The organism is Lactobacillus sp. ESL0791, from assembly GCF_029433255.1.
GTDB lineage: Bacteria > Bacillota > Bacilli > Lactobacillales > Lactobacillaceae > Lactobacillus.
The window spans coordinates 461,371-519,041 of record NZ_JAQTHU010000001.1 but is presented as its reverse complement, the minus strand read 5'-3'; the positions used below and the strand labels follow the sequence as shown (position 1 = coordinate 519,041).

At 39.6% G+C, this 57,671-nt stretch carries 53 protein-coding genes, 1 tRNA gene and 1 riboswitch (2 of these 55 only partly in view); of the genes, 8 read left to right on the top strand and 46 right to left on the bottom strand.

Annotated features, from left to right (window positions below; genetic code table 11):
- The 14 genes from PT285_RS02495 to trpS all read right to left on the bottom strand — a co-directional run.
- Positions 1-54 carry the beginning of a transposase family protein gene (locus PT285_RS02495; protein WP_277146803.1) on the bottom strand. It extends 402 nt beyond the left edge of the window, so the window shows 54 of its 456 coding nt (coding positions 1-54); the start codon lies at positions 52-54; the stop codon falls past the left edge of the window.
- A gap of 84 nt (positions 55-138) precedes the next feature.
- On the bottom strand, positions 139-969 hold the full coding sequence (gene purR, locus PT285_RS02490; protein ID WP_277147629.1) for a pur operon repressor: 831 nt from the start codon (positions 967-969) through the stop codon (positions 139-141).
- A 107-nt stretch (positions 970-1,076) separates the two neighbouring features.
- The gene (locus PT285_RS02485; protein ID WP_277147628.1) at positions 1,077-1,328 is read right to left on the bottom strand and encodes a Veg family protein; all 252 of its coding nucleotides are present in this window, start codon (positions 1,326-1,328) and stop codon (positions 1,077-1,079) included.
- A gap of 167 nt (positions 1,329-1,495) precedes the next feature.
- Complete coding sequence (locus PT285_RS02480) at positions 1,496-3,253, bottom strand: oligopeptide ABC transporter substrate-binding protein (RefSeq protein ID WP_374211457.1); 1,758 nt, start codon at positions 3,251-3,253, stop codon at positions 1,496-1,498.
- A gap of 154 nt (positions 3,254-3,407) precedes the next feature.
- Positions 3,408-4,298, bottom strand: a complete 891-nt coding sequence (rsmA, locus tag PT285_RS02475) for a 16S rRNA (adenine(1518)-N(6)/adenine(1519)-N(6))-dimethyltransferase RsmA (RefSeq protein ID WP_277147627.1) — start codon at positions 4,296-4,298, stop codon at positions 3,408-3,410.
- Positions 4,291-4,857, bottom strand: coding sequence for a ribonuclease M5 (rnmV, locus tag PT285_RS02470; RefSeq protein WP_277147626.1), 567 nt, complete (start codon positions 4,855-4,857; stop codon positions 4,291-4,293). Before rnmV ends, rsmA begins: the two co-directional genes overlap by 8 nt.
- Complete coding sequence (locus tag PT285_RS02465; RefSeq protein WP_277147625.1) at positions 4,844-5,611, bottom strand: TatD family hydrolase; 768 nt, start codon at positions 5,609-5,611, stop codon at positions 4,844-4,846. Before PT285_RS02465 ends, rnmV begins: the two co-directional genes overlap by 14 nt.
- Positions 5,611-7,587: a methionine--tRNA ligase gene (gene metG, locus PT285_RS02460; RefSeq protein ID WP_277147624.1), complete on the bottom strand. Its 1,977-nt coding sequence runs from the start codon at positions 7,585-7,587 to the stop codon at positions 5,611-5,613. The genes PT285_RS02465 and metG overlap by 1 nt, the downstream gene beginning before the upstream one ends.
- Before the next feature lie 439 nt (positions 7,588-8,026).
- A complete protein-coding gene (locus PT285_RS02455) occupies positions 8,027-10,267 on the bottom strand; it encodes a phospholipase D family protein (RefSeq protein ID WP_277147623.1) in 2,241 nt (746 codons plus the stop codon).
- A 160-nt stretch (positions 10,268-10,427) separates the two neighbouring features.
- Positions 10,428-11,504: a matrixin family metalloprotease gene (locus PT285_RS02450; RefSeq protein WP_277147622.1), complete on the bottom strand. Its 1,077-nt coding sequence runs from the start codon at positions 11,502-11,504 to the stop codon at positions 10,428-10,430.
- Positions 11,505-11,785: 281 nt separating this feature from the next.
- The gene (mgtA, locus tag PT285_RS02445) at positions 11,786-14,476 is read right to left on the bottom strand and encodes a magnesium-translocating P-type ATPase (protein WP_277147621.1); all 2,691 of its coding nucleotides are present in this window, start codon (positions 14,474-14,476) and stop codon (positions 11,786-11,788) included.
- 88 nt (positions 14,477-14,564) lie between these two features.
- Positions 14,565-14,728, bottom strand: a riboswitch (M-box (ykoK) riboswitch).
- Positions 14,729-14,786: 58 nt separating this feature from the next.
- Positions 14,787-15,326 (bottom strand): TPM domain-containing protein, encoded by a 540-nt coding sequence (locus tag PT285_RS02440; RefSeq protein WP_277150579.1) that lies wholly within the window; start codon positions 15,324-15,326, stop codon positions 14,787-14,789.
- Positions 15,327-15,363: 37 nt separating this feature from the next.
- Positions 15,364-15,843, bottom strand: coding sequence for a deaminase (locus PT285_RS02435; RefSeq protein WP_277147620.1), 480 nt, complete (start codon positions 15,841-15,843; stop codon positions 15,364-15,366).
- A 3-nt stretch (positions 15,844-15,846) separates the two neighbouring features.
- Positions 15,847-16,866 (bottom strand): tryptophan--tRNA ligase, encoded by a 1,020-nt coding sequence (gene trpS / locus PT285_RS02430; protein ID WP_277147619.1) that lies wholly within the window; start codon positions 16,864-16,866, stop codon positions 15,847-15,849.
- A 118-nt stretch (positions 16,867-16,984) separates the two neighbouring features.
- Here trpS and PT285_RS02425 point away from each other — a divergent pair, with 118 nt between their 5' ends.
- Positions 16,985-17,587 (top strand): SOS response-associated peptidase family protein, encoded by a 603-nt coding sequence (locus PT285_RS02425; RefSeq protein WP_277147618.1) that lies wholly within the window; start codon positions 16,985-16,987, stop codon positions 17,585-17,587.
- A gap of 144 nt (positions 17,588-17,731) precedes the next feature.
- On the opposite strand, the gene PT285_RS02420 is transcribed toward PT285_RS02425, so the two are convergent.
- Positions 17,732-19,462: an IS1634 family transposase gene (locus tag PT285_RS02420; RefSeq protein ID WP_277147617.1), complete on the bottom strand. Its 1,731-nt coding sequence runs from the start codon at positions 19,460-19,462 to the stop codon at positions 17,732-17,734.
- 183 nt (positions 19,463-19,645) lie between these two features.
- Here PT285_RS02420 and PT285_RS02415 point away from each other — a divergent pair.
- A tRNA-Gly gene (locus PT285_RS02415) sits at positions 19,646-19,716 on the top strand.
- Between the two features lie 86 nt (positions 19,717-19,802).
- On the opposite strand, the gene PT285_RS02410 is transcribed toward PT285_RS02415, so the two are convergent.
- From PT285_RS02410 to PT285_RS02380, 7 genes are all read right to left on the bottom strand, one after another.
- Positions 19,803-20,681, bottom strand: a complete 879-nt coding sequence (locus PT285_RS02410) for an aldose 1-epimerase family protein (protein WP_277147616.1) — start codon at positions 20,679-20,681, stop codon at positions 19,803-19,805.
- A gap of 41 nt (positions 20,682-20,722) precedes the next feature.
- Positions 20,723-21,181 (bottom strand): PTS sugar transporter subunit IIA, encoded by a 459-nt coding sequence (locus PT285_RS02405; protein ID WP_277147615.1) that lies wholly within the window; start codon positions 21,179-21,181, stop codon positions 20,723-20,725.
- A 130-nt stretch (positions 21,182-21,311) separates the two neighbouring features.
- Positions 21,312-22,169 carry a class II fructose-bisphosphate aldolase gene (locus PT285_RS02400; RefSeq protein WP_277147614.1) on the bottom strand — a complete coding sequence of 286 codons (858 nt, stop codon included), beginning with the start codon at positions 22,167-22,169 and terminating at the stop codon, positions 21,312-21,314.
- A 15-nt stretch (positions 22,170-22,184) separates the two neighbouring features.
- On the bottom strand, positions 22,185-23,306 hold the full coding sequence (locus tag PT285_RS02395; RefSeq protein WP_277147613.1) for a PTS fructose transporter subunit IIC: 1,122 nt from the start codon (positions 23,304-23,306) through the stop codon (positions 22,185-22,187).
- A gap of 17 nt (positions 23,307-23,323) precedes the next feature.
- Entirely contained in the window at positions 23,324-23,632 is a 309-nt protein-coding gene (locus PT285_RS02390; RefSeq protein ID WP_277147612.1) for a PTS fructose transporter subunit IIB, read from the bottom strand.
- 83 nt (positions 23,633-23,715) lie between these two features.
- The gene (uxaC, locus tag PT285_RS02385; protein WP_277147611.1) at positions 23,716-25,134 is read right to left on the bottom strand and encodes a glucuronate isomerase; all 1,419 of its coding nucleotides are present in this window, start codon (positions 25,132-25,134) and stop codon (positions 23,716-23,718) included.
- A gap of 40 nt (positions 25,135-25,174) precedes the next feature.
- Positions 25,175-26,773, bottom strand: coding sequence for a tagaturonate epimerase family protein (locus tag PT285_RS02380; RefSeq protein WP_277147610.1), 1,599 nt, complete (start codon positions 26,771-26,773; stop codon positions 25,175-25,177).
- Positions 26,774-28,131: 1,358 nt separating this feature from the next.
- Here PT285_RS02380 and PT285_RS02375 point away from each other — a divergent pair.
- Positions 28,132-29,769 carry a mannitol dehydrogenase family protein gene (locus tag PT285_RS02375; RefSeq protein WP_277147609.1) on the top strand — a complete coding sequence of 546 codons (1,638 nt, stop codon included), beginning with the start codon at positions 28,132-28,134 and terminating at the stop codon, positions 29,767-29,769.
- 21 nt (positions 29,770-29,790) lie between these two features.
- Positions 29,791-30,867, top strand: a complete 1,077-nt coding sequence (gene uxuA, locus PT285_RS02370; RefSeq protein ID WP_277147608.1) for a mannonate dehydratase — start codon at positions 29,791-29,793, stop codon at positions 30,865-30,867.
- A 243-nt stretch (positions 30,868-31,110) separates the two neighbouring features.
- On the opposite strand, the gene PT285_RS02365 is transcribed toward uxuA, so the two are convergent.
- Positions 31,111-31,779, bottom strand: coding sequence for a GntR family transcriptional regulator (locus PT285_RS02365; protein ID WP_277147607.1), 669 nt, complete (start codon positions 31,777-31,779; stop codon positions 31,111-31,113).
- A gap of 393 nt (positions 31,780-32,172) precedes the next feature.
- On the bottom strand, positions 32,173-33,717 hold the full coding sequence (locus PT285_RS02360) for an ABC-F family ATP-binding cassette domain-containing protein (protein ID WP_277147605.1): 1,545 nt from the start codon (positions 33,715-33,717) through the stop codon (positions 32,173-32,175).
- A gap of 179 nt (positions 33,718-33,896) precedes the next feature.
- Here PT285_RS02360 and PT285_RS02355 point away from each other — a divergent pair, with 179 nt between their 5' ends.
- The gene (locus tag PT285_RS02355; RefSeq protein WP_277147603.1) at positions 33,897-34,469 is read left to right on the top strand and encodes a hypothetical protein; all 573 of its coding nucleotides are present in this window, start codon (positions 33,897-33,899) and stop codon (positions 34,467-34,469) included.
- Positions 34,470-34,519: 50 nt separating this feature from the next.
- Here PT285_RS02355 and PT285_RS02350 read toward each other — a convergent pair whose 3' ends face one another.
- From PT285_RS02350 to PT285_RS02340, 3 genes are all read right to left on the bottom strand, one after another.
- On the bottom strand, positions 34,520-35,593 hold the full coding sequence (locus PT285_RS02350) for an ATP-binding protein (RefSeq protein WP_277147601.1): 1,074 nt from the start codon (positions 35,591-35,593) through the stop codon (positions 34,520-34,522).
- Positions 35,594-35,706: 113 nt separating this feature from the next.
- Positions 35,707-36,078, bottom strand: a complete 372-nt coding sequence (locus PT285_RS02345; RefSeq protein ID WP_277147599.1) for a hypothetical protein — start codon at positions 36,076-36,078, stop codon at positions 35,707-35,709.
- A 27-nt stretch (positions 36,079-36,105) separates the two neighbouring features.
- Positions 36,106-37,311 carry an LCP family protein gene (locus PT285_RS02340; protein ID WP_277147597.1) on the bottom strand — a complete coding sequence of 402 codons (1,206 nt, stop codon included), beginning with the start codon at positions 37,309-37,311 and terminating at the stop codon, positions 36,106-36,108.
- A gap of 153 nt (positions 37,312-37,464) precedes the next feature.
- Here PT285_RS02340 and pepF point away from each other — a divergent pair, with 153 nt between their 5' ends.
- The gene (gene pepF / locus PT285_RS02335) at positions 37,465-39,261 is read left to right on the top strand and encodes an oligoendopeptidase F (RefSeq protein WP_277147596.1); all 1,797 of its coding nucleotides are present in this window, start codon (positions 37,465-37,467) and stop codon (positions 39,259-39,261) included.
- A 110-nt stretch (positions 39,262-39,371) separates the two neighbouring features.
- Here the strand turns inward: pepF and PT285_RS02330 are convergent, their stop codons facing one another.
- From PT285_RS02330 to PT285_RS02315, 4 genes are all read right to left on the bottom strand, one after another.
- Positions 39,372-40,523, bottom strand: a complete 1,152-nt coding sequence (locus tag PT285_RS02330) for an ArgE/DapE family deacylase (RefSeq protein ID WP_277147595.1) — start codon at positions 40,521-40,523, stop codon at positions 39,372-39,374.
- A gap of 2 nt (positions 40,524-40,525) precedes the next feature.
- Entirely contained in the window at positions 40,526-41,275 is a 750-nt protein-coding gene (locus PT285_RS02325; protein ID WP_277147594.1) for an amino acid ABC transporter ATP-binding protein, read from the bottom strand.
- Complete coding sequence (locus PT285_RS02320; RefSeq protein WP_277147593.1) at positions 41,268-42,767, bottom strand: ABC transporter substrate-binding protein/permease; 1,500 nt, start codon at positions 42,765-42,767, stop codon at positions 41,268-41,270. The genes PT285_RS02325 and PT285_RS02320 overlap by 8 nt, the downstream gene beginning before the upstream one ends.
- A 392-nt stretch (positions 42,768-43,159) precedes the next feature.
- Entirely contained in the window at positions 43,160-44,389 is a 1,230-nt protein-coding gene (locus PT285_RS02315) for a lactate oxidase (RefSeq protein ID WP_277147592.1), read from the bottom strand.
- Between the two features lie 672 nt (positions 44,390-45,061).
- On the opposite strand from PT285_RS02315, the gene PT285_RS02310 reads away from it, so the two are divergent.
- Entirely contained in the window at positions 45,062-45,613 is a 552-nt protein-coding gene (locus PT285_RS02310; protein WP_277147591.1) for a hypothetical protein, read from the top strand.
- Between the two features lie 37 nt (positions 45,614-45,650).
- Here the strand turns inward: PT285_RS02310 and PT285_RS02305 are convergent, their stop codons facing one another.
- From PT285_RS02305 to PT285_RS02290, 4 genes are read right to left on the bottom strand one after another with little or no spacing between them, the layout of a single operon-like run.
- On the bottom strand, positions 45,651-46,448 hold the full coding sequence (locus PT285_RS02305; protein ID WP_277147590.1) for a metal ABC transporter permease: 798 nt from the start codon (positions 46,446-46,448) through the stop codon (positions 45,651-45,653).
- Positions 46,448-47,101 (bottom strand): metal ABC transporter ATP-binding protein, encoded by a 654-nt coding sequence (locus PT285_RS02300; protein WP_277147589.1) that lies wholly within the window; start codon positions 47,099-47,101, stop codon positions 46,448-46,450. The genes PT285_RS02305 and PT285_RS02300 overlap by 1 nt, the downstream gene beginning before the upstream one ends.
- 24 nt (positions 47,102-47,125) lie before the next feature.
- Positions 47,126-48,325: an SLAP domain-containing protein gene (locus tag PT285_RS02295; RefSeq protein ID WP_277147588.1), complete on the bottom strand. Its 1,200-nt coding sequence runs from the start codon at positions 48,323-48,325 to the stop codon at positions 47,126-47,128.
- Between the two features lie 20 nt (positions 48,326-48,345).
- Positions 48,346-49,239: a metal ABC transporter solute-binding protein, Zn/Mn family gene (locus PT285_RS02290; protein ID WP_374211456.1), complete on the bottom strand. Its 894-nt coding sequence runs from the start codon at positions 49,237-49,239 to the stop codon at positions 48,346-48,348.
- 336 nt (positions 49,240-49,575) lie between these two features.
- On the opposite strand from PT285_RS02290, the gene PT285_RS02285 reads away from it, so the two are divergent.
- Positions 49,576-50,013 (top strand): Fur family transcriptional regulator, encoded by a 438-nt coding sequence (locus tag PT285_RS02285; protein WP_277147586.1) that lies wholly within the window; start codon positions 49,576-49,578, stop codon positions 50,011-50,013.
- A gap of 63 nt (positions 50,014-50,076) precedes the next feature.
- On the opposite strand, the gene PT285_RS02280 is transcribed toward PT285_RS02285, so the two are convergent.
- The 11 genes from PT285_RS02280 to PT285_RS02230 form a co-directional block, all read right to left on the bottom strand.
- On the bottom strand, positions 50,077-50,913 hold the full coding sequence (locus tag PT285_RS02280; protein WP_277147585.1) for a PTS system mannose/fructose/sorbose family transporter subunit IID: 837 nt from the start codon (positions 50,911-50,913) through the stop codon (positions 50,077-50,079).
- 20 nt (positions 50,914-50,933) lie between these two features.
- Entirely contained in the window at positions 50,934-51,782 is an 849-nt protein-coding gene (locus PT285_RS02275; protein WP_277147584.1) for a PTS sugar transporter subunit IIC, read from the bottom strand.
- Between the two features lie 8 nt (positions 51,783-51,790).
- Positions 51,791-52,294 carry a PTS sugar transporter subunit IIB gene (locus tag PT285_RS02270; RefSeq protein WP_277147583.1) on the bottom strand — a complete coding sequence of 168 codons (504 nt, stop codon included), beginning with the start codon at positions 52,292-52,294 and terminating at the stop codon, positions 51,791-51,793.
- A gap of 15 nt (positions 52,295-52,309) precedes the next feature.
- On the bottom strand, positions 52,310-52,726 hold the full coding sequence (locus PT285_RS02265) for a PTS sugar transporter subunit IIA (protein ID WP_277147582.1): 417 nt from the start codon (positions 52,724-52,726) through the stop codon (positions 52,310-52,312).
- Positions 52,727-52,734: 8 nt separating this feature from the next.
- Positions 52,735-53,478: a GntR family transcriptional regulator gene (locus PT285_RS02260; protein ID WP_277147580.1), complete on the bottom strand. Its 744-nt coding sequence runs from the start codon at positions 53,476-53,478 to the stop codon at positions 52,735-52,737.
- Positions 53,479-53,634: 156 nt separating this feature from the next.
- Positions 53,635-54,297, bottom strand: a complete 663-nt coding sequence (deoC, locus tag PT285_RS02255; protein ID WP_277147578.1) for a deoxyribose-phosphate aldolase — start codon at positions 54,295-54,297, stop codon at positions 53,635-53,637.
- Between the two features lie 154 nt (positions 54,298-54,451).
- Positions 54,452-54,595 carry a hypothetical protein gene (locus tag PT285_RS02250; protein WP_277147575.1) on the bottom strand — a complete coding sequence of 48 codons (144 nt, stop codon included), beginning with the start codon at positions 54,593-54,595 and terminating at the stop codon, positions 54,452-54,454.
- A gap of 164 nt (positions 54,596-54,759) precedes the next feature.
- Positions 54,760-54,960 carry a hypothetical protein gene (locus tag PT285_RS02245; RefSeq protein WP_277147573.1) on the bottom strand — a complete coding sequence of 67 codons (201 nt, stop codon included), beginning with the start codon at positions 54,958-54,960 and terminating at the stop codon, positions 54,760-54,762.
- A 1,311-nt stretch (positions 54,961-56,271) separates the two neighbouring features.
- A complete protein-coding gene (locus PT285_RS02240; protein ID WP_277147572.1) occupies positions 56,272-56,550 on the bottom strand; it encodes a type II toxin-antitoxin system RelB/DinJ family antitoxin in 279 nt (92 codons plus the stop codon).
- Between the two features lie 10 nt (positions 56,551-56,560).
- Positions 56,561-56,875 (bottom strand): type II toxin-antitoxin system Phd/YefM family antitoxin, encoded by a 315-nt coding sequence (locus tag PT285_RS02235; protein ID WP_277147570.1) that lies wholly within the window; start codon positions 56,873-56,875, stop codon positions 56,561-56,563.
- 145 nt (positions 56,876-57,020) lie between these two features.
- Positions 57,021-57,671, bottom strand: the final stretch of a protein-coding gene (locus tag PT285_RS02230) for a fructose-specific PTS transporter subunit EIIC (protein ID WP_277150578.1). It continues 1,302 nt past the right edge of the window; only the last 651 of its 1,953 coding nucleotides appear in the window; its start codon lies beyond the right edge, outside the window; the stop codon is at positions 57,021-57,023.

Here is a 57,671-nt window from a genome sequence, read left to right as displayed (position 1 = left end):
CTGTTTAAAATCCTTAGCGGATAAATTTTTAAAGTCTTCTTGATAGGACAACATTAGGCTTCACACTCCATGAAAGTATTTTATCGCAAAATAAAATAGATTAGTTAGAATAAATTTACTAATTATCGAAGAAGTCCATTAAAAACGGTCAAAATCGGTATGTGCGATAAAACTGCCCGGACGAGCCAAAATAATCTTCTTTGCAGTATCAATTTTACTAATCTTAATAAGCGACAAATAATTGTCAAGTAATTTAACGTGATCAAAGTCTGCTTCACATAAAACGCAAATTCCAGCAATATTGCTGTCAAATTCTTTAGCTAATTTTTGCATCCCGGTTAGGGTACCGCCGGCCATCATATAATCATCAACAAGTAAGACATTTGAATCTTTCTTTAATGCCCGTGTCGGCAGCTCCATCTTGGAAACGCGGTCAATAGATGACGAAATATAATTAACAGACACCGTCGCCCCTTCGGTAACTTTCGAACGTTTGCGGGCAATAACGAACGGTACATTTAAATAATACGCAACTGCTTGGGCTAGCGAAATCCCTTTTGTTTCAATCGTCATTACCACATTAATATTTGAGTAAGCGTAGCGGGTGGCAATTAATTTTCCTAACTTGCGCAAATCGTTGGGATTGCCCAAAATATCCGACAAATAAATAAAGCCGCCCGCCAAGATGCGATTAGAATCCTCAAGCCGAGATGACAGATCCGTCAAAAATTCCTCAGCGTGTTTTTTACCCCAAAACGGAATGTAGCGTACACCACCGGCTGCACCAGCAACTGTTTCCAAGATGCCATCCTGGCGGCTGGCAAGCGTATGCTTTAAAATCGTCAGATCCTCCGAAATAGATGATTTTGCCGCACCGTAACGTTTGGCAAAAAACGGCAACGGGATCAGGACATGGGGCTGCCCCATTAAATACTTGGTCATATCGACTAATCTTTCTGAACGTTTCATAGTTTTCCCTTTCTAATGTTTGCTTTTACCTGTTAATAATATACACTAAAGCGCAAAAAAAGACACTAACATTTTTAAATGTCAGCGCCAAAAGCTAAAGTTATTTCTTAGGCTTCAGCTTCATCATCATCAAACTTTAAACTGATATTTTTAGTCAGCAAATCTGTGTAGCTATATGAAACATGTTTAAAGTTGTTTTGTTCTTGATCCAAATCAACAACAAATACCGCAGGAAAGGTACCTTTCAGAATTCCCCGGCGTCTCGTGATCTTCTTGCGGCCTGCACGCGCAACTACTGTTAAAGGATCACCCAAATGTAAATCTAATTTATGCTTAATGGTAATAATTGATGTTGGCACTACATAACAACTCCTTTAGATTACAATTTTATCATACAAATGCCCTTTTTTCAATATGTTTCACAAAGTAAAATCAAAACAGCACACAACTCATTGAGAGCCGCGTGCTGTTTTGCTATGTGGATAAAATTCAAAAACTATTTCAATTTCTACTTTAAAACTAATTTCTACTTAATAAAACCAACATTATACCAGCCGGTCCACGATGGCCGCTTAGAGTAGCCACTGATTTGATCGTTAACTGCAGTTACCTGATATGAATTATCAACAGGAATTACATAAGCCTCATCAAGCATATTTTTCTGCCATTCATGGAATTTTTCAACCCGATATTTATGGTTAAAGGCCTTAGACGAATCAATCTCCTCTAAAAGACGATTATTTTTCGCATTAACAAACCGTGAATAGTTTGATGGGGCCTTTTCACCGTACAGATCATTCGGCGATGGTTCGCTCGACAATGCCCAACCAGCGATAAACATATCAATTTTCGGATCATCTGACTGAATCTTTTGGTAAAACGAATTAAATTCTGTCAAACGACCACCTAACAGTTTAACATTTAAACCAATTTTATGCCATTGCTGCAGATAATTTTGAATAATCGGCTCTCTTGTGGCGTCACCGCTCATGGCAGCGATCGTAATAGTTAGCGGCTTGCCATTTGGCTGGACGCGCCACTTACCCTTCTTCTTATAGCCAGCCTTATCCAAAATTTCGTTGGCCTTCTTTAAATTGTAGGTGTACCCGGTAAGACTCTTATCAAAATATGAACCAAACTGAGCCGGAATCAAAGTTGGCACTCGGAAACTTAAGCCCTTGGTATAATGCTTATCAACCTCATCGACGTTCATCGCATAACCGATCGCCTGTCGCAATGCCTTATTGCCCATCTTACTATTCGGGTCCATCACATTACGGCCTTGCTTGGCATCCCACTTACCAACTCTTATGCCTAAATAGTGATAAGTTAACGGAATTTTACCAACAAAAGTCACATTTTTCGTGCCTTTGACCTGATCCCACTGAACAGGAACAACATCTGCAACATCGAATTTATGACTCTTAATTGACTGCGAAGCAGTATTTGGCGAAATAACCGAAAGAACAATCTTATCAAGTTTTGGTTTGCCACGCCAATAGTATTTATTCGGTACCCAGGTGATCGATTGCCCCCGGACAATCTTACCAATCTTAAACGGGCCAAAGAAAATCGGGGCTTTACGAATCTGGTCTGAAGACTTCAGCTTAGCAAACGGAACATTTTTCAAATAGTGGTATGGCTCAGCCAATTCCCAGTAATAACCATTGCCGGATTGGGTCATGCCGGGTTTCATTTCTTTAAAATGAATCACGATCTTGCGACCATTTTCCCCGTCCGGCATCTCAATCCCAGAAATCGTCTTCGCCTTGCCAGAATGATATTCAGATAGTCCAACAATGTCGGCCAAACTATTGGTATAACGCTCACTAGCAGTTGCTTTATTAGCAATAATTTCGTAAGGAAACTCCAAATCCTTGGCAACTACCTGCTTACCATCGGACCATTTTACCCCTTGCTTGACCTCAATCGTTGCCGTCTTTTGCTTAACATTCAGACGCAATGTTGCCGGACCGCTGTCGTTAATTTTATAGCTGTCGGTTGTCCCAAACAGACTTTCCGATCCAAACACACTAACGTCACTATCAATCTGACTCATTGATAATTCACCCGAAAAAATTCCGGCAAACGGTGTGTCTGTTTCGTAAGCAAATTTAAGAGTACCGCCCTGTTTGATTTCCTTTTTAGGCATTGCAATTGGAAATTTACTTGCAGTTTTGGCCGCATTATCATCGGCTGCCTTTTTATTATTTCCACAGGCCGCCAAGGCCATTGCTGCCATGCCAACTGTCATTGTTGACCCAATAATTTTTATTTTCTTCAAAATTACCACTCCTGTTATCTTTTAGCTTTATGAAACGATAAATTATAATTGAATTATATATGAAAAAAATATAAAAGTAAATAATTATTTATTAAAATTATTATAAAAATAAAAAGTGCATAAATATCATCTGACATCTATGCACTTAATCTTTCTAATCATGCTTTACCGGCACACTTTGGGCTATTTGGATAAACTGAGCGATTGTCAGTCGCTCCGGCCGAATTCGCGGATCCACACCCAAACTGGTAATCAGTGCCGCCCTTTTAGCAGCATCGGGAACCAAACTTTTTAAGTTATTATTCAGCGTTTTCCGCCTCTGGGCAAAACACATCTTAACCACCCAGTCAAAATGCTTGGTATCCCCAACATCCGGCTTATTCACTAGCGGTGTCAAAACCACCACATCAGAATCAACATGCGGACGCGGAATAAAGGATGAGCTCTCAACCGTCAACGCCACCTTAACATTCATCTCAATTTGAACAGCAATCGACAAGGGACCGTAGGCTTTGCTTCCCGGAGCTGCCCCCAGCCGCTCTGCCACTTCTTTTTGCATCATTAAAGTCAAGCTGGTAAATTTCAGACTGGACTCATTCAAAAAGAAAATAATTGGGGTGGTAATGTAATACGGTAAATTAGCCACAACCTTGATCGGTTTCGTCAAATCGAAAAAACCATCTAGGTCACTTTTAAAGTCAGCCTTTAAAATATCTTTCATCATCAGCTCAAACCGCTGCTTAATCGGCTGCCCATTAACCTTACTCGGCAGCTCCTGTTCCAGAATATCTGCCAAACTGTCGTCTACTTCATAGGCAAACACTTTCGCTCCGGCAAGCAGCAGTTGTTCCGTCAAAGAGCCGATCCCCGGGCCAACCTCAATCACTTGATCGCCTTCATGGATATCAGCCGCCCGAACAATGCCTAAGATGGCATCCAAATCAACTAAAAAGTTTTGGCCCAGAGCCTTTTTTGCTCGCACAAAATACTGGTTAATAATGGCCTGCGTTCTAACCGGAGAGCCAATAGGAATCGTGCTATTCATTTTTTGCCTCCTTCACGACAGCCTGTAACTTGCTAAATGTAATACCGAAAGTTTTCAAACGCTGGAAAAATTGTTTGGAGTTGCCGTATCCAATATTTAAGATTATGCCAACCTGTTCCCGCAGTTTACGCGCATTATGACCTGCACCCAGCCCTAAACTAAGATAATTTTCCTTAGTCAAATCGGTTGGCGTGTCTGTAACTTCATGTAAATCACTCAAGGCCCGGCTTAAAGCAGCTTTAGATGCGTGTTCAACACCCAAGGAATTGCCCCGCTTTTGCGGCTCACCTTCCTTACGCGTGATAAAAGCCTGTTTAGCCGATGGCACGGCCTTTGAGACAATGCGGCGAATTCGTTCACCGTTTAAATCGGGATCCGTAAAAATAATAATCGCGCGTGTTTGCGCCAGTTGCCGTAATTCCGTCAAAACCGTTTTGGGCACATCGGAGCCATTGGTTTCAATCGTTTCAATTCCTGGGAAAAATTGCTTCAGCCGAATCGTGTCATCCTTTCCCTCAACGACAACGACGGCGTTAAATTTTTTCTTAGCTAAGCCCATAAACGCTCACTGTATTGTCGTACGTTGCCTTGGCAACTTCTTCTAAAGGTATCCCCTTCAATTTGCTGATTGCTTGGGCAACATAATAAACATACCCCGGCTCATTTTGCCTGCCGCGATAAGGCTTGGGCGTCAAATATGGCGCATCGGTTTCAACCAGCAGCCGCTCAAGCGGCGTCTGCCGCACCGCTTCATGTACTTCTGTTGCCTTGGTAAACGAGGCCACACCTGAGTAAGAGAAATAAACATTTAAGTCTAAAAACTTATTCAGCCACTGCACGTCACCATTAAAACTATGCAGAATCGCCCCGTATTCCAAATTGCTATTTTTCAAGATCTGATAGCAGTCAGCAAAAGCATCACGCGTATGAATATCAACGGGCATTTTTAATTCATGGGCAAGCTCAATTTGCCTGGCAAAAATCTCCCGCTGCACCTGCCGCGGTGATTCATCCCAATAATAGTCAAGACCAACTTCACCAATGGCAACAACACCCGGTGTCTCAAGTTGGTCAATTAACTGGTCTTCAGCCTTCTGATCGTAATCTTTGGCCACATCAGGACAATACCCCACCATGGCGGAAACATTAGCAAACCGTTGACTCAGTTCAATTGCCCGCCGATTAAACTCTGGATCCTGACCGGCGCAGATAACTCGCGTTACGCCCAGCTTTTGCGCCCGATCCAAGTAAAACTCTTCCTTGCCGCGAAAAAGCTCATCCTGCAAGTGTGTGTGGTTATCAATTAATTCCATTAACTTAATTCGGCTCCGACTTCGTGTTCATCACCGACCAAAGCCAACTTAACCTTGCCATTCTTCTCACTGGATAAGAGCATGCCTTGGCTCATCTGGCCAACCATCTTACGCGGCTTCAGGTTCGTTACAGCCAAAACTTTACGGTCAAGCAGTTCACTGGCATTCGGATAATACTTCCGAATTCCGCTCAGAATCTGCCGTTCGTCACCGTTACCAAAATCAAGCTGAAACTTCAGCAGTTTGCTGGAACCCTGAACCGGCTCAACCGACAAAATTTTCCCAACTTGAATCTTAACCTTAGCAAAATCGTCAATTGTAATTTCATCGTTTTGCTCTTTTTGGCTTCTGCTTTCTTTCTTTGGCTTAGCCTTGGCCATCTCTTCTTTAATGTACTTGATCTCTTCTTCTGGCTCTAGGCGTGGATAGATCGGGGTTGGGTTTGTAGTTACCTTTACGTCCCAAGCACAATCACCAAATGCCAGCTTCTTTTGTGCCTCATTGTTCCAATCAAGACCAAGCTGTTTATACATTTCCACTGGTGTCCTGGTCATGATTGGTGCAATCAACAATGCAACCAGCCGCAGGCTTTCAGCCAAATTTGATAGTACCCGTGATAAATCAGCGGTTTTGCCTTCCTTATTTAAAGTCCACGGGGTCGTTTCATCAATATACTTGTTAGCGCGGCTGATGAACTTCCAGATGCTGTCAATTGCATTCGAAAAATACAGTTTATCCATCTGTTCCCGATAATCCTTGATCGTTTCAGCAGCAGCTTTCTGCAGGTCTTGGCCCAATTCATCCTGCTCTCCGGCAACCGGAGCAACGTGACCGTCTTGGTACTGGTTAATCATGGAAACTGTTCTATTCAGCAAGTTGCCCAAATCATTGGCCAAATCATAGTTCACCCGTTCAACAAAATCTTCTGGGGTAAAAATCCCGTCCGAACCAAACGGCAATGCTTTCATTAAATAGTAGCGCAAAGCATCAACACCGTAACGGTTAATAATTGATTCGGGATAAACGGCATTACCCTTGGACTTGGACATCTTGCCGTCCTTCATCAAAACCCATCCATGGCCAATAACATGCTTTGGTAGCGGCAAGCCCAGCGCCATCAACATAATTGGCCAATAAATCGTGTGGAAACGGACAATTTCTTTACCCACCAAGTGGACATCGGCCGGCCAATATTTTTTAAATAATGAGTCATCATCTGAACCGTAACCAAGAGCCGTAATATAGTTGGACAAGGCATCAATCCAAACATAAACGACGTGCTTTGGATCACTTGGCACCGGAATTCCCCAAGAAACGGTCGTCCGAGTTACCGACAAATCTTCAAGACCCGGTTTCAAAAAGTTGTTGACCATTTCTTTTTCACGTGAATGCGGCAGGATAAAGTCCGGATGAGCCTTGTAATACTGCTGCAGGCGGTCGGCATACTTGCTCATCTTAAAGAAGTAAGACGGTTCCTTAACCAGCTGAACTTCATGTCCGGACGGAGCTTTACCGCCAATAACATTACCGGCATCATCTTTATAAACTTCAGCCAACTGTGATTCAGTGAAGTATTCCTCATCTTCAACTGAATACCAGCCGGTGTATTCACCTAGATAAATATCGCCCTGCTTTAATAGTTGCTCAAAAATTTGCTGAACACCCTTGACGTGTTCCTTATCGGTAGTTCGAATAAACTTATCATAGGAAATATCCAGGCTTTTCCACAGCTTCTTGTAAGTGACAACCATCTTATCAACAAATTCTTGCGGTTTAATGCCTTGCTTCTCAGCCTTTTGCTCAATTTTTAAGCCGTGTTCATCAGTTCCCGTTAAAAAGAACGTGTCATAGCCCTGACTGCGTTTGTAACGCGCCATGGTATCGGCAGCAATTGTTGTGTACGCATTACCGATCGTTAAACGACCGGACGGATAATAGATCGGGGTTGTAATGTAAAAAGTTTTTTTATCAGCCATATTGTTTCTCCTTAGGATTTTTAGTTTTCATTTCATTATACTACATCAGAAAGAAAGAAAAATTGCAGCAGTAAGATTTTTAGCTCCTGAGCAAGATAATCACAGCGCTTTTAGCAAAATTTTCGGTAGCAATTATTTTTTAGCGGTATCATTCATGGTAAAATGATACAAAAAGCAGGTGAATGAGCTTGAAAAGCTTTGATTACCAAACCTTAAATAAATTAGTGATAACCGGGACAATGAATCATAAATTAAACGGGCATTAAGTAAACTTAATAAATCCGGCAGGATTGAACTTATTGGACGTGGTCGTTCTTCAAAATACATTTTAAAAACAAACTAAAAAGGATGCAAATAAGTCGTAATAGTTTTTGAAAAACAGTATCAAAAACTATTGCATCAGTACTTGTGTCCTTTTTGAATGCAAAAAACAAATTAATTATTTACTGTTGCCAAAGAATTTTTTAAACGGATTCCTGCTGATATACGGATTCTTAACGTTGATCCATTCAAAGAATGCCGGTGCATCCAGCTCAACATCAACTCCCTCCGGATTGCCGTTCACTACTTTAGGCGACAAGGCATCCCGGTAAACCTTGGACGGCCGATTATCACCAAAGCGGCTTGTATTTTCATCCAAGGTAGAAATCTTAAAAATCAGCGTATCCGTTTCCTTGTTGTACTTGAAATACTCATTGCTTGAACCAAGATAGAGCTTACGCCACTTTTCCTGGCTTGATTCCTGTGAATCATCATAACGGTGCTCAGGGAAGAAAATCGGGAGTGCCTCATCAACCATCTCATAATAGCTGGCAAAAATGTCCCGCGTGATATGCAGGAAATCAATCTTTCCACCATTTTCATAGTATTCCCACTGTTGGTTTTCATCCTCAATCCTGTCGGCAAAGCGCAAAACAAAATCCTTAAACAAGGTGTTGTCAATCTCTGCCAAAATCTGATTATAAGCAATCACCGATTCTTGTTTATATTTATCATCAAAAACCTTATCATTTTTCAGGTAATAGCTGCGCCGGCGGGCCCTTTCCGGCAGCGTATAACCGTCACTGTTGGTCGTTCCAATAAAGGCGGGATAATTTTCCTGCTGACTATCAACTGTATTCGTGGTATTAACGACCAGATTTTCTCCATAACTGGATTTACTGAAAAATTCGCCCGGAATTTCATCGACTAATAAAGGATAAACATTTGATTCCTGCAGCCAGTTTGATAGCTGCTGCACAGTCTGCGATTTTTTGTTATGCGTTCCCTCAGGCAGAATGGTCGAATAATCCATAAAGTCTGTCACATTTTGGTGAATTGCGGTCATCCGCGAAATAATCCGCAGCAAACTCGACTTGCCTGAATTCGCCGTTCCACCGATAAACAAAAACTGCGGAACATCCTTCTGCTCTTCCTCGGAGCCAGCGTGGTGACGAATAACCGAAATAAACGGAGCAGTGAAGGCATATAAAATCGCCTCATAAACACGGGCACCATAGTCACTATCATATTTAATCGTAAACTGCTCATAGTTTTTCAACAAGTGGTTAATTGTGGCCAAAGAGCGTCTAATTTGTTCTGTTGTCGCATACTTGCCAAACGGAATTAACTTCTTTTTATTAACCGTATCCTGAACAAATAAACCCGATTTCTTGGCTAACAGATCAATTGTGGATTCGTCAAAAACTAGTGATGGCCGTTCAGCTACCGTATCAGCCACCTTTTCTATCCGCTTGACCTGCAGACGTTTAACCACACGTTTCTTCACAGTCGGCTGTGCTGCAATTAGATGCTTGTTATTACGACTGGTGACAAAATCACTGGCCAGTTCATATGACAATTTTTCAGCATTCTGGTCTTCATGTTTTCTTTGGTATTCACTGCTGGTCGGCGATTTTTCATCCTGAATCTGATTGACCACTTCACCGGTATTTTCCGGCAAGATTCCCAGTGAAACACCGTTTTTCAAATTATCAACAGTAGCGGCAACCTCAGCCTGCTGAATTTGCGTTACATCTTGGTCATCAAAAATTGTGGCCGAAACAAGCTGATCCTCTGGCTGCAGATCCTGCAGATCTTTTTTCTTTTTCTTAACAATCTTAAACAGTTCCTGCGGCAGATAATCCGTTAATATCGGGGCTAAGTCCTGCTTATAATGCTTTTCCATCACCTCATACAAAGGGCTATTATCATAGAGCAGTACTTCTTCGAATTGATTAAAGTTATTATCAAAAGCCTGATTAGACAAGTTAGCTGATCCAACAATCACCCGCGTTTGCCCAGTTTGACTATTTTCCAGCAAATAAAACTTCGAATGAATCGAATATCCCGGCTGCGGAACCTTCATCACAAATTTACGATCCAGAATTTCCTGTTTTACCGGTGCACGCAAATTGCCAAAGAATTTCAACGATTCTTTTTTCACGGTCTGCTTGTTGGCATACTTAACCGTTGCCTTGATCAGCTCCTCGTTAGTTGCTGCCTGAATTGAGCCTTCCGGAATCCCCACAACCAAGGTAACTTGCTTGAAGCTTTCCAAATATTGGTTAACAAATTTCGGTGACACAGAATACGTCACGCCAACTAAAGTATCATATTTTTCTTTATCGAAAATTTGGCGAATCGACCACGTGACCGGCTGATTTTCATACAAAACATTGGTTGTCTTGATTTCTGTCATCTGTTATTAACCCCTTTTATAAGCTATTTCTCTGTTCTTCCTGATTGTAACATATTGTCACCCACTAATTTACACTGAATTATTGCCGATAAAAATAAGACCTGCAAACTGTTATTAACAGCTTTGCAGATCTTACTTTCCTCATAATCAAGTGAATAAATTAATTTTTATAAAGAACAGACAGCGAACGAATATAATCATCATCAAGTTTAAAACCATGATCCTCATAGCTGGGTGAAACAGACGGGGACATAATTCGTGAACCTATGCTGCTTGGAAGATGGGCCAACCCGAGTGCATGCCCCAGTTCATGTGCAAATACCCTTTGTAAAAGTCCGTCAGCATCAAAATTGCTGATGATTTTATCGGCATAAATAATAATCTTCGGTGCAGCGGCAGCCTCCGTATCATTTTGATTCAAATAGTCGTTGGCTGTATAAAGTGCCTGCAGATTTTTATTATTGGGGACAGACGACCAAGTTTGGCGGCTTATCCCAACTTCTTTTTTAGGAACACTTGGATCATTTTTCCCATTTTTTTCCGCAATAATAATGTCGGCATACTTGGAACCTGAATTTTCATGCAAACGCACCAACCCAAGATCATTCACCTTATCAATTACTTCTTGATATAAAGCTTGGTGAGCCAGTGAAACACCACTCATATCATAACTAATGTCTAACGACTTATAGCGGCCAGGCTCTAATGAATACTTATTCTTTATCCCACTATTAAAAGTAGAAACCGACGCAACATTTTCAGCCGCATATTTTGAATTTCCATTAGCAACTGCAAAGCCGGCAGAGTCCATGCCGTTACCACTTGATGAACTTGTTGCTAGTGCGGGTTGTGAAGAGCTTTCGCTATTTGGCAGGAAATCTGCTGCAGATGAAAGCGATGATTGTGCTGGTGCATCATTAGATGTGCCACTTACAAAAGCATAGTTAAGCGGTTCTGGGGGTGATAAAATATCTGCTCCAGACTGCGAACTATTGGTATCGCCATTCAAGCCGAAAGATTTTGGTGAATTTGACTTTTTAACGTGCCTATTCTTACGCTTTTTACTTCTTTTATGATGGTGCCTCGATCTTTTTACTTTATGCGAATGTCTCTTAGCATGAACCCTGACCGCCGCTGCAGTTGTCGCGGTTGTTTCCTGCCAAATGCCGCCAATTGCAGTTGTCAAAAACACCAAGGAGCTAAAAATAATTAACAATTTCAGCTTAAACTTCTTCATGACCGTACCTTTCGTCAATTATTCAACGATCAATTTATCAAAATAACAAAAATTATAAAACTATAAAAATTATAAAACTATAAAAATTATTGTATTAAATTAAAAGACAGTATATCACATATTTTTATAAAATTAAGTTAATAGTCTTTGTAACATTGTATTCACGCAACAAAAAAGGCTTAAAGCCGGTAAACAAGCGAATACTAGCTTTAAGTCTTCATAAAAATTATAGTTAAACCTTAGCAAATAGTTTTTTTATAACTACAGACAGAATTAATTTGTTAAATCAAGAATTTTTCATTTTTAAGGTAGAAATGTTTTACCAAAGTTGTCAGCATAATGTAGAGAATTAAGATTCCTAGGATTACCCACATGTAGCTGAGCGGCATTGGCCCAAACTTCAAAACCTTAGCGAGGCTTGAAAATGGAAGCAGCGTTCCGATAATTCCAGCCCCAAAAGTTGCTAAGATAACGGCATAGGTCGCATGCTGCTTGATAAACGGCAACCGGCGATCACGCAGAGCGTGAATAACCATTTCCTGTGTCCACAGCGATTCAATAAACCAGCCGGTATGGAACAAAGCAACAAAGGCAACCTGCTGCGCCGCACTGATTGCGGTAAAACTGCCGCCAACCAGCTGCGGGCAAATTACAAAGTAAAGCAGGGCAAAGGTAATCACGTCAAACACAGATGAGGTGGGCCCAAAATAAAACATAAACTTAGGTAATTTTCTTGTCGACCAGGTCCGCGGCTGCTTCAAATACTCATCCGACATGGTATCAAACGGTAAAGACAGGCAGCTTGTGCCGTAAAGCAAGTCCAAAATCAACAGTTGCAGCGGCAGCATTGGCAGAAATGGCAGGAATGATGAGGCAACCAAGATCGATAAGATGTTACCAAAATTGGACGACAGGGTAATCTTGATATACTTCATCGTGTTGCCAAAAACCTTGCGCCCGATCCGTACCCCCTGCTCAAGAACATTCAGGTCCTTGTGCAGCAGGATAATGTCGGCAGATTCCTTGGCAATATCAACGGCCGTGTCGACAGAAATTGATACGTCAGCTGCCTTCATTGCCGGTGCATCGTTGATCCCGTCACCCATGTAGCCAACTGTGTGTCCATTTTTCTTCAGCAGCTGAATGATTCTGGTCTTGTTTTCCGGATTCAGCTTAACAAAAATACTGCATTCCTCAACCATCTTGGCCAGTTCTTCATCAGTCTTGCCTTCGAGATCGGCACCTGTATAAACGGTATCAACGTTCAAACCTACCTGCAAGCCAACAGTTCTGGTAACGGCCTCGTTATCACCCGTCAAAATTTTAACGGTAATCCCGTCACTCTTCAGCTTAGCCAAAGCATCTTTGGCACTCTCCTTTGGCGGATCAAGGAAGGCTAAAAAACCAAACAACGTTAATTCGGTTTCATCCTTAACCGAAAACTCGCCGACCGGTGCCGGATTCTTTTTATAAGCCACCATGATCACCCGCAGGCCATCATCGTTCATTTGGTCAATTTTCTGTAAAATATCTTTTTTACGGTCTTCGGTCAACGGAGAAATCTTTCCGTCAACTTCTACTTTGGTCGAAACGGCCATCATTTCTTCGGCTGCACCCTTGGTGACCAGCAAGTGCTCACCGTGCTCCGTATCGGAATTGGCCACAACGACGCTCATGCGCCGACGCGTAAAATCAAAGGGAATCTCATCGATTTTATTGTAATCACGCTGAATCTCATTTGTATCCAGCTCATCATTGGCGGCGTCAATCACTGCACCGTCAATCAAATCTCGCATCCCCGTTTGATAGTAAGAGTTAAGGTAAGACAATTCCAGCACGTGCCTAGTTTCTTGCAGATTCAAGTCATAGTGCCGCTCTAAAACAACCTTATCCTGTGTTAGCGTCCCAGTTTTATCGGTACACAGAACATCAGCCGAACCAAAGTTTTGAATTGAATTCATCTTCTTGATAATCGTGCCGTGTTTGGACATTTCAACGGACCCTTTAACGAGGTTAGTAGTCACAATTACCGGCAGCATTTCCGGTGTCAAACCAACGGCCGTGGCAATCGCAAAGATCAGGGCATTAACCCAGTCCCCCTTAGTTAAGCCGTTAATTATAAAAACCAGCGGCGCAATGATCACCGTCATTGTAATCAGCAGCTTGGAGATATTTTTAATGCCGACATCAAAGGTGGTCTGCTTAATATCTTTACGGGAAATTTCCTGTGCCAGCTTGCCGAACATGGTTTTTTCACCGGTAGCAAACACCACGCCGACACCTGATCCAGAAACAATGGTTGTCCCTTCGTAAAGAATGTCTGGATAATTGAGATAATCATTTTCCTGATCGGGTTTTGGACCAACCGTTGCCATCTTTTCCACCGGGTTAGATTCACCGTTAAGTGAACTGGCCGAGCAGAACAGGTCTTTGCTGGAAAGTAAACGCATGTCGGCGGGAACCATGTCGCCGGCACCCAGCTTGATGATATCGCCAACAACTACTTCGCTGGTCGGGGTTTCTGCATCCTTGCCATCACGCCTGATATTCGTCGTGACCGAGACCATTTTTAAAAGTGAATTAACCGCGTTAGATGACTTAATATTTTGCACAAAACTGGTAATTCCAGAAATGAACACCATAGTGATCATAATAATCACGGTACTTAGATCCTTCTGACTGGCCGGGACGAAAATATAGTTAGTAAATAACGAAGCCGTTGCCAAAATCAGCAAAACCAAGGTAAATGGTGTTAAAAATGCCTCCGCCAGAAAGCGCAATTTGGAATCATGTTTGTTTGAGGCAATTTCATTTGAACCATAGTTTGCTCTGTTTTCTTCAACCTGTTTTTGGGACAAGCCGTTGGCACTGGCATGCAATCTTGCTAAAGTTTCTGTTCTGCTTTCTTTAGCAATTTGCTTGACCAGCTGCAAATCCTTGTTGCTTGCGGTCATGCTTGTTTTTTTCAGCATCCTTCCCACTCCTTTTCTTTAAAAAACACAAACAAACTAAAAGGGAATTGCACATTAATTAGGCAATCCCCTTTCCAAACAAGGTACTTTTGGATACTCGTCGTTCAGCTTTAACTCTACGTGACGTAAGCACATGCTAGCTATCTGGATGCCGCCTTAGATCGACGGCAACTACTTGACCCGTTGGCATCTCTGGATGTTTCTGGGCGATAGCGTGTGTTCACGTAGGAATCTCACCTAACAGTTTATTTGTTTATTACGTTAGCAAGTGTAATACGAAAACTCCACTTAAGTCAACATAATTTACTTCTTATTTACGAATTTTTTTAAAAAAGTAAACTAAACCGCTTACTAAAATTGCAAGGGCAAAAGCAATTGGCAACGCCACCCGATTAGGATGGCTTATCTTATCCTGCTCCTGACTTGTCAGGTCGTATTTATCAAGCGCATATTGATACTGCTTATCAATTGTTGTCGCGCAGGCGCGGAAAACAAAGCGCAAGCCCTTGTTAAAGGTTGCTTTGTTAGTGCTGAGCAAATTATTGGTTTCCGCACGAATAATATTGTTTCGGGTGTCAGCAGTAAAAGAACTATGTAAGTCCTTACTCGAATAAATCTGCACGTTATGCTTCTTGCCCTTGATACCCACAACGATGAACACCATGCGCTTGGTTTTATTCAAATGCTTCGGCGTCAGCTTATCAACCCGCTTCACCGTCTGCACAACAATTTGCGGTTGTTCCCTAGTTTGCATGTAACGATCGTTTTTTTCATCAATTAATTGAATTGTCTGTTTATCCAAAAGATGAGCTTCATCTTCGACATTGTAATTTGTTGATGCCGTCAACATTAAACAACCAGTAACAAGCACCAGCAGTAAAAAGAATTTATTTTTCAGCATCTTCAAGTTTATGTGCCAAATCTTCAACGTACTTGCGGTCAATTTTGATTTGCTCATAGGGCACCCCACAATCATGCAATAATTTTATGGCCAGCGGATTATCGTGGTAGTCAAAATAGTAATTGATTTTTTTAACGCCAGCCTGCACCAGGGCCTTGGAACAGTTGTAGCACGGAAAATGGGTAACATAAATTTCCGTGTCATCAGTCGAAACGCCATTTCTAGCACACTGAATCAAAGAATTCATCTCCGAATGAATTGTGCGTACGCAGTGGCCGTCAACTAACTGGTGCCCGACATCATCACAGTGCGGCTCTCCTGTTACCGAACCATTATAGCCGGTGCCAATGATGCGCTTATCTTTGACCAAAACATTGCCCACTAGTGCACGATCACAGGTTGAACGCTGGGCAATCACTAGCGCTTGCATCATAAAGTATTGTTTCCACGGAATTCGTTCACGCATTTTTTACCTCTTAAAGTAATTCAGGCCAATGGCATCACGCGCCTCTTCAAGCGTAGCATTTGCCGCCTTATTGGCTTTCTTTGAACCTTCCTGCAGCATTTCATAAATTGCATCTTCATCTTGGGCATACTTTGCCCGCCGTGCACGAATCGGTTCAAGTTCTTCTTCTAGAACTTCATTCAGGTAGCGCTTAATCTTAACGTCACCCAAACCGCCTTTTTGGTACTGTTCTTTAAGTTCAGCAACTTTGTCTTGGTCAGGAGCAAACACGTCAAGGTAAGTAAAAACAGTGTTGCCTTCAACCTTGCCCGGGTCTTCAACGTGAATATGACCCGGATCGGTGTACATTGACATTACCTTTTCCTGAACCGTTTTGGCATTGTCAGACAAATAAATTGCATTCCCCAACGACTTGGACATCTTAGCGTTACCGTCAAGTCCCGGCAGTCGGCCCTGCCCTTCTTCTGGGAAATAACCTTCCGGTTCAACCAGCACGTCACAATCATAAACTCGGTTAAAAGTACGGACGATTTCCCGCGCCTGTTCAATCATCGGCTCTTGGTCATCCCCAACAGGAACTAGGTTCGCCTTAAAAGCAGTGATATCCGCAGCCTGCGATACCGGATAATTTAAAAAGCCCACCGGAATTGAATCATTAAAACCCTTTTGTTTAATTTCGGTTTTAACGGTTGGATTGCGCTCAAGCCGAGCAACCGTTACTAAATCCATGTAATAGGCTGTCAATTCAAACAGTGCCGGGATTTGCGACTGAATAAAAATTACCGATTTTTCGGGATCAAGGCCCACAGCCAAATAATCAAGGGCAACTTGAATCAAGCTATTGCGGATCTTTTCGGGATTGCGTGCATTGTCCGTCAGTGCCTGTGTATCCGCAATCATGATGTAGGGCAGATACTCACCTGAATTCTGGAGTTTAACCCGGTTCTTCAGTGAACCAATATAATGACCAATGTGTAATTTGCCCGTTGGACGGTCGCCAGTAAGAATAATCTTTTTTTCCATATTATTAACTCTTTTCTTAAAAAGCTTTGTTTTTATAATTATAATCAATTCTATCAAAAATTAAGTAATTATTAAACTGCCTGCAACAATAGTACAATAGGAACAGAGGTGAATTATTATGTGCAATCAATTCAAAATACCCAGTCTAGCGGAAATTCGACACTATCTCAAAAGTGACCTCAACTTGCCACTGACTGTATCTCGAGACACCTTTCCAGAAACTAAAAACATCTTTCCTAAGCAAGCTGCCCCCATCCTGCTTTACGAAAATGAAAAATTACAACTGCAAAGTAAAAATTGGGGTTATCCCAGCCCGGTTGACGAGCGAAAAGTGCTGTTTAATGCTCGGATTGAGCGCTTCTACGAAGAAAGGCCTTCGATGTGGGATAAATCTTTTGCCAAGCAGCGCTGCATCATTATTGCCAGCAATTTTTATGAATATGGCAAGAAAACCTACTTAGCAGAAAATGGTAAAAAGTACCATGAACGATTTAGTTTTAAAATACCTGACCAGCCGGTGACGCTAATTGCTGGAATTTACGATCAAGCTAATTTTGCCATGGTCACGACCAAACCTAATTCAACAATGACACCAATTCATGACCGTATGCCGCTGGTTATCAGGCCTGAAGAACTACGTCAATGGCTGTTTCAAAATTTCACGGCGTTAGTTGATCGAAGCAAAGTTAATCTAACAGTTACCAAAGTTGCCAAAAATTAACTTGGTTTAATCAAGAAAGCATGGTAAAATTATTGAGTAACGCGGGTATAGTCCGGAGTTTGACAGTTGAAAAAGAAAAAAGTCCTCTGTAAGTCTGATATATCAGTCTTTTGGAGGGCTTTTTCTTTCTGAATTTTTGTGGTACTATCTCCCCTTTTTGCTTTGGAGGATAATTTTTTTCAATTTTTCTTCTGGTATCAGCTCATAGTCTGTCCTAAAGCCAAAAACTTCGTGTAATGCATCCGTTAAATCTGTTCTTTCATATGTCGGTGTGTAGCCTTGACTTGGCAGCTTCACAACTTTCATCTCATTCAAACAAGTGATTAATTCATGAATTGACACGTGTTTTTTGAGTTTTCTTTCTATTATTCTGAGCACCAACAATGCCATGAAACAAATTAAAAAATGGGCCGAGATTCTTGCTTCTCGTTGCAAATATACCGGCCGACTGCGCAATTCACTTTTCATTACCCGAAAACTGTCCTCAGTTTCCCAACGACTTCGATTAACCTTAATTATCGCTAACGGATCTTCTTCTAAGTTGGTACACACAGCATAAAAGCCGTCATATTGTGCCTCTGCTTCTTCTTTATCTGTATCAATCATAAAATGCTTTTGCGCTGCTACTTCACCATCTTTGGTAGTAGCTGTTTGTTTAATAAAGCGTTTGGGATCATTCGGATTTACTGCTTTTAGCTTGCTGGGAGTTTTAACTTTCTGTTTTGCTCGTTCAAATTGTCTTTGACGCACCTCTTGCTCATATAACTTATATTTTATAGAAAATGTCACAACTAAATGTTGCTCAAAACCTGTATTATCTTTGATCCAGCGCTCTTTAAAATAAATCAGATCATTATCTAAGGCAGCTTGTTCATTAATTTGTTCTAAGTTGAACCCTCGATCTTTAGGCTTTAAGTGCCAGTCATTAGAGGCTAAGCACCAGTCTTTTAAATATTTGGGGAGTTTCTTAATTGATTGTGTAGTGACAAAGGAACGCTGACTACGACTATTAAAGAGCCGATTGGCTTTAGATGATAAACCACCATCAGTGACAACTATAACCTCAGATAAATCGAAATCTTTTAATACTTTTTTCTCTAGTTTTTGTAACGAAGGCTGTTCATTTTCGTTTCCAGGAAAAGTTGAAAAGGCTAGCGGCAGACCAGAACCGTCCATGAATAAGCCCATTTGAACAATTGGATTGGGGCGATTTTCTTTAGAGTGCCCATACCTGCGAAATTCATCTTCTTGCTCAATTTCAAAGTAATAATTAGTACAATCATAATACAGAATTTTTTTCTGTCGAGGGAGCAATTTTTGACTGTTATGATAGGCTGCAGTCTGCAAGGTATGACTTTCTTGCTGGAGAACATCTAGAGCCCGGTACAGGTCGTGCTGACTGCAAGTCATGTTCTCTAACAGTTCGTGTGATTTAAGCAAAGAACCGCGCTTAGAAGCTGGATCCAGCACTCGTAAATAGATTAATTTAGAAAAAATATCGTTCAGATCAAATTTGAAATCATGTTTACGTTGAATTTGGTCAATCGCTCGTCCTAAACCAAGCTGATAATAGATACTTTGTAAGAATAAATAGCCAACATTGTAAGAAAGCTGATTATTTTTGGTAATTAGCCGATTAGGCCGGTACTTAACCATAATTTCTAGGTTAGAAGACTTCTTTTTACGAGTAAGTTCTTTAGCATAGTTTCTAGCCCACTGTTCAGGATCAACCCCAGGATGTTTTTTCAAAATTTCAGCTTCGTTGCCTAAAGCTTCGACAACTCTGGAAGTAGCTTTACCATTAAGATCGCGGTAACTCTCAATGACAGAATAGGAAACAGAATTAGTAGAAATATTTTTACGGATACGCATCATGAAATTCCTCCACTTATATAGTACGATAATAGTACCACGAAAGCAAGAGAAAAATTTGACAAGATAAAACGCGTAATAACAAGGATTTTAGGCTCTTAAGAGCTTTTCAACTGTCAAACTCCCGAAAGTTGCCAAAAATTAACTTGGTTTAATCAAGAAAGCATGGTAAAATTATTGAGTAACGCGGGTATAGTTTAATGGTAAAACATTAGCTTCCCAAGCTGAAGATGCGGGTTCGATTCACGCTATCCGCTTTATAACTAAAAAAGATTGGATTCATTCCAATCTTTTTGTTTTAGACAAAATCTTATTCTGTCTTCAATACTTGTTTGCTATTTATCTACATAAAAGAAATTTCATACTGCATCAATTTACTTTGACCAGGTTCCAGTAAGATGTTTCCTTCTTTATTTCTCCAATCAACTGATTTTCCATTTTTGTCTGGTAAACCATTAAATAACTCAATACACAAAAATCCTAGGTCCTCATCTTCCTTTGTCCAAAGACAAAAGTTTTTAAAACTACCGAGTTTAATTTTTAAATAATCTTTATTAGCAGAAGATAATTTTACCTCATTTACATTTTCATTGGCGATAACTTTAAGACCATTACGAAACATTTCATGATTTAACTTAACTTCTTTGCTTTGCGAAAAATCAATTATATTGCCGGTTCTAAATGGAGTTGGTGTTTGAATTATTTCATAACTTTTTAGCGGCAATTCAAAATCACCAGCAAAAGTAACCTTATAATCGTCATATTGCAGCCCATCTTTCGCCATTGGAATATTAAACGCAGGATGTGAGCCTAACGCAAATGGCATAGTTTCATCACTTAAATTCTGAACAAGGAAACTAAGTGATATGCCATCAGGTAAAATCGTATATGATGCGATTAGTGTGAATTTAAACGGATAAATTTTTCTAGTTTCGGCAGAATCAGAAAGCATTAAAGTCAAGTTATTATTCGTTTTTGACACTAATTTGAAATCAGAAACATTAGCAAAACCATGAACTGGTATTGAATATTGCTTTCCGTCAATGAAATAGCTATTATCAAAAGATGCACCAATAGCCGGGAACAGTACAGGAGCGTGCTTAGGCCACCTTTCACCATTCCATATATACTCAATTTTATCTTCCTTATTATATATTCGATTAATTTGCGCTCCTAAGGGATTAATCTCAGTTAAAAATTTATCATTTTCTAATATAAACATTTTTTCTCCTAATGCTAATTAATGATGCTTTAAGTGCTTTCCTATTCAAACATACACTCTTTGATATCCTCAGCCGTCTTCGCAGCCCGTATTTTTTTCAAAATTTCTTCATTACCCAATTTGCCTGCAACCTTTGAGAGCAATTTTAAATGAATAATATTACCCTCTTTTTTATCAGGTACCGCAAAAAGAAAAACAATGTCCACAGGTTGGTTGTCGTATGATTCCCATTCGATTTTTTGTGTTGATTTTCCAACTGCAAGCCCTGTTTTCAAAACTGACCCAGATTTTCCATGAGGAATTGCAATTCCATTCCCCATGCCAGTTATTCCTTGTTCTTCTCTCCTATATATATCTTCTATATAGTCCTGTTTATCATTAACATATCCTGCATCGAATAAAAGATCTGTTAAATGTTTTATCGCATCTTTTTTAGTGCTGACATTCATATTCAGGTCAATAATTTTAGCATCAAACAGTTTTGATAAATCCATATCCATAAGTACTCTGCCTCCAAATATTCATTAGTTTAGTGGTAAAATAATTTCTTACAAAAAATACTGAAGTTTAAAGCTAAATAAAAAATTCATCTTTAAAATCAGTATTAAATAGCATATTCAATAAATATTATTAAAATGTGTAACGATTATTTGATCTAACTAGGTCAATATAATGTTTAACAAATTCTTTGACACCTTTTTCAGCCATCATTTCCATATGAACATAATCCAAAGTGCCATCCTCTTCAAGAGCCTTTAGCACTGAAGCTTTAGCTGCTGCAAAAGCATCTGTTGCGACATTAACCTTATTAATTCCTAAACTAACTGCTTTACTTATGTTGTCCTCACCGGAGCCGGAGCCACCATGAAGAACAAGCGGCATCTGCAACATTTCCTTCAACTCTTTTAGTCTTTCGAAATCAATTTTAGGGGTTCTATCTTTAGGGTAATTTCCGTGAGCAGTTCCAATAGCCACCGCTAGAGCGTCAACTCCTGTTTGGTTTACAAATTCCTTAGCTTTTTGCGGATCCGTATACAAGTCAAGCTTATGATCATCATTATCAACAGCTTGACCAACGTGCCCTAATTCAGCCTCTACTGAACAGTTATTTTCATGCGCATATGCACATACAATCTTTGTTCTTTCAAGATTTTCATCATAAGGCAAACTGGACCCATCATACATCACATTTGTAAAGCCACTTTTAATGCAGTCAACAATTATTTTATAATCACCACAATGATCCAAGTTTAAAGCAATTGGGACCCTTACTCTTGCACTTAATTCCTTAACCATTGGAACAATTTCTTCTTTATGACCCAAGTTTTTCATTTGACCAGGCCCTATTTGAATGATAAGCGGTGATGATTTTTCTTCAGCAGCTTCAATTCCACCGCGAATCATTTCCATATTTACGCTATTCATTGCCATTATTCCATAATTATTTTTATTAGCGTGATCTAAAATCGACTTCATCGTAACTAACATTTTTTTCTCCTAAAATTATAATTGTTCAATATCAAAATCTACTGATTCTTCAGCATCTTTATTATTTTCTTTTTCATCTACTTTTTCATCTGCATCAGGTTTTTTAATTATTGCATATACAACACCTGTAATTAACGAACCGACAATTAATGCAACGATAAACCAAAGCGGGTGCGTCATCAGCGGAATTACGAAAATCCCTCCTGCTGTTGCAGGACATTCAACACCCATTGCTAAAACAATCGCACCTGCAGTACTAGATCCTAAAACAGAACTTATTATGAATCTTACTGGATCTGCCGCTGCAAATGGGAGCGTACCCTCAGTAATAAAACATAAACCCATTGGAAAGGCCGTTTTTGCCATTTCAATTTGACTACGGGCAAACTTCTTTTTAGCAAGCATAACCGCGATAAAAGCACCGATAGGCGGGGTCATACCACCAACAATTTTTGCTGATAAAGGACCGAATACCCCCTGTGCACCTAATGCATTAGCTGCAAGTGAGGCTGTCTTATTTACAGGTCCACCTAAGTCAAAGCCCATGCAGGCACCGATTACCGCGCCCAATAGTCCTCTTGAACTACCATTTAAGCTAATAATCCAGTTTTGAAAATGCGTCATTAAATACGCCATCGGCTTTACTAAAACGAGTAAAAAGCCCATTCCACAAACGAAAGTTGAGATTACTGGAATAAATAGCACCGGCATTAACCCTGCCATCCACTTGGGAACTTTCCAGCTTTTCATAAAATTGATAAAGTATCCAAGTATGAATGCTATTAGGATACCGCCTAGAAAACCTGCTTTTGTATCGGTGGAAACATACCCAAGGATTAATCCGGGAACAATTCCAGGCCGTCCTGAAATCGCATAAGTAATACCAGCCGTTAACACTGCAACCGCAAAATTCATTGCATATGCACCAACTTGGTGAACACCCCACCAAAAGCCCATCCAGGTAAAGGCGTTCATGTTTGACCAAGGAGTTACACCTGGCTTAACAAAATTACCAATGTCAACGCCACCGAATGCTGTCGCTAAAGCACCCAGGATTCCTCCTGCAACAACAACAGGAATCATATAAGATATACCTGTCATGACAGGTCTCTTAAATTCGAATTTTTGTTTTTTCAAAGTTCAACACATCTTTCTCAACACTTAATTTTTTCATGAATTTTGCTAATTAATCCATCCGACGATTTCATAACTGCACTGATTGGTATAGAAACAACTTTTTTCCCTTTAAATCTGCTTTTATCTATACCTATGTCTGTTGCAATAATTACAACATCTGCTGCCTTAATATCTTCTTTGGTTAGCTCATCCTCTACTCCGATTGAGCCCTGCGTTTCAATTTTTATTGAATCTCCAAGTTTTTTTGCCGACTCTTCAAGCTTCTCTTTTGCTATATATGTATGAGCAATGCCCGCAATACAAGCAGTAACCCCAACAATTTTCATAATTGACCATCCTTTCAAAATTAAAACAGTCTTAATACAAGTTTTTATTAACTCAACAAGCTCAACAAATTTCTATTTTTTAATTATTGAAGAAAGCCAAAATAGTCTTTTGCATTATTGTAAGAAATGTTCTGGACTATTTTCCCAAGTTTCTCGATATCATCTGGGACTCTGCCTTGATCAACTAATTTGCCATAAAAATTGCATAATACCCGTCTAAAATATTCATGACGAGGATACGATAAAAAGCTTCTTGAATCCGTTAGCATACCAACAAAATTTGGCAATAAACTCTGTTGAGCAAATATTCGTAATTGATTTTCGATTCCTTCAGCGGTGTCATTAAACCACCAGCCTGCACCCAATTGAAGTTTTTGAACGGTTCCGCCTTGGAAACAACCCATCATTGTAGCAAGTTCCATCCAATCATTATTATTCAATGAATAAAAAATGGTTCGCGGAATTTGATTTATATTTTGCATTGTCATATACAGCTTAGTAATATGAGCAACAATATCAGATTGTGTTCCCACCGCATCGTAACCAGTATCCGGGCCAATTTTATTAAACATTGGCCGATTTAAATCACGGTTAGAATTAATATGGAATTGCATTGTCCAATTAAATTCATTATTTAAAATCATTAATTTTTCAAGCAGCATTGTTAAGTATTGGTCAATTTCTACTTGTTCAAGTGGTTTATTTTCAATACCCTTTTTAACAATTCTATCTAACTCTTGTTCGCTAGCCTCTTTAAAATGATATGTCAACAACGACTGGTCTGATAAACAGCCACCCATCTTACTGAAAAACTCAAACCTTTGATGAAGTGCAGTAATAATGTCATTAAAGCTGTTAATTTCAACATTTGAAGCTTCACTTAATGCTTGTAAATATTCGCCATAACCATCTTGATCAATTTGAAATAATTTATCTGGACGCATGGCAGGCAAAGTTTTAAAGCCGTTCTTTTCTTCTTCCTGTTTAAGCAATTGATGATATTTTAAATTCGAAGATGGATCATCTGTCGTGCATACTACTTTTACATTTGAATTTTTAATTAAATTGCGTGGTTTAAAGTCTTCAGTTTGCAGCAATTGATTAGCTGTTTCCCAGATTTTGGGTGCAGTTTTCTGAGTCAGCTCATCATTAATATGGAAAAAGCGGCGTAATTCTAAATGCGTCCACTCATAAAGTGGATTGCCATAGGATTTTTCGATAGTTTTTGCCCACTCAATAAATTTTGTATATTCTTCACCGTCACCAGTAATATATTTTTCATCTACGCCATTAGCACGCATTAGACGCCATTTATAGTGATCGCCATATGTTCCTTCGTTAAGCCAGATTCTGGTAATATTAGGATAATTTTTATTTTCATAAATTTCTTTGGGATTTAAATGACAATGAAAATCAATAATTGGCATCTTAGATGCATAATCATGGAACAAAACTTTTGCTGTGTCATTTTCCAATAGAAAATCATCATTTAATAAGCTCATAATATATTGCTTCTTCTCCTTTAGAATAATCTTGCTTCAATTAAATTTCTTTAGAAATATCAAACTTTGGCTCATTTTTATCTAGCGCCTCTTTTTTTGTTTTAACTATTCCTTGAAGCAAGTCTAAATGCTCTGCAATATGAATATTTAAATACTTATCATAAAGATCTTGGTTTTTAAGAAGGATTGACCAGAATTTGTCACGATATACATAATGATAATTATGCTTTAGATTCATAATCGGACCAAACATTGTATGTAAAATCTGGCGCGAATCATTATTATCCAGCAGCTCTACTACATTTTTAGATGTAATCGTTGCGGGCTTAGGTGCCGTGCCGTCAGTTTGCGCGTCAAACACATAAAAGTCCTTAACATCATCCAAATTTTCATAAGCAAATTTATATAGCTCAACCATAAATTCAGGATCTTTGTGAGCAATCACTCTCAATGCTTCTAGCCAATTAGTTCCTGCTGTCTTAACATGCCAACCATTTTTCTTTGAAACACGGCCAATAATTTCATAAACAGACAACTTATCAGAGCCCGAATGAATACTTAGCCTATAACCGAAGTGTTCAGCAATAGCTTCATGAATGACAAAATCCTCTTCAAACTCCTTAGGATCACCGATGTAATCAATTGCCTTTTGAAATTCACCTACAAAACGAGGGGCTAGCGAAGTTGGAACAATGCCACGCTGTTTTAATTCATTAGCGAAAAAGTAGTGATTAGCATTCGTTGTTCGATATGGTGTTTCGTCCATTGAAATTTCAAGATCCAAATTATAAGTAACAATATATTTATTATAAATATCTGCAACAAATAAGATTGCGTCATAGAATGTCAAAACTGACTCTTCAACATCATGCTTATCAAACTTGATTGAATGGCCATTCCCTAAATCAAAGCTCTTATTTAAATATGTATCGTTAAAGTATTTAATTTGACTTGGATCTAGAGCATTAAATTGTCTATCCATTTCTTCATTGCTTAGGTTAACTGCAGCATTATTAACTACTTTAGTTAAATCAAGCGTAATAATTGAGCACCCGCTCTTAACCGCGTAGTCCACTTCATATGGTGTCTTAACATGGTCACCGTCAGCGCCCCAACCATAATCAAACCCTTCTTCAAATACTGCCCATGATGCATCTTGAAAAACTTCAGTATTAGTTCGATTCATCAAAACTAATTCACGAATCGATTGTTGAGCTAAAACTGGCATAACACCACGGTTTTTAAATAATCTAATATGTGCATTTGAAGCATTTCCTAGGCGATCACCTAATCCAAATGAGTACTTATAATTTCGGCGTGAGGTTGGTCGCATCCATTGAAACCGTTTAGCCAGAGCCTTATTATTTTTTTCATTCAACTCACCAATCAACAAAGTTGAATCAATATCAGTTAATGAGTCCTCTGCTTCAAAATCGCCAGCTGTCAATCGATTTTCGTAGACAACTAGACTCTTTTGCAAGATTCCATTGGAATCAGTATGGTGAAGAATAAAATAAACATTTCTTCGGTCAATTTGAATGGAAGGGACATAAATTTCCTTATTGCTTAATTGATCATAATCAATATTCTCAGTCAAAATTTCTTTAACATCATTTAACAACTTATTTAAATCTGTCATCAATTTCTCCATGTTTTAAATATAGTTACAGTAAACAAGCTTGCTTGTCATAAGCTTGTTCTCTTTCTAGGAATATAATCTAAAAATTTAACCACATATTTATTTTGTGTGTATAAAATACATGATCATAAACCTTTTTGATTGTTTAATAATTTGAACATGTATCCCCCCTCTCAATACTAAAATTCCCATCTTGATATATTAGTATATCTGAAACCGATTACAGTATATTACGTAAATCTTCTTATTGTCAATAGCAAATTTTAGATTTTTTGACATAAATTTTATTTGTGATTCAGTTTACGAAAAACAATTTTTAAAAAGCTATATCAATTAATATTTTTGAATACTTATCAATACCTAAGGTTAGCCCTAATTCATTGTCGCGCATCCTCGCAGTTTGAACCTGAATGCAATTGCGCTTATTTTTCGTTATTGTTTCAAAAAGTTTGAAAAGATTTTTGCGTACAGCTATAAATTAAGCTACTGCTATTTAAGAGCTTATTTTTTTATTTAAAGTTTTATTGGATAAAATATAAATTAAATTACTTTCAGTTTTATACGCAGCATCAAATTAACTCTTATCCAATAATAAGCACACGCCAAATTAGATACTAGTATACATTATCATATATTTATGTCAAATTGCTTTTAAAAATTATAGTTAATCCAGTGCGAATTTTTGGAATCAAAAATAAACTTTTTTAAATGTGGAAGGCCATAAGAACTACGCTATTAGATATCTATAGATACATCAAGTCTATTTCTATGAGCTTTAATTTTATTAAATAAAAACTATTAGCCTATTATTTAAAAGTGGAACTTCCACTTCTTGTTTGTTAATCAAATAATTTATCGGCTTCGGTTATTGCTTATCAATATATTTAAAAAATATTATATTTAAAAATTAACTTTCTCATTTTTAGATAAAAAAATTGCGTAACAGTAGCAATCTTAAATTATTGTTGCTATTACGCTACGCGTGCGACTATTTTATTAAAATTATACCGTTTAATATAGACTGCCATACTTTCTAAAGTAGCATCTCAATCTAGATTAGGCTCATTCCATTAATCTAACTTTGTAAATTTTTTATTTAATGACCTTCTATTGCCAGATCCAATAAATTAAGTACGCATTGGTTGAGATTATTACATTGACAATTAAATTGCAGCAGGAATTGTAAAACGTTACTGTTAGCCAATGAAGAGAACGTGCAGCAATGAAAAAACGGTAAAATCAAAAATACTTATTGACATGCGATAAAAATTTAGTTAAATTAGTGCTGTGATATATTAGTATACTTAAGCCTGAAAATATTTTTATTCCATAAGCTTAAATACAAGGAGGTACGATTTGTGCTTAAATTAAGCGATAATTATTTAGAAAAAAGCGCTGACTTTGCAGCCCAAGGAATTATTGTTCCGAAATACGATCAAACTGAAACTACTTCTCAAACCGAAAAAAACCCAGTTTGGGTACATTTTGGCGGGGGAAACTTATTTCGCTGTTTTCATGCGAAAATTGCCCAAGATTTATTAAATCAAGGCAATATGTCCAGTGGGGTTATTGTTGCGGAAACTTATGACAACGAGGTTATTGATAAGATCTATCACAATTATCAAAATCGCATATTAAGAGTAGTAATGAACAGTGACGGAAGCTTGGAAAAAGAACTCTTGGCTAGTGTGGGAGAATCTATTTTTTTCAATCAAAGTAATCCTGACGGTTGGAACAAATTGACAGAAATTTTTACTAAGTCGTCCTTACAATTTGCAACTTTTTCAATCACTGAAAAAGGGTATGCCTTAACCGATGTTAACGGCAATTTAACAGCACTTGCTCAATCTGACATAGAAAATGGGCCTGAAAAGCCGAAAACCAATATGGGGGCAGTTGCCCACTTATTGTATTCACGATACAAAGCCGGTAAATTACCTATTGCCATGGTCAGCACCGACAACTTTTCACAAAATGGATTGAAATTAGAAAATGAAATCTTGCGAATTGCTAATGGATGGCTAAACAATGGTTTTGTTGACGCAGCTTTTATCGATTATCTTAAAAATCCAGCGAAAGTTTCATTCCCATGGACAATGATTGATCGAATAACGCCCAATCCAGCTGAAACTGTTGCAAATCAATTAAAGAAAAGCGGATTTGCAGATACAGAAATTGTCCACACTGACAAACATACTAACATTGCTCCTTTTGGCAATACTGAAAAGATCCATTACTTAGTAGTTGAAGACAGCTTCCCTAATGGTCGGCCTGCTTTAGAAAAAGCTGGTGTCATCATGGCGAATCGTGACACTGTTAATGATGCCGACCAAATGAAAGTCACTGCCTGCTTGAATCCTCTGCATACAGCATTGGCTATCTTCGGTAATTTACTTGATTACACTTCAATTGCCGATGAATTAGCTGATAAAGATCTGCTAGATTTAATTAAGAATTTAGGATATTGCGAAGATTTGCCTGTGGTTAAAGACCCCAAGATTATCAATCCCAAAAAATTTATCGATGAATTGATTAATTTGCGTTTGCCAAATAAAAATATTCCAGACACACCACAAAGAATTGCTAGTGATACTTCACAAAAAATTCCAATCCGTTATGGCATTACCATCCAGCATTATATTGATAACCCACAGCTTGATCAAAGAAGCTTGGAATTTATCCCACTTGTTTTAGCAGGTTGGTGCCGTTACTTGATGGGAATAGATGATAAAGGAGAGGAATTCACTCTAAGCCCTGATCCATTGTTAAGCGTCCTAAAACCAAATGTAGGTAATATTTCTCTAGGCGATACCAATATTAACGTTCATGAAGCCTTAAAACCGATTTTATCTAATGACAGCATTTTTGGTAATGATTTATATAGGATTGGTCTTGCCAACAAAGTTGAAGATTATTTCCAAGACTTTATTGCTGGAAAAGGTGCTGTTCGAGCTACTTTGCACGATGCTGTGCAAAATCAAAGCTACTGTTTTTAATTACAAAGGAAGATTTTATTTATGAAAAACATGGGATTTCGCTGGTATGGCGAACATGATGACTCTATCAAACTAACAGAAATTCGCCAAATTCCGGGTGTATCACAAGTAGTTGGCACTTTATTTGATATTCCAGCTGGTGAAGTTTGGCCCAAGAAGCAAATTAAACAGCTAAAGGAGCAAATTGAAGCCGCTGGATTAAAACTCGAAGTTATTGAATCAGTCAATGTTCATGATGATATTAAAATCGGTTTGCCAACAAGAGATAAATATATTGAAAATTATATTCAAACTATTCGTAATTTAGCTGAATATGGTGTTAAAGTCATCTGTTACAATTTTATGCCGGTTTTTGACTGGGTCAGAACCGACCTGCATTACCCATTACCAGATGGTTCAACTGCCATGGCTTTTGAACAAAAATATATTACCGATGATCCTGAAAGCATTGCTAAAGCTATGCAAAAAAATTCTAACGGTTACGTACAAGCCGGCTGGGAACCTGAAAGAATGGCAGAAATCAAACGTTTAATGCAGGCATATGAAGGCGTTGACACTGAAAGATTAACTGCCAACTTAAAGTATTTTTTAGATGCCATTATCCCCGTCTGTGAAGAATGCGACGTCAAAATGGCTATGCATCCAGATGATCCACCGCGTCCATTATTTGGTTTACCGCGAATTTATAAGAACCGTGAAGACATGCTTAAAATTGAGCAATTACATGAATCACCATATAACGGTTTCACAATTTGTTGCGGCAGTTTGGGAGAAAATCCCAAGAATGATGTTCCGGCAATTATTCGCGAATTTGCTGCTAAAGATCGCGTTTCTTTTATCCACGCACGCAATATTAAATTTATCAACGACGCTGGGGACTTTCATGAATCAGCTGATTTATCAGCAGACGGATCCCTTGATATGTACGAAATTATGAAAGCATTGTATGACAACAATTATACCGGTTACATCCGCCCAGATCATGGACGCGATATTTGGGGCGAAAATGGCCGCCCAGGTTACGGGTTATATGACCGCGCGTTAAGTATTTCATATCTAAATGGTCTATGGGAAGCTATCGATAAAGACCGCAAATAAAATGGCTATGCATTAAATTCAAGGAATGAAAAATAATACTTAATTTAAAAACACTTTAGGCAACTGCGCTTAAAGTGTTTTTTAGTGCAGCATTCTTAGACCATAATAAAAAGTCATGAAGGCTAATTGTTCCTCCATGACTTTTCTAACAATATTTATTTATCAGTACAGTGCAATTTTGTATAAATAGAATTTTTTTCAGCAAAGATCCTCAAGAGGAAGCTACAGTGATAAAAAATCGTATCATTCAAAATATTCACCGTAATCTTTTTTCAAAGTTGGTTCCTCATCAATCATTCTATGCAAGTGACTAGAAAGTAGTTCAACAGCTTTTTCAGTTTGCTTATCTCTAGCAGCTTCTAAAATTTGCTTGTGTTCATCAATCAACGCATCCCAAGATAAAGACTTGCTACGCAGTCGCAATACACGAAATCGATTTAACTGCATATTAACCATTTGCAGCCAATTCCAAACCTGTTCCCGTCCAGCAACTGTATAAAAATAATGATGAAATTGCTCATCCTGCTCAAAAAACCGCATATCATTATGACTTGTATCTGCTTCAAGCTTTTGGCGCTCAATTATCTGTCGCAAAATCATAAAATTATAATCAGTTAACTTAGTAATGGCTTCCTGAATGATTCTTGTCTCAATACTTTCACGCATAAAACGAGCATCTTTCGCTTTTTGTAAATTAATCTTAGAAATATAAGTTCCAGATTGGGGTATTGCAGTAATTAAGCCTTCTTCACGCAATTGTAAAATCGCTTCTCTAATCGGTGTCCGGCCTATCTGCAATTCTTCGCCTAAATCTTTTTCCGATATTTTTTGACCAGGTAAATATTCAAGACTAATAATTCTTCGTAAAATTGTATTATAAACTTGCTCTTTCATGGTTGAAATCATTGCCATTGTTAATGACCTTTCTTGATTAAATAATATTTAATTATATCATACACTTTTATATTCTCTATTTTATGAAAATCACAATACTAATTTGCATGCTTTTTAGATGGAAACTTGGTGTTAGTTTACCCCACTTTACTGCTTATAGATTCTAAGACAGGCATTCTGCCATTTAGCTATATTAAAAAAGAGCAGGCTCATTATGAGCTTGCTCTCTTACTACAGGGCCCGCTTTCTTAAAGAAAACGTGTGGCTACTTCTGTTCACATCAGGTTGGCCAAACACCGGCACTTCCCGTGCCTGCCACCAAAGGCGGGTGTCCCCGTTCACAAATTACGCATCTCGCGTTTTTTGTCGACTCGCAAGAATTATTATACTAGTTTTCAGGCTAATTGCAAATTAAGCATTCATTGTTTCAATATCAATTGTTTTATCAATCCAGTCGCCCTGGAAGAAGTCACGCTCGTGGCTGACGATAATCACGCCGCCGGGAAAATTAATGATAGCCTTACGCAAGGCATCCTTGGTATTGGCATCCAGGTGGTTGGTCGGCTCATCCAAAAAGAGAAGGTTAGCCGGTTCAAACTGCATCTTGGCCAATTTGACCTTTTCCTGCTCACCACCGGATAATTTTTTAAGCGGGCTCATTGCTTGTTGGGCGGTTATCCCCATCCGGGCCAGCGCCCCCCGCAATTCTTTTGGCTTCTTGCGCTCATATTCTTCCTGCAGATACTGCAGCGGCGTCATATTATTATTCGGCCAAACCAGATCCTGCTTAAAGTAAGCTATTTTTGCGGTTACTGACAAATCATAGGAACCATAGATTGGCTTTAACTGCCCTAGTAATGTCTTGAGCAGCGTCGTTTTACCGATTCCGTTAAAACCAGTAATTGCTACCTTTTCGTTTCCACCAACCGAGAAGTTAAAGGCCTCTTTCACCAAAGCCTGGTCATAGCCAATAACCAGGTCCTGTGTCTGCAGCAACAGGTTAGAGGCTGTTTCCACATAAGGGAAGTCAAAGCGTGCCTGCCGGTTGTTTTTCGGCGGCTGCAGGATATCCATCCGTTCCAGTTGCTTTTCCCGGGATTTGGCACTCTTAGAACGGGTGCCAGCCTTGTTTTTACGGATATAAGCCTCGGTCTTCTGAATCTTGCGCTGCTGGTTAGCATACGCCTTCAAGTATGTTTCGCGGTTGGCCGCCTTTTGCCGCAAGGCCTGCTTGAGCGTCCCCGTGTAGCGCGTGATCGTACCAAAGTCAACATCGATAATACAGTTGGTGATCCGACCTAAAAAATCATAATCATGGCTGACAACAATAAAAGCACCAGCAAAATTGTTCAAATAGTCAACCAGCCAATCAATGTGCGAAACATCCAGGTAGTTGGTCGGCTCATCTAACAGCAAAACATCAGGTTTTTGCAGGAGTAATTTTGCCAAAATAATCTTGGAACGCTGTCCGCCGGATAGTTTAGCCACATCATGATCGTAACCCAAATCGGCTAATCCAAGCCCTGAAGCCACGCGCTCAATTTCCGTATCAATTCCGTAAAAATTATTTTCTTCAAGGTAAGTTTGCACCTTACCGGCCTTTTCCAGCAGCTGGTCATCTCCATCTGCTGCATAATCGGTGTAGAGCTTACTCAACTCTTGTTCTTTTTGGTATAGCTTGGTAAAGGCTGTCCGTAAAAATTCCCGAATCGTCACACCGGCACGCAGTTTGGCATACTGGTCAAGGTAACCGACATCTACCTTGTTCTGCCACTTCACCTGTCCTTGATCGGGAACCAATTCACCGGTTAAAATTTTGATCAGAGTAGATTTCCCCACACCATTTTGACCGGTAACCCCCATGTGATCTTCCTTATTTAAGACAAAATTCGCATTTTCATAGAGCGTCTTATCAATAAAGCCCTGTCCTAAGTCTTTAACTGTCAGTAAACTCATTTTTCCGCCCTTTCCAATAGCGTAATTCTTAAAACAACTTTTTTAGTATAAACTATTTAGCCGTAATATCGCTGCTTTCCTGTTTTTGTTACAAATTGTAATATTTTTGACATATTTTCGTATTATTTATACAAATAAATGTTATAATAGCTTTATCTAAATTATAGAAGGAGTTCCCCATGAACAAGAAACGCATTTTAACTTTAACTGCTGCTCTAGCATTAGCTGGCAGTACCCTAGTGTCAAGTTCAGTTTTAGCTGCCGACAATACTTCGACCGCAGAGAAAGCAAGCACTGCTAAAAAAATGCCGACTGAAAAGTATCTTGCAGCTTTTCCTCAAACAATACGCGGCACTTGGTACAATTACGTCGGCAATAAGCTTTGCAAAACCGTTATCGGCAAAAAAGAAATGACAATTTACATTAACGGCAAAAAAGATCAATATTTCACCTTACATGCCTATGTTAACCATAATGCAGTGACCACCAACAAAGCCACTCTTGCCAAAACCAAGCATTGGGTTTGGGCAGAAAAAACTACCGACCACAAGCTTGATTGGCTCCGAATCCACGGCTGGAGCGATGCCGCTGGTGCCGGAATGTTTGTTAACCTCAGTAAAATTAATAGTCACAAAGTGTTGACTACGGCTAGTGGTGCTGGTGTCTGGGTAGAAGGCCATGCTTACCAAACGCCAAAATTAGCTAAAAAATTGCAAAAGAAACGTTATTCGCAATTTGCATATCAAGAATAAAAAAAACCTAGCAAGCTCTGCACAGAATCTTGCTAGGTTTTTTATTTCGATTAGTAACCAAAATAATAAGCAGAATCTGGATCCTGTGTCTGCTTCAAATACGCACTAAAATACGGCAAAGTGTATTCAACATAGCCGTACCCACTGGGAACAATTAAGTAGCGTTCTAGTGCTCGGCGCCGGTACTGAGAAACATAGCTTTTTGACTTGTGCATCCCCGCAACAACATCCTGAAACTTCCGCCGCTCATTGACATTCAGCAAATACAATTGATCGTTTTTGGACAAACCAACAAAAATCTTCTGATAGGCATTTTCAAACAACTGCAATTGGTATTGCACAGCAACCTCTGTCAATTTTTCCAAAGTCGGATTGGCATCAGACTTGATTTTTTCAAAATATAACCAGCCGAGCAGCTGGAAACCATACGAATAGCCCTTAGTCATTTGGGCCATCTTATTGGCAATTTGCAATGAGCAATTAAAAATAGACCGATAGCTGGTTATTACATCAGCCGTATTTAAGGACGACATTTTTATCTTTTCTGAGCGCAACAAAAATGTCAGTTTGTCTTCGTTCTGAATATCCAAAATTAAATCAGGCAGACCCGTCATAATGACATAAAGAGGATATTCTGCACGCTTAAATGAACTGTAAGTTTGGGCAAAATCTTGAATTGCCTTTGAATTTGTCACTTCGTCTATTGTGACGACAACAAATTTGCCCCGCCGTTTTACTTCTTCCATTAATTCTTCAAGTATTTCATCAACCTCAGGCGTTTCAACGACACGTCCAACAGTCAGACCGCCAATGCTAAATGTATTAATATTGTTAAACAGCCTATTTACCCGCGAATGCAGCTGTTGGTCTAACTTATGCGCCAAACTTGTTAAAATTCCCTCCCTATTCAGCAGGTCGACATAATAACAGTTTTCATCCTGTTTAAATTCATTGGCGATCTGCGTTAAAAAGGCAGTTTTACCTGAGCCGCGGACACCAGTGATAAAAAATGAACGTGAAAACTGACTCTCCTTGATTAAATTAACCAGATCAGCGACCTGCTTTCCCTTATCCAAAAAAATTTGGGGAACATCACCAAAGGTCGGGTTAAATGGATTTTTCATAGCTTTCCTTTTTTAGACTTTTTTAGACTTCTGCTTTTATTTTAGACTTTTTTAGACTTTTTGCCAAAAATAAAAACCACCAAGCTAGCTCGCTCAATGATTTTACTTAATTTTTATAACCCAGCCTGTTCACGTTCCTGCTCATACTTCTGCAAAGCCGCCAAAACATGAGCCCAGTGCCGCTTCGGTATAATCAGCTGCAGCTGATCATGGTAAATCGGAAAGTCCGTTGCCTTTAAGCCTGTCAGTCGGGCTAACTGCTCGTCTGTTAACCGATACTTACGCGTTATTCTTTTGATTTCAACCGACGCATGTCCCCGGAACCACGATAAAACAAAGAAAAACACAGCAGAAACACCCGCAACAATCATTGCCATTGGTAACTTAAAATGAAATGTCCGCCAGCAAACAAAGATAACGGCAATAAAAGCAATCAGGGCAGAAATAAAACCATAAATAATTGGGAACAACGAACGTTTCTGCATAATTTTCTCCTTTATTCTAAAATTGGACTAATCAAACGGGCTCCAATTATTCTGATTAGCCGCATCATAACTGTCATCCTCAAGCTTTGCCTGTGCATTGTTATCAGCAGCAAGTGCCTGATCATAAAGCTGATAATTAGTAAACGCGGCAGGATTTTTCCAATCGATGCTGTTATACTTATCATTCAGGGCATTCAGCTGCGTTTCCGCATTATCAAGGGTTGTTACATGCAAATTCAAATTGGTACGAATTTGACTGGAAGCCTTTTGCAAAACCGGCGTTGGGGCCACCTGAATTGAAGACCCATTGATCCACGCATCATGCCCCTGAATATAGCCGCTTTTGACATTTTTCATGCAGCTGCGGTAATTCAAAGCCAAAGCAATCATGTCATTAAAAGTTAGATTGGTTTTGACATACTTATCAAAAATTTCAGCCAATTTACGGTAATTAGCGAGTGTATCAACCGAAACTGCCTTGTGCGCAACTGCCATAATCACCTGGCGCTGCCGCTCTTGCCGGCCATAGTCTCCACGAGGATCTTCTTTACGCATTCTAACATAGGCAACCGCGTGACGTCCGTCTATATGCTGCTTTCCTTTATGAAAGCTGGCCCAATCATAGGTAAAAGTAAACGGCACTTTAACATCAACCCCGCCAACCGCGTCAACCAGGCTGCTCAAGGCTTTCATATTTACTTCAACGTAATAATTAACCGGCACGTTCAGCATTGCAGAAACAGTTTTGGCAGCCGCTTTATTGCCGCCAATTTCGTAAGCAGAATTAACGCGAAACATTGAATATTTATTTCCGGGATCCCCCAAGATATCCACCAAGGTATCACGGGGTATCGAGGTCATTGTTGCCTTATTTTTACTTGGATTAGCAGTTGCCAAAATCAAGGTATCGGAATTACCCTGATCATGGCGGCCCTCAATTCCCTGGTCAACCCCAAGAATTAAAACAGAAATCGGTTTTTTCTGGGCAATCAGGGCAGAGGTAGCCTCATTGCCGCCATTGCCATCAATTGCGGTGTGAATTGTAAAATACATGTGGGCGGCCCACGCTAAGCCGCAGCAAGCGGCAAGAACAATGGCAATGCCAATTATTCGAGCAAAACCATTGCCGGATTTTAACATTCCCACCGAACCAGCTAGGACCTGGTTGCGTTTGAGGCGGGAAGCGTAGCGATGCCGCCGGTAATCTTCTCGACGTTTGGATTTTTGATCCATTATTTATATTATTCCCTTTCAAAAAGTTATATAAATTTATTTGTAACACTTTTAAATTACGAATAAAATGATATTAATCATAATTAATAATATCTTATTTTTTGTGTTTACTACTCAAGTCATTAACATTGTTAGTATAAAAGGAGAAACAAGATGGCTATTCCAAAAAGAGCGGACGTTCCAGAAGAGTTAACCTGGGACCTAACCCGTGTTTTTAAAACTGATCAGGACTGGGAAAACGAATTTACCCAAGTAAAAAAAGAGATTGAACAACTAACCACTATCAAAAATGCTTTTACCGCATCCGGCAAAAATTTATACAAAGGACTGACACAAATTCTAGCCGTTAACCGCCGCTTCGAAAAGCTCTATGTCTATGCGACTATGTCCAGCGATGTCGATTCCGGCAACGCCCATTATTTAGGCTACACTGCCCAAGCACAAAGTCTTGGCAGCAAATTAGAAGCAGTAACTTCCTTTATCGCTCCGGCAATTTTACACATCCCTGAAGAAAAGCTGGCGGCCTTCAGGCAGGAGGAACCGCGGCTAAAGAACTACGACCATTTGCTTGACGAAATCACACGAAAACGGCCGCACACCTTATCCACACAGGAAGAAAAAATCGTTGCCGTGGCTAGCGACGCAATGGGGGTATCCGAAAACACCTTCAACGTGTTGACTAACTCAGACATGGAATACGGTTACGTGCAAAATGATGACGGCGAGATGGTTCAGTTATCGGATGGTCTCTATTCCCTCCTCATTCAATCACAAAAGCGAGAGGTTCGTAAAGATGCCTTTGATGCCTTGTATGCCACCTACGGACAATTTGAAAACACTCTTGCTTCCACCCTGTCCGGCGTCGTCAAAGCACATAACTTTGACGCCCAGGTGCATCATTATAAATCAGCTCGTGACGCCGCTTTAAGCAATAATGATGTGCCAACGGTTGTTTATGACACGCTGCTTGAAGAAGTCAACCATCATCTCGACCTGCTTCACCGCTACGTTGCCTTGCGGAAAAAGATTTTGGGGATAAAAGACCTGCAAATGTGGGACATGTACGTACCGTTAACGGGCAAGCCGGCACTCAGCTATAGCTTTACAACCGCCAAAAAAGAAGCCAAAAAGGCTCTGGCACCTCTTGGCGAAGATTATCTCAAGCACGTTGATTACATCTTTAACAACCGCGTCATCGATGTGGTTGAATCGCAAAACAAGGTCACGGGGGCCTATTCCGGCGGGGCCTACGACACTGACCCCTATGAGCTGCTGAACTGGGAAAACAATCTCGACTCGCTTTACACCCTGGTTCATGAAACCGGCCATTCGGTTCACAGCTGGTATACACGGCATACACAGCCATATGTTTATGGTGACTACCCGATCTTTGTTGCCGAAATCGCCTCAACAACCAACGAAAACATTTTAACCGAATACTTCCTGGATCATGTGACCGATCCGAAGACCCGCGCCTTTGTCTTAAACCACTACCTTGATTCCTTCAAGGGAACGCTTTTTCGGCAAACCCAGTTTGCTGAATTTGAGCAATACGTTCACGAGGAAGATGCAAAAGGCGAGCCGCTGACTGCCGACCGCTTAAACCAATTTTACGGTGACTTAAACCAGCGTTATTACGGTGACAGTGTGGAGCCGGGCGGTGATATTGCCAAAGAATGGGCCCGCATCCCGCACTTTTACTACAACTTCTATGTCTACCAGTATGCCACCGGCTTCGCTGCCGCGACTGCTTTAGCCAACAACGTTGTCCACGGAACACCGGCGCAAAGGGATGCCTACATCAACTATCTCAAATCCGGATCAAGTGCATACCCTGTTGACATCATGAAAAGGGCGGGCGTTGATATGACCAAACCAGATTATCTTGAAACGGCCTTTGCCACTTTTGCCGACCGCTTAGACGAATTAGAAAAGCTAATCGAAAAATAATTTTAAAAAGCACTTGTAAATTAGGCTGACAAATAATATAACAGATAAGGAAAGTAAAATTTCTCACATCAAGTAAAAACCACTTCGCAATGAAGTGGTTTTTACTTTGGTTATTTTTCCTTGTATTCTTTCCAGAAGCGCCATGCCAATTTCTGATATAATTCACAGCCCGCTAAATAATCGGCCACCGGAATATTTTCATTTGGCTGGTGAGCGGTCTCCTCTGGAGCAGGTCCCAAAATTATAATTGGAAAATCGTTATCTGCCTGAATATATTCGGAAGCATCTGTTGCCCCCGTTCCGGCAACAAAGTTGCTTTCACGGTGAAGCTCATCCTTAACAACCTGGCTGGCAAACTTTGCCAAGCTTGTTTCCGCCTGACTTGGCAGCGGTACTTCCGGAAAACTATAACGAATTGATAACTCTGCCCCTTGCTGATTAAGTTCGGCGATGATGCCTTCCAGTTCATGCATAATCTGCTTGTTAGGGTAAAGCGGCGTTGTCCGGATATTCCCAGACAGCCACGCATTATCGGGAACAGAATTAATCTGCGTGCCTCCTTGAATCTGACTAATCACATGAGTTAACGATCCCAGAATCGGATCCTTTTTCTGGTGACTGTCCATTAATTTTTGTGCTTTTTGCGCAAAGGCGACAAGCGGCATAATTGCATTTTTACCCGCTTCTGGTGTCGACGAATGCACGCACACACCCTTAGAAGTGACATAATAATCAATGATGCCCTTGTGGGTAACACGCACATTAAAATTAGACGACTCCCCAATTATTAAACCATCCAAGTCATCGGCATAGCCCTCCTTGGTTAACTGGGCAGCACCGTATTCGCCGGTTTCCTCGCCGACCGAGGCCAGCAGTCGCAAGCGGCCCGGCAATTTTTTGCCGCTATTGAGCAAATCAAGCATTGCCACCACCATTGCTGCTAAACCCGACTTCATGTCGCAGGTGCCGCGGCCATAAATTTTGCCGTCATGAATTGTTGCCTGAAAAGGCGGGTAAGTCCAGTTAGCGGCATCCCCGCTGCTAACCACGTCTTCATGTCCGGAAAAACCAAGCAAAGGGCCATGATCGCCCATCGTCACAACCAGGTTATCACGCCCCGGTGCATAGGTTACACGCTCAATTTTGACCGGGTAACCCGCAAACAAATCTGTTAGATAATCCGCCACTTTGCTTTCATGATCATTGTCCGACTTAATTGCAATCAAATCAGTTAAAATCTTTAAAGCCTGTTCTTTTTCCATGATTACGCCTCTAATACCTTAGCTAAAAATTCTTGGGCCCGTGCTGTCTTGGGCTGAGCAAAAAACTCCTGCGGTGTAGCCTTTTCCTGAATATAACCATCGGCCATAAACCACACCTGATCAGCCACATTCTTGGCAAAGCCCATCTCATGGGTGACCACCACCATTGTCATCCCCTTTTGAGCCAGATCCTGCATTACTTTCAATACTTCACCGACCATTTCTGGATCAAGTGCAGATGTTGGCTCGTCAAAAAGCATTACTTCGGGATCCATCGCTAACGCACGGGCGATGGCCACCCGCTGCTGCTGACCGCCAGAGAGGCTAGCGGGATAAGCATCTGCCTTATCGGCAAGTCCAACCTGGTCTAACAGTGCAACGGCCTTACCTTCTGCTTCCTCATCGGGCAAGTTTTTGACTTTCATCGGCGCCAACTTCAAATTTTCAAGGACACTCATGTGCGGAAAGAGGTTAAACTGCTGAAAGACCATACCCATTTTTTCACGTAAATTGTTCAGTTGGTCCTCACTTAAGGCGGTCAATTCTTTGCCTTCGAATAAAACTTTCCCCGCAGTCGGCTGATCCAGCAGGTTCAAGCAGCGTAAAAAAGTACTTTTGCCGGCACCAGACGGGCCAATCAGACAAATTACCTGGCCATCTTTAACCTCTGCATTGATGTCTTTTAAGACCTCATTGTGACCAAAATTCTTTTGTAAATGCTCAGTGGCAATAATCGGTGCATCTTTAGTCATGATTCATCTTCCTCTCAACTATTTTCATCAAACTGGACAAGCTAAACGTAATAATAAAGTACAAAATCATCGTGATTACCAGTGGCATGACTCCACGGTAGGTGTCAGCCTGAACAATCCGTGACTGGTAAATCAAATCTTTGACCCCGATAACCGAAACAATCGAACTTTCCTTAATCAGCGAAACAAATTCATTACCAAGAGCCGGCCAAATATTTTTCATTGCCTGCGGCATGATTACGTAGCGCATCGTTTTCGTCCGCGACATTCCCAAAGACCGTGCCGCTTCTGTCTGCCCTTCGGCAATCGAATTAATGCCCGACCGGATGACCTCAGCAACATAAGCAGCCGAATTAAGCGAAACAGCAATGATTCCCGATAACAGCGCCGGAATATTAACAATGACACCTAAGCCAAAGTAGATAAACAGCAATTGCACCATCAGCGGCGTACCCCGGATAAATTCAATATAGGCGGTAGCAATTGAGTGGGCAACCTTATTGTGGCTCAGACGCATAAAGGCTAAAAGCATTCCCAGCAAGAAGCCGAAGAAAACGGAAATTGCCGAAATAAATAATGTGTATAACACGCCAGCAACAAAGAAGTCCTTGTAGGCCCACATTGAATTCGAGGCCTTGACAGCCGCCTTGGATTTGCCAGATTCTAGATATTTACCAGCTTTAGGCAGGTATTTTTTATTAATCAAATCTTTGGCTTTAATTTCTGCAATTGACTTGTTGGCCGCATTCACTAAGCTCTGTGCGCCTTTATGAAAAGCAACAGCCGAACCGCCAGAATCAATTTTGAAGCCTGAAGGGATTGCCTTGATGCCCGTTGTATTTTTGGCAAAGGCGGCAGCCGTCGCCGTATCAACCGCAACCGCATCAAACTTCTTCGTCTGCAGTCCCAAAATCAGGTCACTGTCTTTATCCATCGTTTTCAACGTGGTCTTTTTCGCCTGCTCCTTAATCAGATTCGCCTGCAGACTACCTGTCTGGGCTCCGATGGTTTTACCAGCAAAAGAATGGTAATCATGGTACTTGCTGGCATCTGCTGTCCTGATCAGCAGGTCCTGACCACTCTTGTAATAGCCGTGGCTGAAGGCAACACTTTGTGCCCGTTTGGGGGTCGCATCCATGCCGGAAATAACCATGTCGACTTTACCGGTTTCGAGGGCAACCAGCAGGGAATCAAAATCCATTGTTTTCACTACCAGCTTGACACCCATGTCATGAGCAATCTTCTTACCGACCTCGATATCCATTCCCACAACGTGTGATTTGCCGTTAATATTCTTGATAAATTCGTAAGGCGGAAAATCCGGGCTGGTACCCATGACAATTTCACCTTTTTGCTTAACTTTTTGTAAATAATTGTCTGTTGTTTTGGGTGTTTGGGCAGCTTCTGCAACATTGTTTACACAACCAACCAGCAAAAGCAGTGCCGCAAACATTGCCAAAATTTTCTTAAACCATTTCAATTCTTTGTTCATTATCTGTTCTCCCATTTTGCATCAGTGTCATTAAAACGAAATGATTAAACTGCATCGGACTTTTTTATTTTCAAAAAGCATTTTTGACCTCCTAAAGATAAAAAAACTCGCCCCTTCTCACATTACGTGAGAAGAGACGAGTTTTTACCCGCGGTACCACTCTTGTTGATACAAAGTATCCGCTTATTAATTTACTAAATTATCAGCCTAAGCACGCCTTCATTCAATCTTCCAATTTGCCTTCCATCAACCGCAAATTCGCTTTCTAGAAAAATGAATTACTACTCCTAAACTTGTTAAGTAGAAATTATAGCAGAAAAAAATATATTGTCCAACACTTTTTTCATCAATTATTAAAAAAATGTTAATTATAGCAGGGAGATATTTTATTTTTAAGCTTGGGAAGCACCAGAAACGGCATCATTGCCGCTGTCTTTTTCTTGATTATCCTTAGTCACAGGATAAGGCTTAATTCTTGAAGGATCAGTATTGGACTTCAAATCATCAGCAGTATAGTTAATATGGGTCAAGCGGGCATGCTTGATGTCCTCGATAGTCTTGCAGCCGGTTAATTGCATGTCAATCTTTAATTCATCATTCAATTGATCAATAACCGATTTCACGCCCTTAGGACCGCCAAGTGCTAAGCCGTAAAGGTAAGGACGGCCGATGCCGACAAGGTCAGCGCCCAATGCCAAAGCCTTGAAAACGTGAGAACCGCGGCGGACGCCGGAATCAAAGATAATCGGCACACGGTGGTTAACTGCCTGGGCAATTTCCGGCAGCATGTCAATCGTTGCTGGTCCAGAATCAACCTCACGGCCACCATGGTTGGTTACGTAAATCCCATCAGCACCGGCGCCAAGAGCAATATAAGCATCTTCAGCGCACATTACACCCTTGACAATGACTGGCAGACCAGACATTTCCTTAATTTTACGGACATCCTCGGGACCAATCTTTTGTGCGGATGAAGCATACATCTCGGCAACGGTTTGGCCTTCACCCTTACCGCCTTGGTAACGGGTAAAGAAGTCTAGCGGCACTGGAAAAGCAAAATTGGTTCTAATGTTAGCTTCACGATAGCCTGATACTAAGGCATCGACTGTCAAGATAATACCTGCATAACCGGCTTTTTTAACGGCATCAAAGACCATCTTGTTAAATTCCCAGTCCTTACTTAAATAAAGCTGGAAAAGGCGTGGCGCACCCGGTGCTGCTGCGGCAATGTCCTCAACGCTCTTGTTGCCATAAGTACTGGATGAGAAAAGTGCACCAGCGGCAGCGGCACCCTTCTGGGTGGCTACCTCGGCATCCTTATGCGCAATTCCGTGGCAGGCAATCGGAGCGATCATCACTGGGGTCTTTAATTTCAAACCCATAAATTCGGTATCCGTCTGCGGATTATCCATGTCGGTCAGTGCCCGCGGCACAATTTGAAAATGGTTGAAAGCAGTGGTGTTGTTGCGCCATGTCCATTCATTTTCTGAACCGGATGCGATGTAGTAATATGCCCCTTCGGTCATAACCTTTTTTGCACGTTCCTCAAGTTCATCGAGATTAACCATCTTAATCTCTTCGTCACGATCACTTTGGGGAAATCCATTATAATAAGTTGTCATTGTTTTAGCTCCTTTGAAAATTGGTAAACTTAATTATTATAACTAAAAATACTGCTTTAGTTCAATTAATAATCTGCTTAAACTTTCTTCACATGCAATATGATAGCTGATAACTTATTTGCTGCAAACGGTTTATCCCTTAACTACAAAAAATACTTGACGAAATGCAATTATTTCACGGTAAAATATCGTCCACAAATTTAAATTCTAGTCACCAACTCAAGCAGCTAATTCTTTCACATGATTCTTTGACAGCTAATTATTTTATTCTGTCAAGGTTATCACGCATGTGTATTTTTTATTTAAATTTAAAAAGAGCAAATTTAATTCTATAATTATATAGGTATATAACAAATACTTCATCAACAGTTAAAATACATAAACCATTTGAACAGAAGGATTAACAAAATTATGTTTAAAAAATAGATTAACCGCAAAAATGACTTTAGTGCAAAATTAAAACTTATTAGAATTTGCTTACTAAGAAGAAACAACAATTGACAATTTTTTATAATCAGATAAAATATTCATATAAGGTCGAAGGACGAGATCGACAAAAAAGAAAACGTTCTTAGGTGAAAATGTCGAAGGACGAGATCGACAAAAAAGAAAACGTTCTTAGGTTGACAGAAGAGAAGATTTTTCTTCTCTTCTTTTTTTAGGAATAAAGAGATGACAAAAAATTTTAATAATACAATATATTTTTATTTAATGACAGATAGATTTTTTTCTGATTTTTCTAATTATGATGAATTTGAAAGAAAAAGTAATCGTGGTCATGGAGTAATATCGTTTGCAATTAATAATGAATTACTTGCTATTCCTTTAAGATCAAGTTTATCCCCCAAATTAATAAACGCAAGACACTTGTTTCCTTATAAAGTTTATCAAAAAGCTAATGGCAATAAATATTTAAAAGCTTTAGATCTTAGTAAATTAATGTTTATCAAAGAATATCATGTTAACCAAACGATAGAATATTTTTTTCAAGATCCTAATGAAAAACAATTTTATATAAAAAATATCAACAGAATCTATACTAGAACCAAAAATTATATCGGTACCTATATTAAAATTTGCAATAAAATAGACCAAGGTAAAGAGATCCAGAAATATGAATTGAAAAAGTACCGTTATTCAACCCTAAGAAACTTTCATAGTAAACTTGGGATACCAATTTCTAAGCAAGCATTTATCGAAGCACTAAAAAATAATAACTATTAAAAAAGATGACAGAACTTGCTGCCATCTTTTACTTTATTTATAATCTATGTTTAGCCATGTGAACAAAATATGTGACTAAGTAAATCACAACCTCAATCACCGCAATGAAAAATGTTACGGGTAAATTTGTCACAAAGCCCAAGTACAGGCCAATCCAGACACCAACCAGGGCAAAGAAGACGGACCAGCCGATCATCGCCGGAATTGTGCGACCGATATAATTCGCCGTTGCCGGCGGCAATGTCAGCAAGATAAAGACCAACAGTGAGCCGACAATCTGCGCCCCAATTGAAACCGACATCGCCAAAGTGATCAAGAAAATCACGCCGACAATTCCCGTCTTAAGACCGTGAGCAAGAGCACCGATGTGGTCAAACGAATCAAAGTTGAGCGGCCGCTGAATCGCCAAAATCATAATTAAAACAATCACCGACAAGACAACCAGTTGAATGACTCCCTGGGTATCAACCCCAATAATGCTGCCAAATAAAATATTGGTCGCATAATTGCTGTTTGTCCCCGAAATTGCTAAAAATAAAACTCCCAGCCCCACAAATAAGGCAGAAATCGCACTGATCGATGATTCCTTTTGATCGCTGTGCATCGACAGTTCGCCAACACTGATTGACCCCAGAAGCGTAAACAGCAGCATCCCCCACAAGGGGGCAATTCCCAGCCAAACAGCAAAGGCCGCACCAGCAAAGCCGATTTCCGACAAGGTGTGCGCCAAAAAACTGAACTGGCGGGCAACCACGTAGACTCCAACCGTTCCACAAGTAATCGCAATAAATGTGCTAGCCAAGAAAGCATTACGCATAAATCCGTATGCAAACATTATTCATAAGCCCCCTCAAATTGTGCCATTTTTCCCTGCTTAATCGTGCCGTGATCTAGGTAAAGATAATCCTTCATGTAGTTCTGAGCGAGCGGCAAATCATGGGTAACAAACAAAACTGTAATCTGATGTTTTTCATTCAGATGCCTGATCAGCTTCATCAATTCATCTTTGGCCATGGGATCCAAGCTGGCTGTCGCCTCGTCTAAAATAATCATATTGGGATTATCGAGGAGCGCCTGAGCCAAATACGCCCGCTGCTTTTGCCCACCGGAAGCTTCACCCATCCGCGTGTTTTTGATTGTCAGCAAATTAGTTTCTTCCAATTGGTGATCAATCGCCTTTTTAATCTTATTCGTCTTAATGACCGGCGCATTCAAGCCAACAAAAGCACCGATTGAAAGGGGGTATTCCGCATCAATATTTCTAAACTGCGGAACATAACCCAAACGAACATCGGAAGAAAAATGAAAGCTGCCGCTCGTTGGCGTCAGCAGTTTCATTAAAATACTAATCAAGGTCGTTTTTCCCGTGCCATTTGGGCCTAAAAGTGCTGTCATGGAGCCACGTTTTAAACTAAAATTTAAATCTTGAAAAACTATTTTTTTATCGAATTTCATCGTTAAATGATTTACTTCTAAAATATTGCCCATACTGCACTGCTCTTCTATTTTCTGTTAAAAATTACCCTTTTTGACAAACTGATTAACGGCTATCTGATAATACTTTTTACCCGCAATCTTCACGCCGCCACCATAAGTCTTAACGTTACTGCCCCGATAAAGTTTGCGGTAACCAACCCGGTAACCCTTGCTGTTATAAATGTAGGCATTATGCTTCACGTAACGCGATGTGCCGTTGGCGTTGCTGGCCACAATATATTGGTTAAGGCCAATCTGCAGGTACTTTCTACCATCAATCTTCTTGTCACCGTAAATCGTCAACTTGGTGCCAGATTTCTTCATTGCTGCATCCGTTGCTTGGCCGTTTTCATCATAAACCACGGCATTATGAATCAGCGTCTTGGTACCAACCGGTTTAGGCAGCGTCGACTCAGTTGGTGTCGTCGGCGTTGTTGGAGTCGTTGGTGTGGTTGGTGTAGTAGGTGTAGTAGGTGTGGTTGGCGCTGTCGGCGTGTCAGCTGGATTACTGCCGGGCGTATTAGTATTCCCCGTATTTGTGCCGCCTTGTGAATCATAATAATACTGAACAAGGTCACAAAATTCATCCATCGAATAACCCCATTTAGCAAAGTAGCCGTCGGGATCGGTATGATTAGTACCGCCTAAAAACTTGCTAACCGCATTGTGCGACCAAATTGTTCCCTGACCGTTATGTGTTGCATTAATGGGCGTAAGATTGTAGTGATGCAGCAGCTGGGCAACATAAATCGCATCGTTGTTGACACCCTTGGCAAAATCGGCCTCGTTATTTTCCTCACACAATTCCACCTGAATGAAACGGTTGTTAGCCTCCGGGCCCGCACCCCAGACACCATAATCCGGCGACGTCATCTGAATAACACCGGTTTTATCAACAAAAGCGTGAACATAGCTAGAAATGTTCATCCACTCGCGGTTGAAATAAATCGCCTCATTACGAGCAGTTGCACCCGGAGTCGCCGTTTCATGAATAACCACACCTTCGGGCGCACCATTGCGGTATGTGATGTTGTTGGCAGCAAAGGAATTGTACTTAATACCCTCCTGCTCCAGCATTTGCTGGGCATCAGTCACACCGCCAAAGCTATCCTGCTTGGCTATGTCGTTAATGCTGCTGGCCTGAACTTGAACCTGACTGGCAGCAGCTGCCGGGACCACCACACTGGCCGCTAATGCCAGTGCCGTGACTAATTCTTCTATTTTTTGTTTTTTCATAATATTTCCTTTCCTAAAAATTATTTTTCAGCAACGCGCGCTAATTTTTGGTAATTACTGTTCATCCACTCAAGGTAAGTTGTATTATCGGGGATTGTTTCCCGAACCGAAATCACCGGAACGCCATGTTGTTTTGCTAATTTAATAAAATTGTTGACAGTCGCACTCGAAGCTTGGGAATTATTGACAAAGAAGGCAATTTCGCGCTTCTTGATTTTTTCCGTCATTTCCTGCACCATCTCCGGGCTTGGATCTGTGTCATTCTGAATCGCCAGCTCAAAATTCTGGTTGCCGACTTTCAGGTGGGCCTGGGCCAGGGCATAATCAAACACCGGTTCACTAGCATAAACAGGCTTACTATTTTGCCCGTCAATTTTTGCTGCTATCTGCTTAATGTGTGCAACTTTACGCAAATAATTTTGGCCGTTTTGATGGTAATAGGACGCATGCTTAGGATCCAATTTAGACAAACGCTTAACCAGATAATTAACATACTTTACCGGCATATCCAAATCATACCAGATATGCGGATTAGCACCCTTCTGCAACCCCAACAGATCTTCACCAACAAACACCGGCTTCTTATCAACAGCCGAAGCCAACTGGTTCATCCAGCTGTCATAACCCAAACCGTTGGCAACGACAATATCTGCATTGGATAATTCCTTGGCATCACTCGTTTTAGGCTCAAAATCATGGGGATCAATTGCGCCATTTCTGATCAACGCGTCAGCTTTACCATACTTGCCCACAACATTTTGCGCAATATCGGAATAAACGTTGGTTGTCGTCACAATTGCTATTTTACCGCTTTTCTTAGGCTTTTGCGAACAAGCCCCCAGAAGCAGCATAACCATTCCTAGTAAAGCGAAAACCGTCAATAATTGTTTTACTTTGCCAAAACTTTTCATCAATTTTCCTCTTCGATAAGCGACATAATTTCACTATCTAAATCGTCACTTAGATTGAATTTTCATTAATCGTAATTAATACGATTTAAATATAACATAATTACTAGGCATGTCAATTATTTTCCTATTAAATTTGCTTTACAAGAATTATCTGAACATAGATCATTGTTAAACTTGCAGATTGCGTTTGTGTTTTATAAATGTAATTGCTACTATTTATAGAATTAATAAAAATGTTTGTTTCTTAACCCATTTACAATAATTATTAGGTTTTTTCACAAGGCAAAGGTGTTAAACTAAGAATGCTTAACTACTTTAAAAGGTTGCGGAGATAAATTGATGGATAAACTAACAATTGCATTAAATATTTTAAAAGAGAATCATTACAAGTTAACCAAGCAGCGCAAAGAACTGATTGGTTACCTCTACAAACATGAAGATTACTACATTTCCCTGACTCAGCTTGATAAACACCTGCGGCAGCATTTTTCCAATATGAGCCACGATACCATTTACCGCAATGTTAAGGACATGCAGCAAATTGGAATTTTGGAAACTAAAATGTTCCCTAGCGGCTTGCGCGTCAAGTTTCAGTGCGATTTTATTTCTGCCGGCCATAGTCACTTTATCTGTCAGGAATGCGGACGCACGGTTGAGCTGCCGCTGCCAGACTTTACCAAGGCCAAGATGCAGCTGGCAAACTGCAAAATCAACACTTACCAGGTTGAAATCGACGGCCTGTGCGACCAGTGCCAGAGTAAACAAAAAATAGGATAGAATTAACTCCATCCCATTAAATAAAATTTTAACAAATCAATTTTTTATTACATTGACGACTTTTTAAAAGAAACCAATTAAGACACCAACAGTTGCTACAACCAGCAGAATCAACATTACCTTGGTCGGGCCATAATGTTTAAAGGAAATTAGCCACCAAGTAAATAGAACCAAAATCAACGGAATTAGTGCTGGGAAAAAGCCATCCAAAATGGTTTGTAATCCCTCAGTTTTATTCCCAAAAGGAATTTTAACGGCTGTGTTTGCACTAATCAAAGATGCCGATAAGCCGCCAATAACAATAATTCCCAATGTAGTAAACATATTCGTCAAGCGTTTGGCACTTTCGCCCATTAGCTTATCAATCGAGTTAACCCCTAATTTATATCCACTTCTAAAAGCAACAATTGTAATTGTGGTTGCGATAACTGCATATGCAACAATATAAAAGATTGGGCCAATCATGCTGCCGCCTTTCGACAAGCCCATCGCAATTGACAGCAAAGTTGGAATTAGGATCCCTTGCATTAACGAGTCACCAATTCCAGCAAGTGGTCCCATCAAGGAAGCTTTAACTGTAACAGGCATTTCTTCGTCAACGGCCTTATTGCCCATACCAATTTGCTCTTCAAGTGAAGCGACAATCCCGTTAACTAATTGACCGGTTTGTGGCTCAGTATTATAAAAGACAGAGTGCCTAGTTAATAACCGTTTTTCAGCTTCAGGATCGTCTTTATAATATTTATGAGCAAGCGGCACATAGGCCCAAGCCCACGAAGCACCATGCATCTTTTCATAACTCATAGCAGATTCGGTCAAAATACCATAGCGTAGGAAGATTGAACGTAATTCTTTCTTAGTTAATCTACCTTTATTATTCTTAGTCTGATCTTTTTCCATTGTAATTTTCCCCCACCTTTCTAGAACATATCATCATCTTCATAATCACCGGAGTTTGTAGCAGTAGCGCTTGGATTAGCCGCTTCGGCCTGAGGTTGCGCTTTACTCTTGTTTCCAGATGAAAGAAAGAGAACATAGGCAACAGTAACTGCAATAAATACCAGGCCAATGATGCTCATCTTACTGAAAGCAACCAAAGCAAAGCCAAATAAGAAGAAAATTAACTGAGACTTCTGCTTAATCAAAATATTCATCAACATTGCAATTCCTAAAGCAGGCAGAACACCACCAAGTAACGTAACAATATCTGTGATTTGCTTAGGAACAATCGCAATCAGCTGTTTAACAGCATCTGCACCAAGATAAATTGCCAGCCAAACCGGCACAATTCTAACTATCGCTTGAACAATTTGCGGGTAAACAATCTGCTGCATTAAAAGTCCGTGTTCATCGCCTCTTTGACAAGCTTGCTCTGCCTTTCTATTGAAATAAGAAAAGCCAGCCATCTTCAAATTATAAAAAATCAAGCCAAAAGTCTGGCCAATAAATAAGGCGAGGGCAACTGCAATTGCCGGATCCTTTGTTGTCGCCATTGCCAAACCAATGCCGCCATAACCAGCAAAAGTTATTTCTGTATTCGATGTGCCTCCAGTATGCATTGAAGCAATAAAAACAGCCTGAACGGCTAATCCACAAAGAATACCTGCTTTAACATCACCAAAAATTATTCCACATACAAAACCTGCTATTAAGGGACGTCCTAAGATATAGAAACCGCCAACGACCCCATATACCCAAGGTGTATCAACAGCTCCCAAGTAACAGAAAATTCCGACAAGCAAGGCTCTAAAAAACAATAAGCCATTCATAGTTATTCCTACTCCTTACTCTTTAACGAATTATATTTATCTCTGATTTCTGGCCATAATTTTGCTTCATCAGAGGGCAGCAATTGAAAAGAAATTTTTACTCCATTATTGTACATATATTCAAATGCATCGTAATCATCTTGATCTAATGCCAATGTACGGCCAACTACAATTGCCCCACTTCTTGTATTCATGGGACCCACATTCAACTCTTTGCCAAAATCTGCACCATTTTTCATTAACTTGGCAAAAGTTTGTGGTGAATTCGAAATTAAAAAGAAACTATGCTTTGAGTTCTTTCCCTGTTCAATCTTCTGCGGTCCTTCTGCATCATGGTAAATACCCAATTTATAATCACCAGCAGCACCTTTTAAAACCTTAGCTCTTAATTTATCATTGACAATTGCATCACCAACTACTAAAAAGCCATCGACATCACGTTCTTTTGACCATCTTGTCATCGTTTGACCGTGAATTACACGGTCATCTACACGCACCAAAGTAATAGCCATTATTAATGCCTCCCATCAAAATTCTATTTCTTGGCTCTTTTTTTCATCTTCCTCAGCCTTTTTAATTCCTTTGTGTCCTGCATCAATTGCAATCTCTACTAAATCATCCAGCTTGGTACCATTTTCAGCTGCAAAGGCTGTCTCAAGCAGCATTCCCAAGTTCAGGCCACTAACAACTCCGATTTTCTCTGGATTTCTTAAATAAGCAGCATAACTTTCGTTGTATGGTGTACCACCACAAAGATCACATAAAATCAAAATACTTTCTGTTTTATTTGCTGACAAATATTGCGTAAGTCTTTTTTTATATTGTCCAGTATCATCAGGTGTTAACGGTAATGCTATTAATAAATTAGACTTACCCGCTAACATTTCATAGCTTTCAAGAATTCCAGTACAAAAGCCCCCATGTGAGGTTATTATTATTTTCATGACAATGCTCATTTCCGATAAAGTACAGAAGAAATTTGATATTGGTCAGTTCTCAATAATACCTCTGAACATTCAATTGGTTCATCTTTATTATCAAAGGTAATCTGACCAAGATTTAAAATTGGTGAATGTGGACGTAAATTAAGTATTTTGGCTTGATCTGCATCCAATTCTTTCGCAGAAAAATTTCTTATTCCGTATGCAATTTTCATTTTTTGATCAGTTTCGATCGCATCAAATAACCCTATTTTACTAAAATCAAAATTGGGAAGATTTGGGCATTTTTTTACTGAGATCCAGTTGTAAAGTAAAATTGCGGGAACCCCGTTAACACAGCGCTTTCTAATTAAATAAAATACTTTGTCGTTTTCATTTAAATGCAGACGTTCTTTTATCTCAAGATCTGGTTTGATTTTATTAAATGCCAAAACGGTAGTTGTAAAATCAAGCCCCATTTTCCGCATTGATTCTGAATAAGAAATCATTTCTTGTGCAAACGGATACGATACTTTTTCTCGCGTAACAAACGTTCCCTTGCCTTGGATCTTTTCTAAAGCACCTTCATTAACTAATTGCGCAATTGCTTTTCTTATGGTGCCTCTACTTACAGAAAGTAGCCTTTCTAGTTCTTCCTCTGTAGGTATTTTTTCACCTTTTTTGAACACACCGTCTTGAATTTGTTGCTTTAAACCATTAACAATTTGTAAATATAACGGCTCCGATGAATTAGGTTCAATATTTATTTTTTTCAAGATTATCAACACGCTTTCGTTAGAATTGCTATAAAATGTCTTACTTCCTATCTATATCAAATATTATAATATTTCTCTTCTTTATAAGGAAAAAGAGTGAATGTGCTCAATTTTACATATCCCTTTAAAGCTATCATTCACTCTTGAATAAATATTTTATTTACTTTCAATAATAGCTGGACCAGCACTTGTTCCTAGTAAAACCGCACCTGCATCAAGTAAGCTAACGGCATCTTTCCAATTACGGATACCACCTGAAGCTTTTACCAAAGCTTTGTCACCTGCAATTTGCTTCAACAGCTTAATGTCTTCAACCGTTGCATGACCGCCTTTACCCCAACCGCTGGAGTTTTTGACATAAGTAATTCCAGCTTCAATTGCCAATTCAGCTGCCTTGATTTTTTCATCATGGTTAAGCATCCCGAATTCCAGCATAATTTTAGTAACCTTACCGTTGGCTGCTTTAACTACAGCGGCAATTTGATCCCGATAAGCATCATAATTACCTTCCTTGATGAACCCAATATTAGCCATAAAATCTAATTGATCGGCTCCCATTTCAAAGACTTGCTTTGCTTCAAAAACTTTTGCTTCGGTAGTGTCAGCGCCCATTGGAAAACCTAAGGCTGTACATACTTGAATTTTGGTTCCCTTCAATTCTTCAACTGCGGTTGGCACCCACTCTGGATTAACCATTACCCCATTAAAACCGTACTTCTTGCAGTCATCACACAAATTAATAATGTCCTTCTTGGTTAATTCCGGATTAACATTAGTGTGTTGAATTTTTGCAGCTAATTCTTCTTTTGTTATTTCCATTATTAAAATCTTCCTTTTCTAAAATTCATACATAAACGTTTATGAATGTTTACAAACATATTTATATCACATTTTGAAAGCGCTGTAAACACTTTCAATATTTTTTTTGATAAAATAACCTTTTAGCACCAAAATCATGAAACAAATTAATATTTTATTCACTTCTCTCCAGCTGCTTTTGGATAAAATTTGGTAGTAGCTCAATCTCTTTTGTAATTTCTTCTTTGACCGCTTGCAGTGCAGTTAGCAGGTAGCCCCATGCTTCTTCGAATGCTAAATCTGGCAATGCATCATTCATCAGATAGAACAAATCACCGATTGCGCGCTCATCAATTGCCTGCCTTTCCTGTCAAGCCAGCAAAGCATAAGTTAAGTTCGTAACGGCAAAATAACCGCACTGCCCTTCATAAGATTTATCTTAAACCTAGATAGCTTAGCCGCTTTAAAGTATGTTTCTATCTGCTATCTACTTCCATAAAGCTGAATAATTGCCTTAGTCTGCGCAGCTAAAGCCAAAACTAAGTACTTGCCCTTGTTGCTACGCTTAGTAACATATACCAGTTTGAGCGAAAAACTATGTCCTTGATACTCAGCTTCAGCGATACAGCTATAAAGGTAATTGCCTTTTGTTTGCCGCTTTGATGCGGCCAATCTTTCATACAAGCCTTTGACATCATAAAGGTGGCCGCAAATACCGATAATATACTTTCTTACTCAGTTTAAGCATAGTTACGCTGTCTAATCCCAATTGCTTTAATTTTCAGAACATTTTGGGTGATGCAAACCAGCTAGACCAATTAGCTTGGCAAAAGCAGAAATTAGCGAGGAAGTGTCCTTTTCTTGATTGATTTGCGGTATGCTTTTCGTAACGTAAGGTCTCCTATAACTTTGATTTAGATACTTAATGCAGAGATTTTGCGTTTTTATTTTTGGGTTAAAAAAGCTAGAAATCACGCTGATTCTACGTAATTTCTAGCTTTTAAGTTTCAGAACTAATTTCTTTCATTTAGCGGAGGTAAGTAAACACAGGACTTAAGCTAATTGATATTGCTATAATAGCTGAATATATAGTACATCGATAATTGTTTAATACGCGCTTCATTTTATCATACAAGTTTCAAATAATTAGCCACACAGATGATTAAGTCCTGTTAAGGTTAGTGTATATCCTGCACCTATTGCGAATCCAGCCTAGCCAACTTCAAACCATATAAAAGCAAATAATTAAATATAATATTCCACCTATTACTGTATTTATTAGAGCTACTATTGCTTTTGATTTATTTCGAGAAATTTTCACTGTAGTGTGATTGAATAAATATTCATGTAGAAAAGAAACTATTGATACAAAAGCAAAAAAGAAAAGGCCTATAAATCTTGTCTTAATCGAAGAACTAAACATTAGATTCAGGCTGGTAACTAATGCAATCAGTGAAAAGGTAGCAGTTATATGATAGTTTATAACTAAATTTTTCATTATCCTTAACCTCTATTCTTAATTTCTACAATCATAATATCAGTGTAATACTTTATCAAGTAAAAAATGACGTATTTGCTACTTTCTCTATAGCCACGCCAATTTTACATTTAGCTATTCTCTTGTAATAATTTTGCTAGTTCTTAACTGTGTTCCTTCATTCCTGCTACAGCAACATTTTCTACCACTAATTTGCAGATATCAAGATGCTTCTGATTGTGGTCACTATAATACTCAATTAAATTAATGATAATTGCTAGTGTATTGCAATTAGCTTTATCCTTATTTACTTTTCCAATGCATCACGCAATTGTCAGTACAATTAATGACAAGCAAAATACTTGATAATACCTTTATATACAAGCAAAATACTTGATAATACCTTTATATAATTGTTAAAAATAGTGCATTCCCATTCACTTGAACAGAGATGCACTATTTTTTTAATTTCTACTTATTATTTTTCATCCACAGGCAGCTACAAAGTTTTAGAAAATTCAATCTTCACCTAAACCATCCGCCCATTTATTGAAATCTTTTAGCGAATCAACAGTTGTGACTTGACCAGTTTCAACTTCCTTCTTAGCCTGCAAAGCCTCTGGTGTACCCAGAAAATTAATTAGCTGCACTTCATTATTAGCGGCTTTAACTAAAGCCAGACGAATATATTCAGATCTAGTTATTCCTTTAGCAGCCAGATTTTTCTTAGCCTTTTTAGCAATCTCTTTTGTAATTCTGGTTGAAACAATCACATTTTTAGTCGTAGTGTCACGCATAATTCTTCTCTTAATTAATACTTGTCCTCACACTATTTTTAAATTGATCCCAAAATTCCTGTTCATTATCAGCATATACATTTTGACTATCATCGGGCAATACGCCTAATTCAATCAACTTATCTCTGGCAACTGCTTGATCCAGTGAACCAATTGGTGCCTTAGCCGCACGTTCTAACCATTTCAACTTTTCTTGGGAAATTACTGCAACCGCTGATCTATCTTTAGAGCGGGTGACATACAATGTTTCATCATAATCCTCAACTTCATCCAAATAATTTTTCATGTGATCTTGAAAATCACTCTGTGTTAACGCAATTGCCATAATTAAGCCCCCTTTGTTTACACATTATACAATAATAATCACCAATTCAACTAAATAAACTGCTTAATTGCAGTAAATATAGACTAAAAATAGTGTATCCCTATTCCCTCGAACAGAGATGCACTATTTTTTCAATTTCAAATTATTATTTTTCATCCAGTGGCTTTTTCCAAAGTCCCAAAATTACTCCGGCGACAACCGAGCCGATAATCGTCGCTAAGAAGTATAGCAAAATGTGGTTGGCAAGTGGGGATACCCACAGACCGCCGTGCGGTGCCGGAACACCGACACGCCAAAGCCCGACAAGCGCTCCGCCGACAGCGGAACCGATGATACATGACGGAATCACGTGCCCGGCATCAGCTGCAGCAAACGGAATTGCCCCTTCGGTGATGAAGGAGAAGCCCAGAATCCAGTTGGTGATTCCGGCGCGCCGCTCATCCTCGGTGTACTTGTTCTTGAAGAAAGCCGTCCCAATTGCAGTCGCAAACGGCGGTACCATGCCGCCGACCATGACAGCAGCCATCATCACAGCTGCAACGGCTGAGTGCGGGTCATTGGCAAAAGCACCGGAAGCAAAGACATAAGCAGCCTTGTTGAAAGGTCCGCCCATGTCAATTGACATCATCCCGGCTAAAATTGTTGTCAAAACCACTAAGTTACCTGTGCCCATTTGGTTCAGGAAATTGGTGATTGCAAAGTTAATTGCACTGAATATCGGATTAACAATGTAATACATAATTGCGGCAATCAGCAGCAAGCTCAGAATCGGATAAATCAGCATCGGCTTCATTCC

Coding starts and splice junctions, on each gene's coding strand:
- purR (WP_277147629.1), bottom strand. CDS start 969: ATGAAACGTTCAGAAAGATTAGTCGATATGACCAAGTATTTAATGGGG.
- rsmA (WP_277147627.1), bottom strand. CDS start 4,298: ATGAATAGCACGATTCCTATTGGCTCTCCGGTTAGAACGCAGGCCATT.
- rnmV (WP_277147626.1), bottom strand. CDS start 4,857: ATGGGCTTAGCTAAGAAAAAATTTAACGCCGTCGTTGTCGTTGAGGGA.
- PT285_RS02465 (WP_277147625.1), bottom strand. CDS start 5,611: ATGGAATTAATTGATAACCACACACACTTGCAGGATGAGCTTTTTCGC.
- metG (WP_277147624.1), bottom strand. CDS start 7,587: ATGGCTGATAAAAAAACTTTTTACATTACAACCCCGATCTATTATCCG.
- PT285_RS02455 (WP_277147623.1), bottom strand. CDS start 10,267: ATGACAGAAATCAAGACAACCAATGTTTTGTATGAAAATCAGCCGGTC.
- PT285_RS02450 (WP_277147622.1), bottom strand. CDS start 11,504: ATGAAGAAGTTTAAGCTGAAATTGTTAATTATTTTTAGCTCCTTGGTG.
- mgtA (WP_277147621.1), bottom strand. CDS start 14,476: ATGCTGAAAAAAACAAGCATGACCGCAAGCAACAAGGATTTGCAGCTG.
- PT285_RS02440 (WP_277150579.1), bottom strand. CDS start 15,326: ATGTTGACGGCATCAACAAATTACAATGTCGAAGATGAAGCTCATCTT.
- PT285_RS02435 (WP_277147620.1), bottom strand. CDS start 15,843: ATGCGTGAACGAATTCCGTGGAAACAATACTTTATGATGCAAGCGCTA.
- trpS (WP_277147619.1), bottom strand. CDS start 16,866: ATGGAAAAAAAGATTATTCTTACTGGCGACCGTCCAACGGGCAAATTA.
- PT285_RS02425 (WP_277147618.1), top strand. CDS start 16,985: ATGTGCAATCAATTCAAAATACCCAGTCTAGCGGAAATTCGACACTAT.
- PT285_RS02420 (WP_277147617.1), bottom strand. CDS start 19,462: ATGATGCGTATCCGTAAAAATATTTCTACTAATTCTGTTTCCTATTCT.
- PT285_RS02410 (WP_277147616.1), bottom strand. CDS start 20,681: ATGTTTATATTAGAAAATGATAAATTTTTAACTGAGATTAATCCCTTA.
- PT285_RS02405 (WP_277147615.1), bottom strand. CDS start 21,181: ATGGATATGGATTTATCAAAACTGTTTGATGCTAAAATTATTGACCTG.
- PT285_RS02400 (WP_277147614.1), bottom strand. CDS start 22,169: ATGTTAGTTACGATGAAGTCGATTTTAGATCACGCTAATAAAAATAAT.
- PT285_RS02390 (WP_277147612.1), bottom strand. CDS start 23,632: ATGAAAATTGTTGGGGTTACTGCTTGTATTGCGGGCATTGCTCATACA.
- uxaC (WP_277147611.1), bottom strand. CDS start 25,134: ATGAGCTTATTAAATGATGATTTTCTATTGGAAAATGACACAGCAAAA.
- PT285_RS02380 (WP_277147610.1), bottom strand. CDS start 26,773: ATGACAGATTTAAATAAGTTGTTAAATGATGTTAAAGAAATTTTGACT.
- uxuA (WP_277147608.1), top strand. CDS start 29,791: ATGAAAAACATGGGATTTCGCTGGTATGGCGAACATGATGACTCTATC.
- PT285_RS02365 (WP_277147607.1), bottom strand. CDS start 31,779: ATGGCAATGATTTCAACCATGAAAGAGCAAGTTTATAATACAATTTTA.
- PT285_RS02360 (WP_277147605.1), bottom strand. CDS start 33,717: ATGAGTTTACTGACAGTTAAAGACTTAGGACAGGGCTTTATTGATAAG.
- PT285_RS02355 (WP_277147603.1), top strand. CDS start 33,897: ATGAACAAGAAACGCATTTTAACTTTAACTGCTGCTCTAGCATTAGCT.
- PT285_RS02350 (WP_277147601.1), bottom strand. CDS start 35,593: ATGAAAAATCCATTTAACCCGACCTTTGGTGATGTTCCCCAAATTTTT.
- PT285_RS02345 (WP_277147599.1), bottom strand. CDS start 36,078: ATGCAGAAACGTTCGTTGTTCCCAATTATTTATGGTTTTATTTCTGCC.
- PT285_RS02340 (WP_277147597.1), bottom strand. CDS start 37,311: ATGGATCAAAAATCCAAACGTCGAGAAGATTACCGGCGGCATCGCTAC.
- pepF (WP_277147596.1), top strand. CDS start 37,465: ATGGCTATTCCAAAAAGAGCGGACGTTCCAGAAGAGTTAACCTGGGAC.
- PT285_RS02330 (WP_277147595.1), bottom strand. CDS start 40,523: ATGGAAAAAGAACAGGCTTTAAAGATTTTAACTGATTTGATTGCAATT.
- PT285_RS02325 (WP_277147594.1), bottom strand. CDS start 41,275: ATGACTAAAGATGCACCGATTATTGCCACTGAGCATTTACAAAAGAAT.
- PT285_RS02320 (WP_277147593.1), bottom strand. CDS start 42,767: ATGAACAAAGAATTGAAATGGTTTAAGAAAATTTTGGCAATGTTTGCG.
- PT285_RS02315 (WP_277147592.1), bottom strand. CDS start 44,389: ATGACAACTTATTATAATGGATTTCCCCAAAGTGATCGTGACGAAGAG.
- PT285_RS02310 (WP_277147591.1), top strand. CDS start 45,062: ATGACAAAAAATTTTAATAATACAATATATTTTTATTTAATGACAGAT.
- PT285_RS02305 (WP_277147590.1), bottom strand. CDS start 46,448: ATGTTTGCATACGGATTTATGCGTAATGCTTTCTTGGCTAGCACATTT.
- PT285_RS02300 (WP_277147589.1), bottom strand. CDS start 47,101: ATGGGCAATATTTTAGAAGTAAATCATTTAACGATGAAATTCGATAAA.
- PT285_RS02295 (WP_277147588.1), bottom strand. CDS start 48,325: ATGAAAAAACAAAAAATAGAAGAATTAGTCACGGCACTGGCATTAGCG.
- PT285_RS02285 (WP_277147586.1), top strand. CDS start 49,576: ATGGATAAACTAACAATTGCATTAAATATTTTAAAAGAGAATCATTAC.
- PT285_RS02280 (WP_277147585.1), bottom strand. CDS start 50,913: ATGGAAAAAGATCAGACTAAGAATAATAAAGGTAGATTAACTAAGAAA.
- PT285_RS02275 (WP_277147584.1), bottom strand. CDS start 51,782: ATGAATGGCTTATTGTTTTTTAGAGCCTTGCTTGTCGGAATTTTCTGT.
- PT285_RS02270 (WP_277147583.1), bottom strand. CDS start 52,294: ATGGCTATTACTTTGGTGCGTGTAGATGACCGTGTAATTCACGGTCAA.
- PT285_RS02265 (WP_277147582.1), bottom strand. CDS start 52,726: ATGAAAATAATAATAACCTCACATGGGGGCTTTTGTACTGGAATTCTT.
- deoC (WP_277147578.1), bottom strand. CDS start 54,297: ATGGAAATAACAAAAGAAGAATTAGCTGCAAAAATTCAACACACTAAT.
- PT285_RS02250 (WP_277147575.1), bottom strand. CDS start 54,595: ATGAATGATGCATTGCCAGATTTAGCATTCGAAGAAGCATGGGGCTAC.
- PT285_RS02240 (WP_277147572.1), bottom strand. CDS start 56,550: ATGCGTGACACTACGACTAAAAATGTGATTGTTTCAACCAGAATTACA.
- PT285_RS02235 (WP_277147570.1), bottom strand. CDS start 56,875: ATGGCAATTGCGTTAACACAGAGTGATTTTCAAGATCACATGAAAAAT.